At 61.3% G+C, this 57,671-nt stretch carries 48 protein-coding genes and 2 pseudogenes (1 of these 50 running past the window's edge); 36 read left to right on the forward strand and 14 right to left on the reverse strand.

Annotated elements, in window-relative coordinates; translation table 11 throughout:
* A partial coding sequence (locus GVN17_RS26065) for an ATP-binding cassette domain-containing protein (protein ID WP_166598167.1) occupies window positions 1–1,030 on the forward strand: 1,030 nt, incomplete at its 5' end.
* Between the two features lie 120 nt (window positions 1,031–1,150).
* On the opposite strand, the gene GVN17_RS26070 is transcribed toward GVN17_RS26065, so the two are convergent.
* Window positions 1,151–2,572, reverse strand: coding sequence for a PLP-dependent aminotransferase family protein (locus GVN17_RS26070; protein WP_166598168.1), 1,422 nt, complete (start codon window positions 2,570–2,572; stop codon window positions 1,151–1,153).
* Window positions 2,573–2,780: 208 nt separating this feature from the next.
* On the opposite strand from GVN17_RS26070, the gene ehuB reads away from it, so the two are divergent.
* From ehuB to GVN17_RS30105, 11 genes and pseudogenes are all read left to right on the forward strand, one after another.
* A complete protein-coding gene (gene ehuB, locus GVN17_RS26075) occupies window positions 2,781–3,635 on the forward strand; it encodes an ectoine/hydroxyectoine ABC transporter substrate-binding protein EhuB (RefSeq protein ID WP_166598169.1) in 855 nt (284 codons plus the stop codon).
* 60 nt (window positions 3,636–3,695) lie between these two features.
* Window positions 3,696–4,358 (forward strand): ectoine/hydroxyectoine ABC transporter permease subunit EhuC, encoded by a 663-nt coding sequence (gene ehuC / locus GVN17_RS26080; RefSeq protein WP_166598170.1) that lies wholly within the window; start codon window positions 3,696–3,698, stop codon window positions 4,356–4,358.
* Window positions 4,355–5,020: an ectoine/hydroxyectoine ABC transporter permease subunit EhuD gene (ehuD, locus tag GVN17_RS26085; protein WP_166598171.1), complete on the forward strand. Its 666-nt coding sequence runs from the start codon at window positions 4,355–4,357 to the stop codon at window positions 5,018–5,020. The genes ehuC and ehuD overlap by 4 nt, the downstream gene beginning before the upstream one ends.
* Before the next feature lie 5 nt (window positions 5,021–5,025).
* Entirely contained in the window at window positions 5,026–5,787 is a 762-nt protein-coding gene (gene ehuA, locus GVN17_RS26090; protein ID WP_218576415.1) for an ectoine/hydroxyectoine ABC transporter ATP-binding protein EhuA, read from the forward strand.
* Window positions 5,788–5,827: 40 nt separating this feature from the next.
* Window positions 5,828–7,117 carry an amidase family protein gene (locus tag GVN17_RS26095; RefSeq protein WP_166598173.1) on the forward strand — a complete coding sequence of 430 codons (1,290 nt, stop codon included), beginning with the start codon at window positions 5,828–5,830 and terminating at the stop codon, window positions 7,115–7,117.
* 15 nt (window positions 7,118–7,132) lie between these two features.
* Window positions 7,133–7,519 (forward strand): ectoine synthase, encoded by a 387-nt coding sequence (locus tag GVN17_RS26100; protein WP_166598174.1) that lies wholly within the window; start codon window positions 7,133–7,135, stop codon window positions 7,517–7,519.
* A gap of 29 nt (window positions 7,520–7,548) precedes the next feature.
* Window positions 7,549–8,652 (forward strand): DUF2817 domain-containing protein, encoded by a 1,104-nt coding sequence (locus tag GVN17_RS26105; RefSeq protein WP_166598175.1) that lies wholly within the window; start codon window positions 7,549–7,551, stop codon window positions 8,650–8,652.
* Window positions 8,653–8,674: 22 nt separating this feature from the next.
* Complete coding sequence (locus tag GVN17_RS26110) at window positions 8,675–9,538, forward strand: VOC family protein (protein ID WP_166598176.1); 864 nt, start codon at window positions 8,675–8,677, stop codon at window positions 9,536–9,538.
* A gap of 71 nt (window positions 9,539–9,609) precedes the next feature.
* A complete protein-coding gene (rarD, locus tag GVN17_RS26115; RefSeq protein ID WP_166598177.1) occupies window positions 9,610–10,497 on the forward strand; it encodes an EamA family transporter RarD in 888 nt (295 codons plus the stop codon).
* A 115-nt stretch (window positions 10,498–10,612) separates the two neighbouring features.
* A pseudogene (locus GVN17_RS30100) lies at window positions 10,613–11,701 on the forward strand (cache domain-containing protein); the annotation flags it as partial.
* 129 nt (window positions 11,702–11,830) lie between these two features.
* Window positions 11,831–12,559 carry a methyl-accepting chemotaxis protein gene (locus tag GVN17_RS30105; protein WP_371928624.1) on the forward strand — a complete coding sequence of 243 codons (729 nt, stop codon included), beginning with the start codon at window positions 11,831–11,833 and terminating at the stop codon, window positions 12,557–12,559.
* 11 nt (window positions 12,560–12,570) lie between these two features.
* Here the strand turns inward: GVN17_RS30105 and GVN17_RS26125 are convergent, their stop codons facing one another.
* Window positions 12,571–13,488, reverse strand: coding sequence for a LysR family transcriptional regulator (locus GVN17_RS26125; RefSeq protein WP_166598179.1), 918 nt, complete (start codon window positions 13,486–13,488; stop codon window positions 12,571–12,573).
* A gap of 205 nt (window positions 13,489–13,693) precedes the next feature.
* On the opposite strand from GVN17_RS26125, the gene GVN17_RS26130 reads away from it, so the two are divergent.
* The 6 genes from GVN17_RS26130 (at window position 13,694) to GVN17_RS26155 (ending at window position 22,043) form a co-directional block, all read left to right on the forward strand.
* On the forward strand, window positions 13,694–14,878 hold the full coding sequence (locus tag GVN17_RS26130; RefSeq protein WP_166598180.1) for an efflux RND transporter periplasmic adaptor subunit: 1,185 nt from the start codon (window positions 13,694–13,696) through the stop codon (window positions 14,876–14,878).
* The gene (locus tag GVN17_RS26135; protein WP_166598181.1) at window positions 14,875–18,081 is read left to right on the forward strand and encodes an efflux RND transporter permease subunit; all 3,207 of its coding nucleotides are present in this window, start codon (window positions 14,875–14,877) and stop codon (window positions 18,079–18,081) included. The genes GVN17_RS26130 and GVN17_RS26135 overlap by 4 nt, the downstream gene beginning before the upstream one ends.
* Complete coding sequence (locus tag GVN17_RS26140) at window positions 18,078–19,634, forward strand: efflux transporter outer membrane subunit (RefSeq protein ID WP_166598182.1); 1,557 nt, start codon at window positions 18,078–18,080, stop codon at window positions 19,632–19,634. Before GVN17_RS26135 ends, GVN17_RS26140 begins: the two co-directional genes overlap by 4 nt.
* 61 nt (window positions 19,635–19,695) lie before the next feature.
* Window positions 19,696–20,784 carry an NADH:flavin oxidoreductase gene (locus GVN17_RS26145; RefSeq protein ID WP_166598183.1) on the forward strand — a complete coding sequence of 363 codons (1,089 nt, stop codon included), beginning with the start codon at window positions 19,696–19,698 and terminating at the stop codon, window positions 20,782–20,784.
* An 18-nt stretch (window positions 20,785–20,802) separates the two neighbouring features.
* Entirely contained in the window at window positions 20,803–21,099 is a 297-nt protein-coding gene (locus tag GVN17_RS26150; protein ID WP_166598184.1) for a LysR family transcriptional regulator, read from the forward strand.
* The gene (locus tag GVN17_RS26155; RefSeq protein WP_371928622.1) at window positions 21,096–22,043 is read left to right on the forward strand and encodes a LysR family transcriptional regulator; all 948 of its coding nucleotides are present in this window, start codon (window positions 21,096–21,098) and stop codon (window positions 22,041–22,043) included. Before GVN17_RS26150 ends, GVN17_RS26155 begins: the two co-directional genes overlap by 4 nt.
* 27 nt (window positions 22,044–22,070) lie before the next feature.
* On the opposite strand, the gene gstA is transcribed toward GVN17_RS26155, so the two are convergent.
* The 3 genes from gstA to GVN17_RS26170 form a co-directional block, all read right to left on the reverse strand.
* Complete coding sequence (gene gstA / locus GVN17_RS26160; protein ID WP_166598185.1) at window positions 22,071–22,682, reverse strand: glutathione transferase GstA; 612 nt, start codon at window positions 22,680–22,682, stop codon at window positions 22,071–22,073.
* Window positions 22,683–22,714: 32 nt separating this feature from the next.
* Window positions 22,715–23,584: a glutathione-dependent disulfide-bond oxidoreductase gene (gene yghU / locus GVN17_RS26165; RefSeq protein ID WP_166598186.1), complete on the reverse strand. Its 870-nt coding sequence runs from the start codon at window positions 23,582–23,584 to the stop codon at window positions 22,715–22,717.
* Window positions 23,585–23,782: 198 nt separating this feature from the next.
* Entirely contained in the window at window positions 23,783–24,802 is a 1,020-nt protein-coding gene (locus GVN17_RS26170; protein WP_166598187.1) for an SMP-30/gluconolactonase/LRE family protein, read from the reverse strand.
* Window positions 24,803–24,973: 171 nt separating this feature from the next.
* Here GVN17_RS26170 and GVN17_RS26175 point away from each other — a divergent pair, with 171 nt between their 5' ends.
* Entirely contained in the window at window positions 24,974–25,897 is a 924-nt protein-coding gene (locus GVN17_RS26175) for a LysR family transcriptional regulator (RefSeq protein WP_166598188.1), read from the forward strand.
* Between the two features lie 69 nt (window positions 25,898–25,966).
* On the opposite strand, the gene GVN17_RS26180 is transcribed toward GVN17_RS26175, so the two are convergent.
* Window positions 25,967–26,953, reverse strand: a complete 987-nt coding sequence (locus tag GVN17_RS26180) for a VOC family protein (protein WP_166598189.1) — start codon at window positions 26,951–26,953, stop codon at window positions 25,967–25,969.
* A gap of 483 nt (window positions 26,954–27,436) precedes the next feature.
* Between GVN17_RS26180 and GVN17_RS26185 the strand changes: the two genes are divergently transcribed.
* From GVN17_RS26185 to GVN17_RS26225, 9 genes are all read left to right on the forward strand, one after another.
* On the forward strand, window positions 27,437–28,570 hold the full coding sequence (locus GVN17_RS26185; RefSeq protein WP_166598190.1) for an FAD-dependent monooxygenase: 1,134 nt from the start codon (window positions 27,437–27,439) through the stop codon (window positions 28,568–28,570).
* A gap of 117 nt (window positions 28,571–28,687) precedes the next feature.
* Window positions 28,688–29,881, forward strand: coding sequence for a S9 family peptidase (locus GVN17_RS26190; protein ID WP_166598191.1), 1,194 nt, complete (start codon window positions 28,688–28,690; stop codon window positions 29,879–29,881).
* 3 nt (window positions 29,882–29,884) lie between these two features.
* Window positions 29,885–30,820, forward strand: a complete 936-nt coding sequence (locus GVN17_RS26195) for a 3-keto-5-aminohexanoate cleavage protein (RefSeq protein WP_166598192.1) — start codon at window positions 29,885–29,887, stop codon at window positions 30,818–30,820.
* A gap of 91 nt (window positions 30,821–30,911) precedes the next feature.
* The gene (locus GVN17_RS26200) at window positions 30,912–32,540 is read left to right on the forward strand and encodes a DUF1302 domain-containing protein (protein ID WP_166598193.1); all 1,629 of its coding nucleotides are present in this window, start codon (window positions 30,912–30,914) and stop codon (window positions 32,538–32,540) included.
* A gap of 31 nt (window positions 32,541–32,571) precedes the next feature.
* Window positions 32,572–33,924 carry a DUF1329 domain-containing protein gene (locus tag GVN17_RS26205; protein ID WP_166598194.1) on the forward strand — a complete coding sequence of 451 codons (1,353 nt, stop codon included), beginning with the start codon at window positions 32,572–32,574 and terminating at the stop codon, window positions 33,922–33,924.
* Between the two features lie 47 nt (window positions 33,925–33,971).
* Window positions 33,972–35,060, forward strand: coding sequence for a YCF48-related protein (locus GVN17_RS26210; protein WP_166598195.1), 1,089 nt, complete (start codon window positions 33,972–33,974; stop codon window positions 35,058–35,060).
* Window positions 35,057–37,531 carry an RND family transporter gene (locus GVN17_RS26215; RefSeq protein WP_256665391.1) on the forward strand — a complete coding sequence of 825 codons (2,475 nt, stop codon included), beginning with the start codon at window positions 35,057–35,059 and terminating at the stop codon, window positions 37,529–37,531. The genes GVN17_RS26210 and GVN17_RS26215 overlap by 4 nt, the downstream gene beginning before the upstream one ends.
* A 48-nt stretch (window positions 37,532–37,579) precedes the next feature.
* The gene (locus GVN17_RS26220) at window positions 37,580–38,650 is read left to right on the forward strand and encodes an aromatic ring-hydroxylating dioxygenase subunit alpha (RefSeq protein ID WP_166598196.1); all 1,071 of its coding nucleotides are present in this window, start codon (window positions 37,580–37,582) and stop codon (window positions 38,648–38,650) included.
* Window positions 38,647–39,588 (forward strand): PDR/VanB family oxidoreductase, encoded by a 942-nt coding sequence (locus GVN17_RS26225; protein WP_166598197.1) that lies wholly within the window; start codon window positions 38,647–38,649, stop codon window positions 39,586–39,588. Before GVN17_RS26220 ends, GVN17_RS26225 begins: the two co-directional genes overlap by 4 nt.
* A 72-nt stretch (window positions 39,589–39,660) precedes the next feature.
* Here the strand turns inward: GVN17_RS26225 and GVN17_RS30110 are convergent, their stop codons facing one another.
* The 4 genes and pseudogenes from GVN17_RS30110 to GVN17_RS26240 form a co-directional block, all read right to left on the reverse strand.
* Window positions 39,661–40,524, reverse strand: a complete 864-nt coding sequence (locus GVN17_RS30110) for a methyl-accepting chemotaxis protein (RefSeq protein ID WP_371928625.1) — start codon at window positions 40,522–40,524, stop codon at window positions 39,661–39,663.
* Window positions 40,519–41,373: pseudogene (locus GVN17_RS30115) on the reverse strand (MCP four helix bundle domain-containing protein); the annotation flags it as partial. The gene GVN17_RS30110 and the pseudogene GVN17_RS30115, both read right to left, overlap by 6 nt.
* 315 nt (window positions 41,374–41,688) lie before the next feature.
* Window positions 41,689–43,743 (reverse strand): pyridoxamine 5'-phosphate oxidase family protein, encoded by a 2,055-nt coding sequence (locus GVN17_RS26235; RefSeq protein ID WP_166598199.1) that lies wholly within the window; start codon window positions 43,741–43,743, stop codon window positions 41,689–41,691.
* A 149-nt stretch (window positions 43,744–43,892) separates the two neighbouring features.
* The gene (locus tag GVN17_RS26240; protein ID WP_166598214.1) at window positions 43,893–44,798 is read right to left on the reverse strand and encodes a LysR family transcriptional regulator; all 906 of its coding nucleotides are present in this window, start codon (window positions 44,796–44,798) and stop codon (window positions 43,893–43,895) included.
* Window positions 44,799–44,955: 157 nt separating this feature from the next.
* Here GVN17_RS26240 and GVN17_RS26245 point away from each other — a divergent pair, with 157 nt between their 5' ends.
* Both GVN17_RS26245 and GVN17_RS26250 read left to right on the forward strand, forming a co-directional pair.
* Entirely contained in the window at window positions 44,956–45,705 is a 750-nt protein-coding gene (locus GVN17_RS26245) for an SDR family NAD(P)-dependent oxidoreductase (protein WP_166598200.1), read from the forward strand.
* Between the two features lie 70 nt (window positions 45,706–45,775).
* Window positions 45,776–46,738, forward strand: a complete 963-nt coding sequence (locus GVN17_RS26250; RefSeq protein ID WP_166598201.1) for a quinone oxidoreductase — start codon at window positions 45,776–45,778, stop codon at window positions 46,736–46,738.
* Window positions 46,739–46,831: 93 nt separating this feature from the next.
* Here GVN17_RS26250 and GVN17_RS26255 read toward each other — a convergent pair whose 3' ends face one another.
* From GVN17_RS26255 to GVN17_RS26270, 4 genes are read right to left on the reverse strand one after another with little or no spacing between them, the layout of a single operon-like run.
* The gene (locus tag GVN17_RS26255; protein WP_166598202.1) at window positions 46,832–47,443 is read right to left on the reverse strand and encodes a helix-turn-helix domain-containing protein; all 612 of its coding nucleotides are present in this window, start codon (window positions 47,441–47,443) and stop codon (window positions 46,832–46,834) included.
* An 18-nt stretch (window positions 47,444–47,461) separates the two neighbouring features.
* Window positions 47,462–48,130 (reverse strand): hypothetical protein, encoded by a 669-nt coding sequence (locus tag GVN17_RS26260; RefSeq protein ID WP_166598203.1) that lies wholly within the window; start codon window positions 48,128–48,130, stop codon window positions 47,462–47,464.
* 30 nt (window positions 48,131–48,160) lie between these two features.
* Complete coding sequence (locus tag GVN17_RS26265) at window positions 48,161–49,123, reverse strand: carbon-nitrogen hydrolase family protein (RefSeq protein WP_166598204.1); 963 nt, start codon at window positions 49,121–49,123, stop codon at window positions 48,161–48,163.
* 59 nt (window positions 49,124–49,182) lie between these two features.
* Window positions 49,183–50,634: a glutamine synthetase family protein gene (locus tag GVN17_RS26270; protein WP_166598205.1), complete on the reverse strand. Its 1,452-nt coding sequence runs from the start codon at window positions 50,632–50,634 to the stop codon at window positions 49,183–49,185.
* A gap of 194 nt (window positions 50,635–50,828) precedes the next feature.
* Between GVN17_RS26270 and GVN17_RS26275 the strand changes: the two genes are divergently transcribed.
* From GVN17_RS26275 to glyA, 6 genes are all read left to right on the forward strand, one after another.
* The gene (locus GVN17_RS26275) at window positions 50,829–51,344 is read left to right on the forward strand and encodes a DUF1097 domain-containing protein (protein ID WP_166598206.1); all 516 of its coding nucleotides are present in this window, start codon (window positions 50,829–50,831) and stop codon (window positions 51,342–51,344) included.
* Between the two features lie 79 nt (window positions 51,345–51,423).
* Entirely contained in the window at window positions 51,424–52,125 is a 702-nt protein-coding gene (locus tag GVN17_RS26280) for a cysteine hydrolase family protein (RefSeq protein WP_166598207.1), read from the forward strand.
* Between the two features lie 30 nt (window positions 52,126–52,155).
* Entirely contained in the window at window positions 52,156–53,691 is a 1,536-nt protein-coding gene (locus GVN17_RS26285; protein ID WP_166598208.1) for a sigma-54-dependent transcriptional regulator, read from the forward strand.
* 273 nt (window positions 53,692–53,964) lie between these two features.
* Window positions 53,965–54,342 carry a glycine cleavage system protein GcvH gene (gcvH, locus tag GVN17_RS26290; RefSeq protein WP_166598209.1) on the forward strand — a complete coding sequence of 126 codons (378 nt, stop codon included), beginning with the start codon at window positions 53,965–53,967 and terminating at the stop codon, window positions 54,340–54,342.
* A 13-nt stretch (window positions 54,343–54,355) separates the two neighbouring features.
* Entirely contained in the window at window positions 54,356–57,226 is a 2,871-nt protein-coding gene (gene gcvP / locus GVN17_RS26295) for an aminomethyl-transferring glycine dehydrogenase (RefSeq protein WP_166598210.1), read from the forward strand.
* 74 nt (window positions 57,227–57,300) lie between these two features.
* Window positions 57,301–57,671 carry part of the coding region annotated (gene glyA, locus GVN17_RS26300; RefSeq protein ID WP_166598211.1) for a serine hydroxymethyltransferase on the forward strand (this coding region is incomplete at its 3' end). 403 nt of the annotated region lie beyond the right edge of the window, so 371 of the 774 annotated nt are shown.

Consider the following 57,671-nt stretch of genomic DNA (forward strand, 5'->3'; position numbering starts at 1 on the left):
CGTCAATATCGTCAAGCTCACGTCGCTCGTTTCGGTGATTTCGTTGTATGAAATCCTCGCGGTCGGGCAGCGCTTGTACACCCAGAACTTCCGGGTGCTGGAGACCATGCTCGGCGTCGCGTTCTACTACGTGTTCATCGTCACCGTGGTGGGCTGGCTGCTGTCGTACCTGGAGCGTCGGCTGGACTTCACGGCGGCCAAAAACACCGCACCCACGGCGGGCCCTTCTCCTGCGCTGGGTGTATTGCCTGCGCGAGAAACGGCCACGGGCGAGACCGCGTTGGAGATCGTCGGGGCGAAGAAAAGCTACGGCAGTCTGGAAGTGTTGAAGGGCATCGGGCTGAGCATCAAGCGCGGGCAAGTGGTGTCGATCATCGGGCCGTCGGGTTCGGGCAAGACCTCGTTGATTCGCGCCATGAACGGCCTTGAGCCGCTGGACAGCGGCAAGGTGTTGCTGCATGGCAAACCGTTCCTGGACGCCGACGCGGGGAAGGTCGTGCCGTCGCTGGATCAGGCGGTGGACATCGGCATGGTGTTCCAGAACTTCAACCTGTTCCCGCACAAGACCGTGTTGGAAAACGTGACCCTGGCGCCGGCTTATCACAAGCGTGGTTCGAAGGCGGCGTGCGAAGGATCGGCCCGCGCCATCCTGCAGAAAGTCGGCTTGAGCGAGCATGTGCACAAGTACCCGCATCAACTGTCCGGTGGGCAGCAACAGCGGGTCGCGATTGCGCGGGCCATGGCGATGCAGCCTTCGATGATCCTGTTCGACGAGCCGACCTCGGCGCTGGACCCTGAGCTGGTCGGTGACGTGCTGCGCTGCATCGAGGACCTGGCAAGTGAAGGCATGACCATGGTCATCGTCACCCACGAAATGGAGTTCGCGTTCAAAGTGTCGGACCGGGTGATCTTCATGGAGCAAGGCGTGGTGGTCAAAGACGCCTCACCGGCGGACATGATGCGGTCTTCGGATCAGCGCATCACCCGGTTCATCGGCAACTCGGAGCATTTCAAACTTCGGGCGGTGTGATCACTGGACTGGGCTTGAGTGCAATGACGTTATGCGCCAAACGGGTGGGAGCCAAGAAGCCGGCTCCCACCCGTTGGTGTGCCGCTTGCTAGCCCTGTGGCTGACAGCGGCAGTGAGGGCTCAAACCATCGCCTGATAAAACGCCAACGGCTGATCGAGAATGTCGCGCAGTCGTTTCAGACCTTCTTCAAGCATCTGCCGGTTGTCGGCGGCACCCAGGGAGATGCGCACCGATTCACTGGGCCTGTGACCTGATGCCGGGGAAAAGCTCGACGCGGGCAGCAGCTTGATGTGTTGGCGTTCTGCCTGATGGGCGAAATCCAGCGCCTGCCACGGCTGTGGAAGGTGCAGCCAGATGTGCGACCCCTGGGGCGGCGCGCTGAAGTTCAGGTCGGCGAACACCTGACCTGCTATCAGCAGTCGTGCCGCGTTTTCGGCGCGGATGGCCTGGGTCAGGTTTTGCAGGATGCCGTTGTCGATCCACTGCGAGGCGAGCTCAGCGAACAACGGCGAGACCATCATGGTCATCGCCTGCATCAGGCCCGCGATCTCTTGTGCGCTGCGAATGTCAGGCGCGCACAGATAAGCGAGGCGCAGCGCCGGAGTGGCGCATTTGGAGAGGGTCGCGATGTGCCACGTGAGTTCAGGGGCCAGCTGTGCCAGGGACGTCAGCCCGTTGGCGGCGATGTTGGAGTAGGGGTCGTCCTCGATGAGGGTGACGCGGTGGCGGCGGGCAATCTCGGCAATTTTCAGGCGTCGCGCTTCCGGCAACGTCGCCGTCGTCGGGTTATCGATATTCGGGACCACATACAACGCCATGAGCGCGTGCCGTTGGCAGGCCTGCTCGAAGTCTTCAGGGATCAGCCCTTCGGCGTCCATGGAGACAGGCACCAGGTCCAGGCCCAGTTGCCGGGCGACGGTGTGAATGCCGGGGTAGCAGAACTGCCCCACAGCCAGCGACCGCGAAGTGCGGCTCAACAGATGGCAGATCGCGAACAGCGCGCTCTGGGCGCCGGAGGTGAGGATCACACGGTCGGCGCTGATCTGCTCGATCCGTTGCGTCAGCCAGGAGGCCCCAGCGATGCGGTGGCGCAGGTTTCCCCCGGTTTCCTGATAGTTGAAGCTGGCGACGTCGCCGATGGTTGCGAACGCCCGACCCATCTCCTTGACGATCAGTGCATTGATTTCCTGGCCTTCGGTGCGGGGCGGGCTGTTCTTGCTCAGGTCCAGCATCGGCGCTTCGGGGGCGGTCGGGGGGGAGATGCGAGTTTCCCCCGCCACGCAGGTGCCGCTGCCCGTGCGGGTTTCGATGAGGCCATCGTCCCGCGCCATGCCATACGCCTTGGTCACGGTGGTCAGGTCGACCCCCAGTAGCTTGGCCAGGGTACGTTGGGGCGGCAGGGAGTCTCCAGGTTGCAGTCGGCCGTTTTCAATGTCGGCAACGATGGCCTGGTAGATGCCGAGGTATTTGAAAGAAGCCGTGAGGTCGAGCCATGCATTCCATTGTCGGCGCGGCGAAGGACGGGGTTCGGAGATGGGCATCAGGCAGGTAGACCGTATTGTATGGTTTCGACCTGAATGTATGGGTAAAACGTCTGTTATTCAACCTGAAGTTGTCTTTTTCAGTTATTCAAGGGCGAATAGGGGCCTTCTACTGAAGAAAAAGGCATACATTCATAATTATTCGATATTAAGTGTATGGTTTTTTGTATGGTAGTTTTTCACCATCATTAGGGGAGGAGGAAATACAATGCTGCGCTCAATGTTGGTGGGTCTCACGTTAGGTTTGTCGTTGGTGTCAGTCGCTCATGCCGATGATTTGCTGGACGCAGTCAAGGCCGGGAAGCCGGTCAGGGTCGGCTTTGCCGAGCAGGAGCCGTTTATCGTCAGTGGCCCCAACGGCAAGCTGGTGGGGTATGAAGCGGATCTGCTGAAGGCGGTGCTGGCGAAGTTTGGCAACAGCCAGCTTGAAGCGGTGCCCACCCAGTTCGGCGCGCTGATCCCCGGTTTGCAGGCCCGTCGGTTCGACGTGATCGCGTCCGATCTGTACATCCGCCCGGACCGCTGCAAGCTGGTGGCGTTCGCCGAACCGACGCACATCGTCAATGACGGGATTGTCGTGAAGACGGGTAACCCCAAGGGCATTCGCAGCTACGCAGACATCGCCAAAGACCCGTCCATCAAGGTCGGTTACCTCACGGGCGGTGGCCCCATCGCCGACCACGCACTGGCCGCCGGTGTGAAGGCCGAGCAACTGGTCACGCTGCCTGACGTTGCATCGCTGTTCGCCGCCGTGAAGACCGGTCGTATCGATGCGTTTCTGAACACGGCGGTGACGGTTGCTGCCACGTTGAAGACCGCGAACGATCCGGGCCTTGAGCGCGTTCAACCGTTCGCCCAGGCCGTGATCAACGGCAAGCCTGCGTCAGGGATTGGCAGCTTCGCGTTCCGTCGCGAGAACCAGGCCTTTGTCGATGCGTTCAACACGTACTTGCAGGAAATCCTCACGTCCGGTGAGGCGGCGAAGATCGGCCAACCTTATGGCTTCTCCGCGGAAGACATCCCGACCGGTGATGTGAAACTGGCAAGCCTTTGCGCTGAATGACAGCTGAATGACACAGGCGGGGTGCCTTTGAGGGCGCTCCGTTTGGATGGGAAACGTTTCATGGAAATGGTCTGGGAATACCGCTACGAATTTTTGACCGGGCTCTGGTGGACGATCCGCCTGACGGTAGTATCAGCAATCCTCGCGCTGGTACTGGCACTCGTCGCGGGGTTGGCCCGCTCGTCGCGCAGGCGTTGGCTGAATGTCCCGGCGGCGTTGTACGTCGAGTTCTTTCGCGGCACGTCAGCCTTGGCTCAGTTGTTCTGGCTGTTCTACGTGTTGCCGTATCTGGGGGTCGACCTCACGCCATTTCAATGTGGCGTGGTGGGCCTCGGTTTGTGCTTCAGCGCCTATGGGGCGGAAGTGGTGCGGACCTGTATCGAAGCCGTTCCCAAGGGGCAGCTCGATGCGGCCGCTGCGCTGAACCTCGGGCGCTTCAACACCCTCCGGGTGGTGGTGTTGCCCGAGGCGCTGATCATGATGATGCCGTTGTTCAACAACCTGCTGATCGAACTGATCAAAGCGACGTCGCTGGTGTCGCTGATCACCATTCCAGACCTTGCGTTTCAAGCGAAATCCATTATCTCCAAGACCTATCAGTCGGGTGCGGTCTTGTTGGCGACGCTGGTGATGTACCTGCTCATTTCGCTGCTGGTGTCCTCGTCGATGCGCAAGCTGGAAGGCGTGCTGGCCCGTGGGCGAAACGCGAGGAGTGAGGCATGACGATGGATTTTTCCTGGTCGTTCGCCGCACAGATCGCACCCACGCTCGCCAATGGCGCAGGGGTCGCGTTCGTCGCGGCCATTGGCGGGTTTGCCGTGGCACTGGTGGCGGGCGGGATTCTCGCCACGCTGCAACGCTCGGGTCATCGCGGGTGTGTGTGGGCAGGGCGCGGGTTGATGGAATTACTGCGGTCCACGCCATTGCTGATTCAGGTCTACTTCCTGTTTTTCGTATTGCCGCAGATGGGCATCGTGCTCAACCCGGTGGCTACCGGTGTCGTCGCGCTGGGGCTGTATCACGGCGCCTATGTCGCCGAAGCGTATCGCGCGGTGCTGGAAAGTCTGCCTTCCGGGCAATGGGACGCCAGTGACAGCCTGCGCTTCAGCCGCTACCAGGCGTATCGCCACCTGATGCTGCCCCAGCTGATACAACCGCTGACGCCTGCCTTGGGCAATACCTTCATCACGATGCTTAAGGACACGCCGATTCTGGCGGCGGTGTCCGTCCCGGAATTGATGTTCGCGGCCAATGATGTGGGGGCGCAGAGCTTCCGTTATGTCGAGCCGATCACCCTCGCTGCACTGGCCTATCTGGCCATGAGCGCGGTCGCGGCCCTGTTTGTATTCGTGTTGCGTCACTGGACGCAGAGTCGTCATCAATGACTGAAATGATTTCGTTTGAAAACGTCAGCAAACGCTTCGGCAAGACCGTGGTGCTGGACCAGTTCAGCTTCAGCCTGAATCGCGGCGACAAGGTCGCGATCATTGGCCCCAGTGGTTCGGGCAAGTCCACGTTGCTGCGCATCCTCATGGCGCTGGAAGGCATCGACAGCGGCAAGGTGTCGCTCGATGGCGAAGCGCTCTGGCATGCCGCCGAAGGCAAGCAACGCATCCCACCCACCCGCAAGCACTTGCAACGCATGCGTTCGTTGGTGGGCATGGTGTTCCAGAGCTTCAACCTGTTTCCGCATTTGACTGCCCTCGACAATGTCGCCACAGCGCCGCGTCTGGTGCTGGGGCTGTCCCGTGAGGACGCAGAGCAACGAGCACGTGCGCTGTTGGAGCAGGTCGGTCTGTGCGACAAGCTCAGCCACTACCCCTCCACCTTGTCCGGCGGCCAGCAGCAACGCGTGGCGATTGCCAGGGCGATGGCGCTGGAACCGAAGATCATGCTCTTCGACGAAGCCACCTCCGCGCTGGACCCGGAGCGGGTAGGGGAAGTGCTGGAAGTCATGCGCGCGCTGGCTCATGAGAGGGACCTGACGATTATCGTCGTCACCCACCAGATTGGTGTGGCGAGGGCGATTGCCGACCGCATCTGCTTCATGGAGAACGGCAAGATCGTCGAGCAAGGGGCGCCTGGCCGTCTGCTGGATTCGCCACAGAATGATCGCACCCGGGCTTTTTTGCGGGCGGTGCACCTTGAGTAACGCCGCTCGTTCAGGCGCCACTGACACGCGAGGAATGTTCATGTCTTTCAGCAAGCACGTCGCCGCCCAGGCCGTGGCGGTCGCGCGGCACCGTGATCAGTCCGGGACCGGTATTTTGCGCGACCGTTTTTTGCAAGCTCAACAGCAAGCGGGCGCGTGGGACACCCTGAGCGGGTTTGGTATCGTGCCGCCGCTGAGCGGGCTGACGCTGGCGGTCAAAGCCTGTTTCGATGTGCGCGGCTGGCCGACCACCGCAGGCTCCCGGGTGCTGGCCAACGCATCGCCTGCCTCGGCTGATGCCCCGCTGGTCGCGGCGTTGAGCCAGTTGGGCGCGGTGATCACCACGCAAACCAACATGACCGAGTTTGCTTTCGGGGCGTTGGGATTGAATCCTCACTTCGGCACGCCGGTCACGCCACTGGACGCGACCGGTCAGCGCATCGCCGGAGGCTCGACCTCGGGCGGCGCGGTGGCCGTGGCGTCAGGCCTTGCAGACATCGCACTGGGCAGCGACACCAGCGGCTCCGTGCGTATCCCAGCAGCGTTCTGCGGCGTGACAGGCTTCAAGCCGAGCAAGGAGCGTTATCGCGACGACGGCATGCTCTTCCTGTCGCCGACGTTCGACGTTCCGGGTTTCATCGCCAAGGACGTCGAGACGCTGCTGCGGGTCGATCAGGCGCTGGTGCCCGATGAGCCGGCCCTGCATGCTGTGACCCTGCGCGGTCGCCGGTTTCTGATGCCCCCGACGTTTGCTTTGGCCCACGCCGACGCGGCGGTCACCGAACGCTTTCACGCCGCGATTGCACGGCTCAGAAGCGCGGGCGCCGAGGTGATCGAACAAGAGTGGCCCGAGCTCGCGGACTTCGGTGAAATCGCCATTGAGGGCGGCATCATCATTGCCGAGGCCTTCACCTGGCACCGCGAGTTCCTGCAAGACCGCGCGCACCTCTACGACCCGAGAGTCGGGCCACGCATCGCTTTGGGCGAGCGGGTCACGGCCAGCGCCTACCTCGCCGCGCAGCAAAAACTGACGCAGTGCAAGACCGATTACGCACAGCGCATGAGCGAGTACGACGCGCTCCTCACACCGACGGTGCCTTTCCTGCCGCCTACACTCAGCGAGCTTGAAGACGACCCGACCTACTACCGAACAAACCGTCTGGCGTTTCGCCTGACCGAAGTCGCCAACCGGATCGACGCCCCGAGCGTGAGCCTCCCGGCGGCAACCTCAGAACCCATCGGCCTCTGCCTGACCGGCCACCGTGACGGCGACCGTGCGTTGTTGCACCTGCCCGGTCGGTCCAGACGGCCCTGCATCTTGAACCCCTGACATGAGAGAACACCCATGATCGTGCGCACCCTGGAACAGCTCGCTCAAACCGGCAGTCACGTCGTCACCGAGAAGTGGCGCAGCACCCGCCTGATCGTCAAGTCCGATGGTCTCGGGTATTCGGTGCATCACACCGTGGTGCCCGAAGGCAACTCCGTTCATTGCCATTACAAAAACCACTACGAGACCAATTACTGCATCGCCGGGGAAGGCGAGGTATTGCACGTGGAGAGTGGCGAGACCTTCCCGATCCGGGTGGGCACCACCTACGCACTGGACCAGCACGACGAACACATCCTCAAGGCGACCAAGGGCGACCTGCACCTGGTGTGCGTGTTCAATCCGCCGATCCAGGGCAATGAAACCCACAACGCCGACGGCGGCTACGATGCCGCCAGTTGAGCCTCTGACGTTTCAGTGAGGGTTTTCGGGTGGTCAACTACACCGATTATTTCAGCGCCTCCTACGAGGTCGCCCGGCGCACGTTTCGCAACGCCGTAAAGGCGGTCGACGGCGAACTGAGCGCCTATTTGCACCCGGATGCCAGAGGCGCTCACGGGGAAAAGCTGACGATCGATGTCGGGCACATCGGGCGGATCGACGCGCCTCGGCAATTGATCATGATCAGCGGCACCCACGGCCTCGAAGGGTTCGCGGGCTCGGCGTTGCAGATCGGCTGGCTCAAACAGTTGAGTGCGCGGGCACTGAATGACGAGGTCGGTGTGCTGCTGATTCATGGGCTTAACCCCTATGGTTTTTCCCACGGCTCGCGGACCACGGTGAACGGCGTGGACCTCAATCGCAATTTCATCGACCACACCGCCGTGCCGGTGACCAATGCGCTGTACGCGCAGCTCCATCCGTATCTGTTGCCGCAGTGGTGGGACGATAACTACCGCTCGGCCTGCGACATCGGGATCATGGATTTTCGGCTCAAATACGGCGATGACGTGTACTTCAACACCTTTGCGGGCGGCCAGTACCTGTACCCGCAGGGCACTTGCTTCGGCGGGTTTTCACGTGAGTGGGAAAGCCTGACGCTGGAGCGCGTGGTGCGGACCGCTGTTGGCCATGCCGAGCGCGTGGCCGTCATCGATTGGCACACGGGCATTGGTGAATACGGCAAGCCGTTCTACCTGAATTTCGGCAGCGCCGATTCCGAGGCCCAGCAACACACCGCTGGCTGGTGGGGCTTGGACACCGGGACGGGATCACGCCCCCACGGGCGTGCCCAGCCGCGTTATCAAGGCCTGGTGTTTCAGGGGATCGAATCGTTCTTGCCCCAGGCCATCGTGGCCGGGGGTGTGATCGAGTTCGGGACACGGGGTTCGGTGGCGGGCGACCTCGCCATTCGCCAGGACCTGTGGCTGCGCAATTACGGCCACCGCCTCAGCGAAGACACGCGTACTCAGATGCACGCCGACCTGCTGGACTCACTCAACCCTGTCTCCTACCAATGGCGCGAACAGGTGTTGACTCTCGGGCTGCCGATCATTGACGCCACCCTCGATGGGCTGGCGCGTTGGCAGGCCTGAACCCATTCAAAGGAGCAAGCTCATGAGCGTCAACTTTCAACTGGATCACCTGGTCATCGCGGTCAACGACCTGCCTCGCGCGATTGAAGATTATCGGCAACTGGGGTTTCAGGTCCTCGTCGGCGGCCGCCACCAACACGCGCCGACGCAAAACGCGTTGGTGTACTTTCTCGACGGCACGTACCTGGAGCTGATCGAGTGGACCGCGCCCGTGCCGGGTGAAAAGTGGTACGAACGCCTGACCCGGCACGGCGAGGGCTTCGTGGATGTGGCGTTCGTGCCGTCGAACATCGGCCAGGCCGTCACCAACGCCGCCGCTACGGGCGTTCAGTACCGTGGGCCTATCGATGGCTCTCGGGTCAAACCGACGGGTGAGCATGTGCAGTGGCAGCTGGCCTGGCCCGCGCTGCATGGCTTGCCGTTTTTGTGCGGTGACGTGACGCCGCGTTCGTTGCGGGTGCCGGAGGGCGAGGTGCGTGTGCAGCCGAATCGCGCCACCGGGATTCAGTCGATTGCGATTGCGGTCGATGATCTGAAGGCGAGCACACAGGCTTATCGCGGGTTGTTGGGAGACGAGGCTGAGGTGGGTGCTGAAGACACGTCGCTGACCGACACGCAGGGCGTAGTGGTGAGGACGCTGCAGGTCGGGGAGGCCGCGCTGCATCTGGTATCGCCTGTCGGTTCGATCAACACCGGGCTGAGCGAGCGCTTATCGACGCTGCTGAAAACCCGTGGGGAGGGCGTCTACGCGATGTCCATCGCCGGGATCGAACCGGGAATTTCAGCGCAGACGGTTGCGCAATTCAGCCACGGTGTCACCCTCAGCGTCGCGGATCGGAACCTGACGCTGCTCGAACAGATCACTCCTTTGCCCCACGAGGGCTGACGGAGTCGAACAACGTCTGAGTGACCGGTCACCGCTCAGTCGTTTCATAACAAGGCCGGAAAGGATTACTGATGCAAACTGCCGTCAACCCGCGCAAGGGCTACCTGTTGGGCCTGAGCGCGTATTTCATGTGGGGCTTCATCCCGCTGTACTTCAAAGCTGTCGAAAGCGTGCCCGCTGTGGAAATCATCATCCACCGCGTGCTGTGGTCGGCCCTGTTCGGCTCGCTGATGCTGCTGATCTGGAAACACCCTGGCTGGGCGCGCGAGCTCCTGCAGAACCCGCGTCGGCTGGGTGTGCTGGCGGTGAGTGGGTGCCTGATCGCAACCAACTGGCTGGTCTACGTCTGGGCGGTGAACCATGGCCGGATGCTGGAGGCGAGCCTGGGGTATTACATCAATCCTCTGATCAACGTCTTGCTCGGCATGTTGCTGATGGGCGAACGCCTGCGCCGCTTGCAATGGGTGGCGGTGGGGTTGGCATCCATTGGCGTCGCGCAGCAGGTGTGGCAGGTCGGCAGCTTGCCATGGGTGTCGCTGGCACTGGCCCTCTCGTTCGGCTTCTACGGGCTGATTCGCAAGCGTGCTCCGGTGGCCGCGCTGCCGGGTCTGGTGGTCGAAACCTGGCTGCTGGTGCCGTTGGCGTTGGCCTGGGTGGCCTTTCATCCGGAATCCGACAGCTTTCAGCCCGCCTTTCTGCTCAGTCATGACGTGCTCTGGCTGACCCTCGCGGGGCTGATCACGCTCATTCCATTGCTGTGTTTCAACGCCGCCGCGCGGCACCTGCCGTATTCGACGCTGGGCTTTCTGCAATACCTCGCGCCGACGCTGGTGCTGATTCTGGCTGTGACGCTGTTCGGCGAAGTCCTGGCGCCCGCGACGCTGACGGCGTTCGTGTTCATCTGGCTGGGGCTGTTGGTGTACAGCGTGGATACGTGGAGGCAATTGCGCAAACAGTGACGTTCAGAGAAGGACGATCTACCGGTTTCAAAAACGGAGGTGTCGAACGCTGATCCAAAGGCAGCGCTTCGGACAGAAACCTCTGCGTGAATTCCAATAACAATCAGGTACGCAGATGAACATCAAACAGAAATTGACGAGGGCCTTCGCCCTCATCGCCAGCTTGCCCATCATTGCGGTGGCTGCCGTCGTGATCATTAACCTGCGCGAGGATGCGCAGACGGATTTCGTCGACAGCAGTAGCCGGGAGATTCGCCAGGTCGCCAATGGCATCCAGTTATTCTTCGACGGCATCTCGCAGAATGTGGACTATCTGGCGCAACATCCGTTGATCGTCGGCACGGGGGAAGGCGTCAGGAACTACATGGCCGCCAACCCGCGTGAGGTCCCGCAAACCGAGGTCGACAAACAGATTTTCAGTCTGTTCGAAGGCCTGGCCAAAGCCCATCCTGACTATGCATACGTCGCTTATGGGTTGAACAACGGCACCTATGAGTTGTGGCCGGAAGACCTGAAACTGGCCAACTACGACCCGCGCCAACGTCCGTGGTACAAGACCGCCCAGGCCAATCCCGGCAAAACCCTGCGCACCTCCGCCTACTACTGGGCGGGCGATGACGCAGTATTGGTCAGCACCGTTCGTGCCGTGAACAACGCCTTCGGGAATTCGGGTGGCGTGGTCAACATCGACGTGTCGCTCAAGCAGCTGACCACCCTCGTCAAGCAGATCAAGCTGGGAGACACCGGTTACCTGATGCTGATCGAAAACGACGGCACCGTGCTGGTCGACCCCAAGCAGCCCGAACACAACTTCAAGAAACTGGGTGAGTTGGGCGACGGTTTCACCGAGTTGGCCAAGGCGGGTCCGGGGCTGATCAAGGTGACTATCAACGGCGAGCCGTTCATGGCCAACGTCTTCCCTTCGGACAAGCTGGGATGGCGCTTCATTGGCCTGATCAAACAGGACGAAGTCATGGCCTCAGCCACGCACCTGACGTGGGTGATCGCGATCATCGCCGCTGTGTTGGCGTTGGTCTTTGCGCTGCTCGGGGCCAGTTTTGCGACCCTGATCGTGCGCCCGATTCGCAGTGTGGCCAGCGGTCTGGAAGGCATCGCCCAAGGCGAGGGTGACCTGACCCAAAACCTGGCCGTACGGGGCAAAGATGAAACCGCGCAACTGGCCAACTGGTTCAATCAGTTCCTGGCCGCGATTCGCGGATTGATCCAGCACATCGGTCACGCGGCGACACGCATTCTCGACAGCTCGGCCACCTCCACCCGTGTCTCCAATGACATGGCGCAAGCGGCTGGACGCCAACGTGAAGCAGTGGACATGGTCTCGACGGCGTTTCATGAAATGGTCGCCACCGCCAACGAAGTCGCACGCTCATGCAGTCAGGCAGCAGCATCGGCAGACAGCGGTCAGCAACAGGCTCGCGAAGGTCAACGCCAGATCGATGATGCGGTCACCAGCGTTGATCAATTGAGCACCGAGATCTCCCGCTCGGCCCACGACATGACTCAGCTGGAAAAGGACAGCAACGATATTCAGTCGATCCTCGACACCATCCGTTCGATCGCCGAACAGACCAACCTGCTGGCGCTCAACGCCGCCATCGAAGCCGCCCGCGCGGGCGAGCAGGGTCGAGGTTTTGCGGTGGTCGCCGACGAAGTGCGCGCGCTGGCCAAACGCACCGCAGACTCGACGGCCGAGATCGATTCGTTACTGGGCAATCTGGCCAAAAGGACAGCCTCAGTGGCGCAACAGATGCACGCCAGCCTCGATGTGTCGCAGCAGTCCGTGGCGAAGATCGGTCAGGCCCGCAGCAGCTTCGGTCAGATTCGAGAATCGGTGGACGTGATTCGCGACATGAACACTCAAATTGCCACCGCCGCCGAGGAGCAGCATCAGGTGGCAGAAGACATCAATCGCCACATCAGCCAGATTCATGGCGACGCGCAACTGGTGTCGAGCCTCGCCAACGCCGCCCAGAATGATTCTGAAAACCTGGCCGCGCTGTCCCGTGAACTCGATGGTCTGGTGCGTCGGTTCAAGACCTGAAGCCTGGTGAGTCAGGCGACCTTCCAACTGCCTTCCGCCTCGCGCACGACGCCGCCGACCCAGTCCACGAACGCGCGGACGGTTGGCGACAGGTGGCGGTTCTTCGGGTAGAGCACCGAGAGCGGAACGGCGGGGGCAGGGCAGTTGGCCAAGACGTGCACCAGTCGTCCGCTGGCCAGGTGATGACGCACCATGTAGCTCCCGGCCCGGATCAGCCCCAGCCCTCCCAAGGCGCATTCGACGTAAGCGTCGGTGTCATTGACGATGAGGCGTTCCTGCATGCGGATGCAGCGCTCTTCGCCGTCCATCACGAAGTGCCACTCCAGCGACCGGGCCGTTCGGCTGGAGAGGTAACCCACGGCGTGATGGTCCGCCAGGTCTTCGAGCGTGTTCGGCGTGCCGTGCTCGGCGAGGTATTCCGGGGACGCGCAGACAATCCAGTCGAACGCGCCGATGCGCTTGGCCACCAGCGTCGGCGAGTCTTCGGGCGTGCCCGCGCGGATCACGCAATCGATCCCTTCCTGAATCAGTTCGACCGTGCGGTCCGCCATGGTCAGGGTGAGTTCGACGTCGGGAAAGCGCGCCTGGAAATCCTTGATCCGTGGCAGCACCACCAGCCGTGCCAGCGACAGCGTCATGTCCACCCGCAAGCGGCCTCGGGGCTTTCCGGCGGAGCCGGGAAAGCTCGACTCGACCGCTTCGATGTCTGCCAGCAAGCGTCTGCATTGGTCGTAATACAGCGTGCCGTCCGGGGTCAGGCTGATGTGGCGCGTGGTCCTGCGCAACAGGCACACCCCGAGAAACGCCTCCAGTTCCTTCACTGACCGGGTGACCCGCGAAGGGGGCAGGGACAGGCTTTCGGCCGCGCGGGTGAAGCTGTGCATTTCCACCACACGGGCGTAGATCTGCATCGATTGAATACGGTCCACACGCTCTCTCCGGCTGTCAAAATTAATTGCAGTTGTAGCAATAAGCCCGGTTTTTTTCGAGGACTAAAAAAACCGATTCGCTTGATATCACTCGATTATCAGTGGGGGTTATTCCATTTCAGGCAATAAACATAGCCAAGTTTCGATCTAGATGGCCCCCGTGGGCGGCCTCAGACTGCGGGTATTCAACTTTGGAATCACTCGCATGAATCCCCTCAAAAAACAGCACCTGTTGGCGGTAGCCGTGCTTGCAGCCATCGGCGCTGGCAGTGCTTTCTGGAAGCCCGGCGCGGACGCTCAAGCCGAACCGGCCGCACCACTGCCCGCCGTGAAATACAAATCCGCCCAATTGCGCTGGGTCTCCGATTCCCAGGATTTTACCGGGCGTCTGGAAGCCGTCGATGTGGTGGACGTGCGCCCGAAAGTGGCGGGCACGCTGCTGACGGTGCACTTCAAGGACGGCCAGTCGGTGCGCCAGAACGATTTGCTGTTCACCATCGACCCTGCCCCCTTCGAGACCCAGGTGCGCCAGGCCCAGGCCAATGTGGCAGGCGCCGCAGAGCGCCAGCGGCACGCGAACGTCGAGCAGGCGCGGGGCAAGCGCCTGCTGGAATCGAACGCCATCGCCCGCAGGGATTTCGACACGTTCGACAATGCGGCCCGTGAAGCGGCGGCGGCGCTGAAAGGCGCGCAGGCCGCCTTGGCGCAGGCTCAGCTGATGCTCAGTTACACCCAGGTCAGGTCGCCCATCGCAGGCCGTATTTCCCGCGCAGAAATCACCGTGGGCAACGTGGTCGCTGCGGGCGGCGACGCACTGCCGCTCACCCGAATCGTCTCCGACGGCAAGCTTTATGCCTCGTTCAACGTCGACGAGCAGAGTTACCTGCGCCTTATCGCGCCATCGTTGCGCGCGGGCACGCAACCGGTGGTCAAAGTCGGCCTGGCCAACGATGACGCGTTCCCGTATTCCGCCAGCATCGAATCCCTCGACAACCAGATGGACACCCGTTCGGGCACGGTGCGGGTGCGCGCGCGTCTGGAAAAAGTCAGCCCTGACATGCTCTCCGGTCTGCAAGCCCGGGTTCGGTTGCAAGGCGGTGCGCCGTACAAGGCGGTGATGGTCGATGAGACTGTCGTCGGCACCGATCAGGACCGCAAGTACGTACTGGTGATCAATGCGCAGAACAAGGTCGAGCGACGCTTCGTGGAGCTGGGCACCTTACAGGGCACCGACCGCGTGGTGCGCAGCGGCGTCGAGGCCAATGAGAAAGTGATCGTGGACGGCGCCTTCCGTGCCATGCCCGGTGCCGAAGTCTCGGCGGTCGCGGCGGATGCGAAGCCCGCCGTTCAACCCGAATCGGCCAGCGCCGCCCTGGGAGGCCGGTCGTGAACGTCTCTAAGTTCTTCATCGACAGGCCGATCTTCGCCTGTGTGATCTCGGCACTGATCCTGCTCGCGGGCATCGTCTCGGCGTTCAACATGCCCGTCTCGGAATACCCGCAAGTCATTCCGCCTTCGGTGGTGGTCCACGCGCAATACCCCGGTGCCAACGCCAAGACCATCGCCGAAACCGTCGCCGCGCCGCTGGAGCAATCCATCAACGGCGTGCAGGACATGCTGTATATGGATTCCAAGGCCAGCGGCGACGGCCATCTGTACCTGACCGTGACGTTCAAGCTGGGCACTGACCCGGACCGGGCGCAGCAGCTTGTGCAGACCCGCGTTTCCCAAGCTCAGGCGCGGTTGCCTGAAGACGTTCAGCGTCTGGGTGTCACGGCGATCAAGAACTCGCCAATCATCACCATCGCCGTGCACATGGTTTCGCCGAAAGGCACGTACGACAACAACTACGTCAGCAACTACGCCATTCTGCATGTGAAGGACCGTCTGGCGCGGATCGCCGGCGTGGGCGAAGTGTCGATCTGGGGCCCGGGCGGCTACGCCATGCGCGTGTGGCTGAACCCTGCGGCGCTGGCCGAGCGGGGGCTGAGCGCCAACGATGTGGCCGACGCCATTCGCCGTCAGAATATTCAGGCGGCCGTCGGCACCATCGGCAGCGCGCCGACACCGTCGAGCACCGCGTATCAGCTCAACGTCAACGCGGACGGGCGACTCAAGACTCCCGACGAATTCAAGAGCATCGTCATCAAGTCCGACGCCCGAGGCGCGATCACTCGCCTGGGGGACGTCGCACGCGTCGAACTGGGCGCCGAGGACTACGGCATTCGGGCCACTCTGGACAACGCGCCCGCCGTGGCCGTGACCGTGCAGGAAGCGCCCGGCGCCAACTCGCTGCAGATTTCCCGCGACGTGCATCGGGTCATGGGCGAGCTGGAGAAGGACTTTCCGGAAGACCTGATCTATCGCGTCGTGTACGAACCTAGCCGTGCCGTTCAGAACGGTATCGATGCGGTCATCGAAACCCTGCTGGAGTCTGTCGCTCTGGTGGTGTTGGTGGTGTTTCTGTTCCTGCAAACCTGGCGCGCGTCGATCATTCCGCTGCTCGCGGTGCCCATCTCGATCATCGGCACGTTCACCTTCCTGCTGCTGGCGGGTTACTCCATCAACACCCTGTCGCTGTTCGGCCTGGTGGTGGCCATCGGCATTGTGGTGGACGATGCGATTGTGGTGGTGGAAAACGTCGAGCGAAATATTGCTAGAGGGTTGAATCCCCGGGAGGCGACCTATCAGGCCATGCGCGAAGTCAGCGGGCCGATCATCGCCATCGCGCTGACGTTGTCCGCCGTGTTCCTGCCCCTGGCGTTCCTCAGTGGCTTGACGGGTGAGTTCTATAAACAGTTTGCCGTCACCATCGCGATTTCGACGCTGATCTCCGCCGTGAACTCGTTGACGCTATCGCCAGCGTTGTCGGCCATGCTGCTCAAAGGGCATGACCAGGCACCCGACGCGGTGACCCGTGTGACGAACAAACTGTTCGGTCGATTCTTCAAGCGCTTCAACCGCACGTTCGATCGCGCCTCTGAAAGTTATGGCGGCAGCATCGGCGGCGTGGTGAAACGCAAAGGCGGCATGCTGGTGGTGTACGCCGCCTTGCTGGCAGCGACCTGGTGGCTGACAGGCCATGTCCCTGGCGGCTTCGTGCCCGCGCAGGACAAAGAGTACCTGGTGAGCCTGGCGCAGTTGCCCCAAGGCTCGACGCTGGATCGCACCGAAGCGATCATGAACCGCATGAACGAGATGGCCCTCAAGCACCCTGCGGTCATGGGGACCTCGGGTTACAGCGGCCTGTCGATCAACGCCGTGACCAAAAGCTCCAGCACCGCGCTGAGCTTCGTGCTGCTCAAGCCATTCAAGGACCGCCAAGGCATCAGTGCCAATCAAGTGGCGGCCGACCTGGCGAAAGAGTTCAGCACCATCGGCAACGCATTCACCGGTATTTTCCCACCGCCGCCGGTGTACGGCCTTGGGACGTTGGGTGGCTTCAAGCTGCAAATCGAAGACCGCGCAGACATGGGCTACGAAGAGCTTTACAAGGCCACGCAAGCGTTCATCAAAAAGGCTTCTGAAGCACCGGAGCTTGGCCCGTTGTTCACCACCTACACGGTGAACGTACCGCAACTGAAGCTCGACATCGACCGTGCGAAAGCGCAGCAGTTGGGCGTTGACACCCCGGCGGTGTTCAACACGCTGCAAGCCTTCCTGGGTTCGTACTACGTCAACGACTTCAACTTCCTGGGTCGTGTGTATCAGGTACGGATGCAGGCTGACAGTCAATTCCGCGCCAAACCCGACGACATTGGCCAACTGCATGTTCGCAGCAATTCTGGCGACATGGTGCCGATCGCCTCGGTCGCGAAGATCAGCCAGACCTACGGCCCGGATCAGGTCGTGCGTTACAACGGCTTCACCGCCGCTGACCTCGGCGGGAGCCCTGCGCCCGGCTACTCATCGGACCAGGCGATGGCAGCGATTCAACGGATCGCCTCTGAAACCTTGCCAGCAGGCATGACCTACGAGTGGACGGACCTGACCTACCAGCAAATCATCGCGGGCAACACGGCGGTGTGGATTCTGCCGCTCTGCGTGCTGCTGGTGTTCTTCGTGCTGGCCGCTCAATACGAGAGCCTGACCCTGCCGCTGGCGATCATCCTGATCATCCCGATGAGTATTTTCTCGGCGTTGCTCGGCGTGTGGCTGACCAAGGGGGACAACAACATCTTCACCCAGATCGGTCTGATCGTGCTCGTCGGGCTGGCGTCGAAAAACGCCATCCTCATCGTCGAGTTCGCCCGTGAACTGGAGATGGCCGGGAAGTCCACGGTCCAGGCTGTCATCGAGGCGTGCCGCCTGCGCTTGCGGCCGATCCTGATGACGTCCATGGCTTTCATCATGGGTGTGATTCCGTTGGTCATGTCGTCCGGCGCCGGTTCGGAAATGCGTCAGGCCATGGGGATCTCGGTGTTCTTCGGCATGATCGGCGTGACCTTTTTCGGGTTGTTCCTCACACCGCTGTTCTACGTGGTCGTCCGGGCGCTCAGTGGAGGAAAGCCACTGCACAGTGCCTCCCATCACGAAGCCCCTGCGCTCGTTACTCATCATCACGATCAACCGCAGCCGGAGCGTCTGGCATGAGCCACTTAACCCACGCAGGCGCGCGAGCCGCTCGCACGCCCCTGAATTTGCTCAGTGTCGCCGTCGGTCTTGCACTGCTGTCAGCCTGTTCGCTCGCGCCCGTCGAGCAACGTCCCGACCTGCACGTGCCTGCACAGTTCGTCGAGGCCGGTCAGCAGTCCGTCAAGCCGCTGACCCCGTCGGAAAACCCCGGTCGCTGGCAACCCGCAGCGCCTGCTGACACACAAAAACCGTCACCTTGGTGGACCGTACTGGGCGACCCGGTGCTTGAGCGACTGGAGGCTCAGGCGCTGGAGGCCAACCCGGACGTCAGCATCGCGATGGCCCGGCTCAAGCAGGCCCGCGCACTGACTGCACGCAGCGAGTCGGCGCGGTTTCCTGACATCAATGCAGGTTTCGGTCCGACCCGCCAGCGCACCTCGGGTGCCGCTGACGGATTTAACGATGGCGATCCGGGCACCACGCAAACCCTATGGCGTGCCCAGGCCACCGTCGCCTACGAGGTGGATCTGTTTGGCCGCGTGTCGTCCAGCATCGCAGCGGCCGAGGCGGACGCGGCCCAGCAACAAGCGTTGGCGGATCAAATGCTGTTGCTGATTCAAGCCGACGTCGCGCGGACCTATTTCAGCCTGCGCCAACTGGAGGGCGAACGCCGGTTGCTGGTGGAAACGGTGACGTTGCGCGAGGACACGGAGAAGTTGCTGGTGCGACGGCTCGACAATGGCGCGGTGGCCAATTACGTGGTCGATCAGGCACAGACCGAGCTGTATTCCGCTCGCGCCGAACAACTGGCGGTCGAGCAGCAATACGCGCTGACGGCACACGCACTGGCCACGTTACTGGGTCAGGCACCGGCGGCGTTTTCGGTGGAAGGCAAACCGCTGGACCCGATCACCGTCCAATTGCCACCCGGCCTGCCCTCGACACTGCTTGAACGTCGGCCTGACATCGCCGCCGCCGAGCGCGCCATGGCGGCCGAGAACGCGAGGATCGGTGTCGCCAAGGCGGCGTTCTTCCCTTCGCTGTCGTTGACCGGCGGCCTGGGCTACGAGTCCACGGACCTGGGCAATCTGACGAATTGGTCGCAGCGCACCTTCCTGTTGGGGCCTTTGGTGGGCACGGCGTTGAACCTGCCGATCTTCGACGGCGGGCGGCGCAAGGCTGACATTGCACGGGTCCGCGCCGTTTACGAGGAGCGCGTCGGCGAGTACCGCAAAACCGTGCTGCAGGCCTTCCGCGAGGTTGAGGATGCCTTGGTCTCGATGCGCACGCTGGATGAGCGAATCGTTCATCAGCGTGGCGCGCAAGAGGCGTCGTCCCGTGTGGCCCGGTCGGCCAAGTCGCGCTTCGACGAAGGCGATGTGGACTACCTGGTGGTGGTCGATGCAGAGCGCACGTTGCTGCGTAACCGGCAGTCGTTGATCCAGTCCGAAGGGGCGCGAGCCCGTGCCACGGTGGACCTGGTGCGCGCCCTCGGTGGCGGATGGCATGCCGATGAACGCCAGCAGGCGGGCGCTGCCGTCGATGTGCAGCAGCAGGGTCGTCGAGGTTGATCCAGCGTCAGCCCCAGCGGCTGACGTTCGTTGAAAGTGATGTGATGGGAGATTGGTTTTTATGTCCGTTTCAGATTTGTTCAAACCGCTGACGCTGCTCCACGGCCCGGCGATGAGAAACCGCTTCATGTTGGCGCCACTGACCAACCAGCAAAGCGAACACAACGGCATGGCCACTGAGTTCGATCAGCAGTGGATGGAACAGATCGGCCAAGGGGGTTACGGTCTGGTCCAGACCTGTGCCACATACGTAGAAGCCAGCGGTATCGGCTTCGAGCGCCAGTTGGGGATCAACTGCGACGCGCAACTGGACGGCCTGACCCAAATGGCCAGCGCGATCCGGGCGGGTGGCGGCCTCTCGGCGGTGCAGTTGCACCACGCCGGGCATCGCGCCAACCCGCTGATTGGCGGGATTCCGGCCCCGGCGTCCAATTACACCGTTCCCGGCGTAAGGGCGTTGAGCACCGAGCAGGTCGAGCGCATTCGCGACAGTTTCATTGCTGGCGCTGTGCGAGCGGAAAAAGCGGGCTTCGACGGCATCGCGGTACACGGCGCGTTCGGCTGGATTCTCTCGGAGTTCATGTCGCCGATGTACAACGACCGCACGGACAAATACGGCGGTAACGTCGAGAACCGTGCGCGCCTGACCATTGAAGTCATCGAAGGGATCCGCAAGGCGTGTGGCCCTGATTTCCAGATCGGCTGGCGGTTGTCGGTCGAGCGGTACGGTCTGTTGCTGGATGAATTGCGGGATATCACGGCAGACATTCTTCAGCGTTCGCTCATCGACTACCTGGACCTGGCATTGTGGGATTCCGCGCAGATCGTTCAAGAGGGCACGTTCAAAGGGCAGAGCATGCTCAGCGTGTTCACCGACTTGCCACGCGGCGGTGTGCGGGTTGGCGCGGCGGGCAAGATCATGACCGCCCGACGTGCCGGTGAACTGCTGGATGAAGGCTGCGATTTCGTGCTGATCGGGCGGGCCAGCATCGTGCAACGGGATTTCCCGCGGCAGGTCTGGGAGAACCCGGCCTACGAAAGCCCCCAACTGCCAGTGCCTGCGCAGTATCTGCGTGACGGCGGATTGAGCGAGCGTTTCATCAACCACATGCGCGGCTGGCAGAGCTTCGTCATCCGGGGAAGCCTGTGAGCATGCAGAGGGCGGCCCATGCCGATTGACGGCCAGCACTTCCAGAAATTCGACCTCAATTCGCTGGTCACCTTTCTGATGGTGTATCAGGAAGGGGGCGTGTCGAAGGCGGCCCATGTCTTGAACGTGACGCAGCCAGCGGTCAGCAATGTGCTCAGCAAGTTGCGAAAGCGCTTTGACGATCCGCTGTTCGTGCCGTGCGGGCGTCACGTGCGGCCCACCACCAAGGCTGAGCGGATTGCGCAGACGCTCGCCCCGGCGCTGGTGATCGTGCAGACGATCATCGCCGAGAGTGCTGAGGAGGAACGGCCGTGATCAACAAATTGCTGGCGATGGAAGTCTTCGTTCAGGTCGTGGACACCGGAGGATTTACCCGCGCCGCCGATACCCTGAAGTTGCCCAAGGCGACAGTGACAACCCTCATCCAGTCCCTGGAAACGTCGCTGTCGGTCAAGCTGCTCAACCGGACGACCCGGCACGTCAGCGTCACCGCCGAGGGCGCGTCGTTCTACGAGCGCTGCCTGCGCATTCTGTCAGAGGTGCGGGACGCGGAAGACGCCGTCTCCCGTAACCGGCTCAGTCCTTCGGGGCGGCTGCGGGTCGATGTGCCCACCGGGCTTGCCAGTGAAGTCATCATCCCGGCGCTGCCAGACTTCTTCGAACGCTACCCTGACATTTGCCTGGAGCTGGGGTGCAGCGACCGTCCGGTGGACCTGTTGGAGGAGGGGGTGGACTGCGCGATACGGGGCGGTCGTCAGCTCGCGGATTCTCGCTTGATTGCCCGCAGTGTCGGCACCATGCATTACGCCACTTGCGCTTCGCCCGCGTACCTCGAACGCCACGGACGTCCTCTGCACCCCAATGACCTCATCCATCACCGCTGCGTCAATTATTTCTCCGCACGCACCGGCAAGATGTTCGATTGGTACTTCACCCGAGCGGGGGAGCGCGTGCAGGTGGCCCTGTCCAGCCACATTGCGTTGAGCGACAGCTATGCCTACACCGCAGCGGGACTGTCGGGCCTTGGCATCGTACAAATGGCCAATTTCCTGATGGCACCGTTGGTCAGTGAAGGCCGGCTGGTGAGCGTGCTGGAGGACTGGTTCAATGAGCCGCTGCCGGTGTACGCGGTGTACCCGGAAAACCGCCATCTCTCGACCAAGGTGCGGGTGTTTGTCGACTGGATCATCGAGCTGTTCGCCAACACCCGCACCTTGCGCCGGGAACCCGCATCGGGGGCGGCGCAAGGTGTAGAGTGAGGGGTCACATCACCCGATGTTCAAGGGTCATGCGGCGCGGACGTCTTCTGCGATGAGGGCTGCGCGCACGGTTGGACGCTGCTCCATCCGGGCCAGGAATGTCTGGATATGGGTGTAGCCCGTGATGTCGATGTTCACACGCGAAGGCCACGACAGCACGTTGTACAGATAGCCGTCCGCGAGGCAGAACTGCTCGCCCAGCACATAGTCATGGGTCGAAAGATGTTCGTTGATGTACGCAAACACTTTGCCCAGATTGCCGTCGGCGAATCGGGTCTTGGACTCCGCGTCCACGAACGGGGAGAACATCACGGCCATGCCTTTGTGCAGGTCGGTCGCAATGTAGTTCAACCATTCCATGGCCTTGTAGCGCTGCCGGGTGCCGAGGGCAGGCAGCAGCTGGCGCTCTGGATGCTGGTCAGCGATCCACTGCAGGATGACGGCGCCTTCGGTGATGACATCGCCATTGTCCAGTTGCAGCGCCGGGACGAAGCCCTTGGACGTCACGGCGTGATAGTCGCCTTCTTGGGTTTGCTTGGTGCCGAAGTCGACCTTGACCAGTTCAAAATCCAGCCCGGCCTCACGCAACGCGATTTGCGGCGAAAGCCCACAAGAGCCAGGAGAAAAATACAGCTTCATAATCACCTCTGTTTACGCGAACGACAGGTTCGCTATTTGAAAAACGGTTCGAAATCAGCAGCATCGTGACGCTCACGCAGCGACGTTCCCGGTGCCCCGGAGGTGCGATTGACGATGCGGCCTCGGGCCACGGCGGGGCGTGCGGCGATGGCGTGATACCAGCGCATCAGGTGGGTGTATTCCTCGACCGCGAGAAAGGCGTGGGTGCCGTAGACCCCGAACAGACTGCCCGGATGCCAGGGCCACACGGCCATGTCGGCGATGGTGTATTGATCCCCCGCCAGGTATTCGTGGGAGGCAAGGTGGGTGTCCAGCACATGCAGCTGGCGTTTGGTTTCCATGGCGTAGCGGTCAATGGCGTACTCGATTTTGATCGGTGCATAGGCATAGAAATGGCCCAGTCCACCGCCCACGAATGGCGCCGTGCCCATCTGCCACATCAGCCAGTTGAAGGTCTCGGAACGTGCACGTGGCTCGCTCGGGAGAAAGGCGCCGAAGCGTTCTGCGAGGTACACCATGATGGAGCCGCTTTCGAAGACCGGCAGGGCAGGGTTCATCGAGTGATCCACCAATGCCGGAATTTTCGAATTGGGGTTGATGCCGACGAAACCACTGCCGAACTGGTCGCCCTTGAAAATATCGATCAGCCACGCGTCGTACTCGGCGCCTTCGTGTCCGAGGGCGAGCAATTCTTCCAGCAGAATCGTCACTTTCTGGCCGTTGGGCGTGCCCTGGGAATACAGCTGAAGCGGGTGCTTGCCCACCGGCAGCGCCTGTTCGAAGCGTGCGCCCGAGTCGGCGCGGTTGATGCTTGCGAATTGGCCGCCGTACACCGTTTTCGGCTGCCACACGGCGTCAGGCAGGTACCCGGCGGGTTGATTGTCTTGCGCGTTATCGGTCATGGCTCACTCCGTGACATCCCGAAGGATGGGCGGTCTGGAAAAGGGAAAGCGGGGGCCGTTCAACAGGGCTGAACGGCATGAGGAAACTCTATCGAGTCGGGAAAAACCCATATACGGGCAGAGGTCGAAATGAGTGTTCAGGGGACTGAACAATCCCGTCGTTGCGACGGGATTGGCCGGGCTTGAGAGGGCAGGCGACTACCAGTGAGCCATCGGCAAGCCCGCCACCGGGGATTTGAAATACGGAATGCGGTCGCCCCGCAGGGTGCCGATGTACACGGTGGACAGGTCGGCGCCGCCAAAGGTGATGCTGGTGAACCAGGGCGCGATGGTGCCGCCGCACGCCAACATCAAGTCTGCGGTGGCCTTGTCTTCTGCGAAAGCGGCGAGCAGGGCCTTGCCTTCGGCACTGCCGTTGTCGTCGTCGAGGATGATCTTCATGTCACCCTGGGGCGTGATCGCGAACACCCGGTCCAGCATGATGTGCGTTCCCCACAGGTTGCCGAAGGCGTCGAAGGTGATGCCGTCGATGAAGCCGTTGTGATTCGAGGGGCCGAACACTTCGCGATCCACCAGCGACCCGTCTTCGAGCACACGCAATCGGGTCACGCGCATGCCACAGGTTTCGGCGACGTACAGCCATTCCTCGTTGGCATCGAGCCTGATTTCGTTGGTGAAGTGAAACCCTTCGGCCACGACCCGCAGCACGCCGTGCTGGTACAGCGCAATGTAGCCGTCTGAAATGTTGGGGCTCATGGCCGTCATCCAGTTCACTGTTCGGGTGGAAATCGTCATCCAGATGCGGTCCTTGCTGTCCCGCAGCACGAAGTTGACCTTGCCGATAGGAAGGCCATCGATCGTGTCGGCCATGACGCTGAAGTCGCCCTGTCGGCTCATCAGCTCCAGACGGTCGGTGCCGAAGTTGGAAATGATGATGTCGCCGTTACGGGCGAACGCCAGGCCGTTGGGCAAACTGCCGGTGGTCAGTCGAGAGGCCTCTTCGGAAGGGTTCGACACCGTGGCGCCCGTCGTTTGTTTGGGAAGAATCAACTGCTGGCTGCCGTCGGGCTGAATGTGCACCACGCCACCCCGGGCGTCCGCTGTCCATAAAGAACCGTCGCGCTCGGCCAGAATGCATTCCGGGCGCTGTAAGTTATTACCGATGTAATGAAGATCGTCAGTGGTGACGATAAAAGCATCTATTGGATTGCCAGGCATCGAACAATACCCCTGTTTATTATCATTGTGAGTGATGAAAGTTGTCGGTAACCGACCGCCAGGATTGAAAAATCCCAATGGGAAGGGTAGGCTTCCGACCGTGTATTGAGGAATGGGTTAGATCAATACCACGCGTGGACCGTATAAATATAAGAACAGAGGAGAGGGGCGATGAGGTTTAACCGTTTGGACTTAAACCAGTTGGTCGCGCTCGACGCCTTGTTGCGGGAAAAAAGCGTATCGAAAGCGGCAGAGCGGATTTATCTGAGCCAGTCCGCCATGAGCAATTCGCTGACCCGACTCAGAGAGTATTTTCAAGACGAACTGTTGGTGCCTACGGGCAGAAAAATGGTCATTACATCACTCGGTGAACGCCTGGCACCGGAAGTAAAGTCCATTCTAATCAGCATTCAAAAAGTCACGCAGATCCGGGAAACGTTCGATATTTCAGAGGTCGATGCCGAGGTGTCGATCATTGTGTCCGACTACGTCAGCAGCGTGTTCATGCCGGCCGTGGTGCGGGCTGTGGCGTTGGAAGCCCCGAATGTCAGGATTCGCATGTCGATCCTGAACGGCTCCTATCTGGACCGCCTCGACCGGGGCGAAGTGGATTTCGTCATTGCCCCGGAGAACTTTACCCATCCCGCCCATCCCACCGAGTTTCTGTTCCAGGACCGTTTTTGTTGCGTGGCGTGGGACCAGAACGCTGCCATCAAAGCAGGCGTGAAGTTCGAGGATTATCAAAAGCTGGGTCACGTGGTGACGCAAATCGAAGAGGGGCGTACGGCGTTGTTCGAAGACTGGTTCCTCGCCAAGTATGGAAAGGTCAGACGAATAGAAGTGATTTGTCCGTACTTCAGCTTATTGCCCAGTCTGGTCGTGGGCACGAACCGTATTGCCACGGTGCATCATGAACTGGCGAAGTTGTATCAGTCGACATTTCCCATCGCGATACACGAACTTCCAGTCGAGATGCCCATCTTCAAAGAGTACATTCAATACCACAAATCCTTTGGCTCCGATCAGGTCTCCTTGTGGTTTCGCGATTTGTTGCATCGCGTCGCCGCGCAAATGAACAGTGGCGTCAAACAATAAAAAAACGATACCGATTCATCGGCGCCCGTCTTGCAATTTATGCAAGACGGGCGATTCAAACGCCGTCAGTTACTTGCTCTTGACGGTGGGCACGCTGCCTTCCAGGTATTTGACGACCCAGCCCGGTTCTTCTTTCAGGAACGGTGGGATGTTGTGTACATAATGCGCGAAGCCGAACGTCGGTTCCTCCCAGTCGCGGGGTATCCAGTTATCGTCGACGTAATCGGCGTCCGCGCCATATTCGGCTTCTCCACCGGCCGGGCAGGGCACGTAGTAAAACAGCCCGGAATCGATGCGGTGGCGACCCAACCCGAAATGGGATTTTTCCCAGCCCTTACGTTCCATGTAATTGGCGCCGACCATCAGTTCGTCAATATCCTCGACGCCGAAGTTGGCGTGATGAAAACGCACTTCCCCGACATTGCCACCGAAGGGCAGATTGGCGTTCAGGAAGAAGATGTTGTGGTGGTTGTTGGCCCCGTCCGCGCGGGCATAAATGCCGAAGGTGCGTTGGTGGTCCGACAGCCTGAACCCCAGCCGTTCCTTCATGAAGGCGAATGTCTTTTCGTAGTCTTGAACCGCGAACACCACGTGCTGGATCACCTTGGGGCGTGCCCGCAGACGCCACTTGCGGTGCTGATTGAGCCGATTGATCCGGCCAGGTGAGTTCAGCGCATCGGGGGCCGTCAGTACGGTTTTCCGGGAGTAGACCCGAAGCGCCATCGCCAACCCGCAATCGGTCTGGAAATGCACAGTGCCGTCTGCATCGAACCTGAGGTCCCGGTCGCGCCCCAACTGCTGCGCCAACGCCTCCAGCGACGCCCGCGAGTCCACGCCCCAAATGGTTTCGAGCACGCCGCTGCCAATCACACTGGACGCGGGCAGCGACGGGTCGCCCAGCAGTCGAAGGACCACATGGGAGCCTTCCTCCAGCCGGAAGAGGCTGGAGTCGGTGTCCTGATGAATGAGCGGCAGGCCGAAGTCTTCAAAGAAGCGGGTTGATTCGCTCAAATCCTCGACGCCATAGACCAGACTTTCTATTCCGATAATTGCCATTGAATCACCCTCTGAGTGTCGTTTTTATTGTGTTCGGGGCGGCCGAACGTTGAACCTGAACGTTCACGGAAACGGGTACTTGCCCGGCATTCGCGCTTGGCGGACGAACCTACGCTCAGGGCTAAACGATGAGGAGTGGATTGGATAAATACCTGCCATTCACCCGGCAAATAGCTGTTGAAGCGGCGGCCATTGATGACGCATCCACGAGACTGGCGAGAAGCGTGAAGAAACATTCACGGGGTCAATACGAAGCATTTATACAAGCCATTTATCAGGGGCCGGGCAGCCCGATAGATTGGGCTCACAAATACAAAAAACCGATGGGCCAATCATCACCGGCTTATCCTGACGTCGGAGCCAGACCTCATGTTTCTACACCCTGATTCGTTGCCCTCAGTTTCTGAAATGCCCCCTGAAATCGACCTTCACTGGCTGTCAGTGACTCTTCAGCCTGTTGTTGCCGATTAAAAGGATTCAGTCATGGGATGCGTTAATAAAGTTCTGATCGTGGGCGGTGGAATCGGTGGTCTCGCAGCGGCCATCGCGATGCGCCAAAAAGGCATCGAAGTGGACCTGGTCGAGATCAAGACCGAGTGGACCGTTTACGGCGTGGGGATCATCCAGCCGTCCAATGCCCTGCGTGCGTTGTCGAAAATCGGCCTGGCCCAGCGCTGCATCGACAACGGATGGCCGTTCGAAGGCTGGCAGCTCTTCACGCAAGAAGGTGAGTTGCTCCACTCCGTGCCGACACCCCGCGCTGAAGGCGCCGACTGTCCGCCGAACAACGGGATCACCCGGCCCATCCTCCACGACATGCTGTCGCAGACGGCCATCGAGCACGGTGTCCGCGTCGAGTTGGGAACTTCCGTGGAGGCGATCACGCAAACGACCGAATCCGCCCACGTGACCTTCACCGATGGGCGCCAAGCCCACTATGACTTGGTGGTCGGCGCCGATGGCGTGTACTCGAAAGTTCGCGATCTGATGTTCGGTCGCACCGAGCTCAAGTTCGTCGGGCAGGCGGTGTGGCGCTTCATCACCGAGCGTCCGAAGGACATGCGCTGGGGCGGGATTTATTACGGTCATCGCAACAAGGTCGGGCTGGTCCCTCTCAGCGAAGAGTTGATGTACCTGTTCCTGGTCACCGCCGAGCCGGGCAATCCGCGCAAGCCGCTGGATCAACTGCACACCCTGTTGGGCGAACACTTGCAGGATTATTCCGGCCTGATCGCTGAGCTGGCCCAGCGTGTGACCGATCCGGCCCAGGTCGTCTACAAGCCCATCGAAGAGCTGTTCGTCGAAGGCTCCTGGCACCGTGGTCGCGTCGTGTTGTTGGGTGACGCGGCCCACGCTTCCAGCCCGCACCTGGCGGCAGGCGCCGCGATGGCGCTGGAAGATGCGGTGTTATTGGGCGACCTGCTCGACGAACATCAGGGCCTTGAAAGCGCCCTGAGCGCTTACGACGTCCGGCGTCAGCCTCGCTGCCGCAACGTCACCGACGCGTGCGGAAAATTGATCGAAGCCGAACTTCAGCAATGGGCCGGTCAGGCGCCTACCCATGACGCAGGCCAAGTGTTCGGCGAAGCGCTGAGAGACCTCGCGCGCCCGTTTTAAGTTCGCATCAGGGGTACTGTGATCGTTGCACTTCCCGTGTCGCGTATTGATCGCGGCGCGCGGACCTGTGCGCGTCCATGACCGTGCCCATTATTCAGATTGGCTGGAGTTGTCGACATGCTTGAATACTTTCCAACGAACTATGTATGGAACCTGGCGACCAATATTTCATTGAACACCGGTGGCCATTTCGGTGAGGTGCACGCTATTTGTCAGTCGCTCATCGACGTGTCAAAACGGGGCGATGACGAGGGCAGCCTGGCGTTTTACGAAGCCTGGAGCGCTCGCGCCAACACGTTGATCGAGTTGGCACAGGAAGACGTGGCGGCGGGGCACTTGTTGAGCGCGGGCACTAAATACGGTCGCGCCTCCAACTATTACCTGACGGCAGAACGCATGTTGTCGCAGGAATTCCCGCAGCGTGAGACCGCGTACAAAAAGAGCATTGAGTGCTTTGAAAAGTTCGTGCACTTGAGCCAGGAAAACTGCGAAATCATCGAAGTGCCCTATAACGGCAGTTATTTGCCCGCGCTGTTCGTCAAAGCGGAAGGTGTGAACGGCAAGCCTGCGCCGGTGATGGCACTGTTCAACGGCCTCGACAGTTTCAAAGAGATGATTTACGGCTCGGGGCTCGCCCAGCAACTGGCTCGTCGCGGCATCTCCAGCATCATCGTGGACCAACCGGGAGCAGGGGGCGCCATTCGCCTGCACGGCCACACCGCTGTCATTGAAAGTGAGCTGTGGGCTGGCGCAGTCGTCGATTATCTCGAAACCCGCAGCGACATCGATCCAGCCCTGATCGGCATCTCGGCCTGGTCCCTCGGCGGCTACTACGCCCCTCGTGCGGCAGCTTTCGAAAAGCGCTTCAAGTTGTGCGTCGCCTGGGGCGCCAATCACAACTGGGGCGAAGTCCAGAAACAGCGTCAGGCCCGTGAAGGCGCGAACCCGGTGCCTCATTACTGGGAACACGTGCAATGGGTCTGGGGCGAAAACAGCATGGACGCGTTCATGGCCATGGCCCCTCGGGTGACCCTCAATGGCGTGGTGGACAAGATCACCGTGCCGTTCCTGGTGTTGCACGGCAGCAACGACCGCCAGATCAACGTGAAGTACGCCCACCAGTCCTACGAGCAAGCGGTCAACAGCCCACGGCGCGAACTGAAGATTTTCACCGAGCGCGAAGGCGGGGTAGAGCATTGCGGTGCGGACAACATGTCCAACGCCCGGGACTACCTCGTGGACTGGGTCAGGGACGTGTTCAACGACCTGACGGCTCAGCGCACGCCAGCGCTTCAAGCGAAGGTCGGGTAACCCATGAAAAACATCAAAGGCAAAGTGGTCATCACCTGCGCCGTGACCGGCGGCGTCCACACCCCGAGCATGTCGCCGCATTTGCCGGTGACGGCGCAGCAGATTTCCGACGCGGCGATCGGTGCCGTGCAGGCGGGCGCGTCCATCGTGCACTTGCATGCCCGCGATCCGTTGACCGGGCGCTCGAGTCAAGACCCGGCGCTGTTCCGCGAATTCGTCGGCACGATCAAGGCGCAGTGCGACGGCATCATCAACATCACTACCGGCGGCGCGCCGACCATGGGTGTCGACGAACGTCTGCAACCCGCGTTGCAGCTGGCGCCGGAGCTGGCGTCGCTGAACATGGGCTCCATGAACTTCGCGCTGTTTCCGATGCTGAACCGCTACAAGGATTTCCAGCACGACTGGGAAGCGAAGTACCTGGAAAGCACGCGGGACACGGTGTTCCGCAACACCTTCAAGGACATCGAAAACATCCTGCGTGCCTGTTCGGACCAAGGCACGCGCTTCGAATTCGAGTGCTACGACACGTCCCATCTCTACAACCTGGCGCACTTCCTGGACCGCAAGCTGGTGACCCCGCCGCTGTTCGTGCAGACGGTGTTCGGGATTCTCGGCGGCATCGGCCCGCATCCAGACGATGTGGCGCACATGAAGCGCACGGCGGATCGGCTGTTCGGTGACGACTTCGTGTGGTCGGTGCTGGGGGCCGGTCGTGCACAGATGCCCACCGCTGCCATTTCGGCGGCCAACGGCGGGAACGTCCGGGTCGGTCTCGAAGATTCGCTGTGGGACCAGCAGGGCCAATTGGCCCGGGAAAACGCGGACCAGGTGCGCCGGGTGCGCAAGATCATCGAAGGCCTGGCCCTCGATGTTGCCACGCCGGAAGAGGCCCGGCAGTTGCTCGCCCTCAAGGGCGCCAGCCACGTGAATTTCTGACGCTCACGAACCGGAGCGTTTGAAACGGCATTGAAAGCCTGTAGTGCACCACGACGTAGTTCAGACAACTAAAATAAAAACGGTATCTGCCATGCACCTCATTTATAAGCGTTTTGCCCGTCCGACCCAGATGACGTTGCTGTTCGGCACGTTCTCCATCATGGCCCCGTTCGCCTCCGGGTTTGAATTCAAGTTCGAAGACACGGGCGTCAAAGGCTATTGGGACAACACCCTCAAGTACAGCACGGCGTACCGGCTGCACGGCCAGGATCGCTCATTGACGTCCGATGCCAACGCCGATGATGGCGACCGCAACTTCGACAAGGGCATCACCTCCAACCGGGTCGACCTGTTCACCGAGTTGGGGATGAGCTATCAGGGCTTCGGATTTCGCACGACGGGCGCCGCCTGGTACGACAGCGTTTACAACGGGCGCAACGACAACTCATCCAATACCGTCAACCACCTGGGCAGAAACGACGGGTTTGACGACGAGACCGAAAAGCTCGCGGGGCGCAAGGCCGAGCTGCTCGACGCGTTTGTCTACGGCAGCACCGATATCGGCGGGCATAACACCTCGTTCCGGTTGGGCAAGCACACGTTGTTGTGGGGGCAGAGCCTGCTGTTCCCCACCAACGGCATCGCCTACGGCCAGGCGCCTATCGACGTGTCTAAAGCGCTGTCGGTGCCCAATACCCGGGCCGCCGAATTGTTCATGCCGGTCAATCAACTGTCGATGCAATTCCAGTTCAACGACAGCATGAGCATGGCGGCGTTTTACCAACTGGATTGGGAGCGCACCCGCCTGGCGCCCTCGGGCAGTTTCTTCAGCACCGCCGACATCGTCGGCGACGGCAACAAGCGGATCATCGTGGGGCAAAACCCGGTGATCGGCGACGCGGACGGCAACATCTCGCTCTATCGCGGCAAAAGTCGCGACGCCAGCAAGTCCGGCCAGTTTGGCGTGGCGCTGAACTTCAACCCCGGTCAAGGCGCAACGGAGTACAGCCTGTTCGCCTTGCGCTTCAATAACCGTCTTCCGCAAATCTACGCCTACCAAGGCAAGAATTTCGGGGCCAACCCTGGCCAGGTGGGTGAGTTCGCCGAGGTGTATTCCGAAGGCGTGAAAATGCTCGGTGCCAGTTTCAGCACCAGCGTCGGTGAAGCGAACTTTGCCGGTGAAATGTCGACGCGCTACGACATGCCGCTGCGCAAGTTGGGGCCGGTGTTCGTCGACGTTGACGATGACAGCCGCGACCGACATGCACTGGGTCGAACCGCCCATGCCCAGTTGTCGACCATCTACCTGGTGCCGCGCACGCCCCTGTGGGAGTCCGCCAGCCTGATCGGTGAAGTGGCGTGGCACCGGTTGCTGGCCGTGACCAAAAACCGTGAACAGTTCGATGCCAAGGACTTCACCGACAGTGCCACCGGCGTGCGCTTCGTCCTGGAGCCCAGCTATTACCAGGCGGCACCGGGGCTGGATCTGTTCGTGCCTGTCGGCATGGGCTACACCCACGGCAAATCCCCGACCGACGCGGCCTTCAACAACTACAACGCCGATGGTGGCGGCGACATGAGCATCGGCCTGCGCGGCGTCTACGACGGCGTCTGGAACGGCCTGCTCAACTTCACCCATTACTACGGCAGCTCCAACAGTGCCGACAATGCCTACGGGGACCGGGACTTCATTTCGTTCTCCATTCAGCGGGCGTTCTAAATCCAGAATGATAAGAACCGAGGATTTTTCCATGAAACTGTGTTCAGCCTTTGCCATTGGCGTGTTGTGTTCAAGTGTCGGCCTGGCCCACGCCGCCGTCAGCCCTCAGGAAGCCGCTCAGTTGAATACGACGCTGACGCCGCTGGGCGGAGAGCGCGCCGCGAGTGCGGACGGCAAGATCCCGGCGTGGACCGGCGGGTACACCACGGTCGATCCGAATTACAAATCCGGCGGCAAGCGAGGCGACCCGTTCGCGGGGGAAAAACCGCTGTTCAGCATCACCGGCAAAAACGCGGCGGACTACAAGGCGAACCTGACCGAAGGCCAGTTGGCGATGCTCGCCAAGTACCCGGACTATCGCATCGACGTGTACCCGACTCACCGTACGGCCGCTGCGCCGAAATGGGTCTATGAAAACACCCTGCGCAATGCCACCGAGGCCAAGTTGGTCAAAGACGGTTTTGCGGTGGAAGGGGCCTATGGCGGCACGCCGTTTCCGATCCCGAAAAACGGCAACGAAGCCATGTGGAACCACATGCTGCGCTGGCAGGGCGAAAGCCTCACGTTCGAATTCAGCGCCTACAACGGCACGACCTCGGGTCGTACCGTGCTGACTTCGACGAACAATGCCTACTACCAGTTTCCGTATTACCAGAAGGATGGCCGGGACAGCTTCAACGGTATTTATCGCCAACTGAAACTGGTGCCGACTGCGCCGCCGTTGCAGGCCGGTCAATCGATTCTCGCCATCGACCCGCTGGACCAGATCGCCCAAGGCCGTCCGACCTGGCAGTACCTCACCGGCCAGCGCCGCACCCGCAAGCTGCCCAATGCCGCCTACGACACGCCGTCGTTCGTCACCTCCGGGCAGATGAACTTCGACGAGGTGTACATGTTTGAAGGCCCGATGGACCGCTACAAGTGGAAGCTGGTCGGCAAGCAGGAAGTCTTCGTGCCGTACAACAATAACAAGGCCCTGCAACCGGCCAAGGACGCTGACGTGCTGGGCGAGCATTTCCTCAACCCGGATCACGTGCGCTGGGAACTGCACCGCGCCTGGATCGTGGAAGCGGAACTCGCGCCCGGCATGCGCCACGTGATGCCCAAACGTCGCTTCTACCTCGACGAAGACACCTGGCAGGCCATGCTCGCCGACAGCTGGGACGCCAACGGCAAACTGTGGAAAACCGGCTACATGCAGAACGTCGTCCTGCCGGATTTGCCGGGCACCATCAACAGCAGTTTCGGCGTCTACGACTTGCTGAGCGGCGGCTGGTTCGCCAACAACATCCAGAACGGTTATCAGGACCAGATGACGGTTCATGCTCCCTGGCCCAACTCGTTTTTCACGGCGGACTCGCTGTCCAGTGAAGGCGTTCGCTGAGGTCCATCCGCGCCGCGCAAGCGGCGCGAATGACTGGAGTATCTGACATGTACCATCGCATTTTCGGTTGCCTGTTTCTCGGGCTGGTGAGCGTGTTGCCCGTGGCGGGAAACCTCGTTCACGCCGCCGCTCAAGACAGTGCCGCCAAGCCCCATTACCTCACCGCCGTCGAGCGCGCGGGCGAACGCCTGATCGCGGTGGGGGAGCGGGGCGTCATCCTGCTGTCCGACGACGATGGCGCCAACTGGCGACAGGTCGACAGCGGCAATGACGTCACCCTGACCGGCCTGACGGCCCTCGACCCGCAACACATTTGGGTCGTTGGCCATGAAGGCACGTTGTTGCGCAGCGACGACGGCGGCGAGCATTGGGCACCGGTGCTGCGAGGCGTGGCGGCCGCGCAATTGGCGCTGGCCGAAGTCCGGCACCTCAAGGCGTCCCCCGTTTCGGCGCAGGCGCAGCCCTTGATCGACGGCCTGGAGCGCAACGCCGAGCGCATGATCGAGACGGGTTCCAGCGAGCCGTTGTTCTCCATTCAGTTCACCGATTCGCAGCACGGTCTGGCGGTGGGCGCCTACGGGGTGGTTCTCCGCACACAGGACGGTGGCCGTACGTGGGCCGCCGTGCTGGGGCATGTCGACAACCCTCGTAATCTGCACCTTTACGCCCTTGCCAACGTTCAAGGGAGCCTTTACCTGGCCGGGGAGCAAGGTTTCCTGGCGCGCTCCTCCGATCAGGGTGAGCACTTTGCAAGACTGGACTCCGGCGCCTCCGCCAGTTTTTTCACCCTGACCGAAGACGCCCAGGGTGGGATTTACGCAGGGGGACTCGAAGGGGTTGCCTTGCGCTCTTCGGATCAGGGCGCCACCTGGCAGGCACTGGCGGGCGGGCCTAAACAGAGCTGGGTCGCCAGTCGACCCGGTCCAGATGACAGCGTGATATTCGCCAACGCCAACGGTGCGCTGTTTCACACCGCGAAGGACGCTGCGTTGATACCGCTCGCCCGTTCGAGGGGCGGGCCGCTGTCCGATTTCATTGCCTCGCCCACAGGGGCCACGACCGTGGTCGGCCCGGGAGGCGTGACCCACGCTTTGAAGGCTGTCTCTGACAACGCCGTACTGGAAGCCCACCAATGAACCCTAAAGACATGACCGGTGCCGCCGACAGTCAGCAGCCCATGACGCTGGATCAGTTCGATCCCCGCTCGGGTTCGTTCACCGAGCGCCTGATTTTCAATCACCGTTTCATCGTGATCCTGCTGTGCGTGCTCGCGACTTTTTTTCTCGGGTGGCAATTGCGCCATCTGCAACTGAACGCCAGTTTCGAAAAGACCGTACCGACCCAGCACCCGTACCTGATTCACTACGCCGACAACAAGGACGAACTGGCGGGGCAGGGCAACGCATTGCGCATTGCGGTGGAAAACCTTGGCGGCGACATCTACGACCCGGCGTACCTGGAGACGCTGAAGCAGATCAGCGATGAGGTGTTCCTGATTCCAGGCGTTGATCGGCCGTTCATGAAATCGCTGTGGACCTCGTCCACGCGCTGGATGGCGATCACCGAAGAGGGGCTGGACGGCGGCCCGGTGATGCCGGACGACTACGACGGCTCCAAAGCCACCCTTGAAGCGCTGCACCACAACGTCGATAACTCAGGCGAGATCGGTCGGCTGGTGGGGCTCGATGGCAAGTCGAGCATCATTTACGTGCCGCTGCTGGCCCTCGACACGCAGACCGGCTTGCCGATCGATTACGCGCAATTGTCCGCGCGCCTTGAACAGATCCGGGACAAATATCGCTCCGACAAGGTCGGCATTCACATCATCGGCTTCGCCAAGGTCGTGGGTGATCTGATCGACGGGTTGGAGCAGATCCTGCTGTTTTTCCTGCTCGCGGTAATCATCACGGGTGGCGTGTTGTACGCCTACACCCGCTGCCTGAGAAGCACGGCGCTGGTGCTGTCCTGTTCGCTGGTGGCGATCATCTGGCAGCTGGGGATGTTGCCGCTGGTGGGTTTGCAGCTCGACCCGTATTCGGTGCTGGTGCCGTTCCTGGTGTTCGCCATCGGCATCAGCCACGGCGCGCAAAAGATGAACGGCATCATGCAGGACATTGGTAAGGGCACCCACCGCCTGGTCGCTGCGCGGTTCACGTTTCGAAGGCTGTTCCTGACCGGATTGACCGCGCTGCTGTGCGACGCCGTGGGGTTTGGCGTGCTGACGATCATCCAGATCCAGATCATCCAGGACCTGGCCATGGTCGCGAGCATTGGCGTCGCCACGCTGATCTTCACCAACCTGATTTTGTTGCCGGTCTTCCTTTCGTTCGTCGGCGTGAGTCCGGTTGCCGCGCGCAAAAGCTATGAACAAAGCGTGGCAGAAACGGACACGGCGGCCCGCAATCCGTTGTGGCAATTTCTCGACCGTTTCACCCAGCGCCGTTGGGCCACCGTGGCGCTCATCGTTGCCGCTGTGCTGGCGGGTGCCGGTTTCGTGATCGGGCGGGGCGTGCAGATCGGCGACCTCGACCGGGGCGCACCGGAACTGCGTGCCGACTCGCGGTACAACCAGGACAACGACTTCATCACCCGGCATTACGCGTCCACCAGTGACGTCCTTGTGGTGATGGTGAAAACCCCGACCAATCAATGCACGGCCTATTCGACGCTGAAAAAAGTCGACGCGCTGGAATGGCAACTGCGCAACCTGCCCGGCGTCGAGTCCACGGCCTCGCTGTCCAGCGTCAGTCGTCAGGCGCTGGTGGGCATGAACGAAGGCAACCCCAAATGGTACGACCTCAGCCATAACCAGGGCATGTTGAACGCCATCGCCACCAACACCCCGCGTTCGCTGTTCAATCAGGATTGCAATCTGCTGTCGCTCTTCGTGTACCTGAGCGATCACAAGGCCAACACGCTCAAGGCGGTCACGCAAACGGTCGAGGCCTATGCCCGGACCGCCGACGAGCCTGAGGTCAAGTTCCTGTTGGCCGCGGGCAGCGCCGGGTTCGAAGCCGCCACCAATCAGGTGGTGGAGAAGGCCAACCACGAAATGCTGTTGTGGGTGTACGCCGCCGTCACCCTGCTGTGCCTGGCGACGTTCCGCTCCTGGCGCGCGACGGTGTGCGCCATCGTGCCGCTGGTCCTGACGTCGATCCTGTGTGAAGCGTTGATGGTCATGCTCGGGATGGGCATCAAGGTCGCGACCCTGCCGGTCATCGCGCTGGGCGTGGGCATCGGGGTCGATTACGCGCTGTACGTCATGAGCGTGCTGGTGGCGCACAAACGCCAGGGCCATTCGCTGTCGGCGTCCTATTACCAGTCGCTGGTGTTCACCGGAAAGGTCGTGATGTTGACTGGCGCGACCCTGGCCTGCGCGGTCTTTCTGTGGATCTTTTCACCGATCAAATTTCAGGCGGACATGGGCGTGCTGCTGGCCTTCATGTTCCTGCTGAACATGCTGGGCGCGCTGATTCTGTTGCCCGCGCTCGCGCATTTCATGCTGCCTGATGCGCCAGACAAAGCTGCCTCCCCGGAGGCTGAAAACGGACGGCACGACCGAATAGCGCCGCCCCCCGCTGCCGCAAAACGACAGGCGTTGGTGTGAAGACGCCGGTCGTTCAATAACAAGATGATCTGAGATGAGGAATCGATAATGGCCTTTCTGCGTAACGCCTGGTACCCGGCGGGTTGGGACTACGAAGTCGAGCAAGACAAGCTTTTAAACCGCAAGCTGCTGAACGAAAACATCCTGTTTTTCCGCGACTCCCAAGGCGTCGCTCAAGCGGTGCACGACCGCTGCCCGCACCGGTTCGCGCCGCTGCACATGGGCACCCTTGACGGCGACTCCGTGCGTTGCGCGTACCACGGCCTCGAATTCAACGGCCGTGGTGAATGCGTGCACAACCCTCATGGCGACGGCAAGATTCCCAAGGCGGCGAAGGTCAAGGCCTACCCGCTGGTCGAGCGTTACGGCGTGCTGTGGATCTGGATGGGCGCCCCTGAACTGGCCACGCCGGACACCATTCCGTTCTTCGAAGCGCTGGACCCGGAGCTCTATTACATCGGTCGCGACTACCTGCATGCGCGGGCCAATTACGTGCTCGAAACCGACAACATCATGGACCTCAGCCACATCGAGTACCTGCACCCCAGCACCCTCGGCAGCAGCTCGGTGAGCCAGGCCACGACGGTGGTCGAACAGGACGGCGACACGGTCTGGTCCAAGCGCCTGATCCAGAATGAAATCATGCCGTCCTTCCTGTACGACATCTTCGATTTCCCGCCGGACACCCGGGTCGACCGCTGGCTCGACGTGCGCTGGGACGCCCCGGCGACGTTGCTGCTGAACACCGGCGCCACCCGCACCGGCAGCAGCCGCGAAGAAGGCAGCCCGGTCCCTACCGTGCATTTCTTCACCCCCGAAACGGAAACCACCACCCATTACTGGTTCGGGATCAGCTTCCCGAAACGTTTGGCCGAAGTCGGCGAGCAGAAAGCCAAGATGTACATTCAGGGCCTGCGTGTGCCGTTCGAAACCGAAGACCTGCCGATGCTCGAAGCGCAGCAGGCCTCCATGGGCGATGAGGACTTCTGGGACCTCAAGCCGATCCTGTTGATCGGTGACGCCGGGGCCATTCGTGCCCGCCGCATTCTCGACAGGTTGATCCTTGAAGAACAGAACAGCCTGAACCCTTCGTCACGGAACGTGGAGAGTCCAGCATGATCGACGTGTGTGTGGTGTCGCGCCGGTCCGAGGCGATCGACATCGACAGCTTCGAACTGGAGCGTGTCGATGGCGCGCCGTTGCCGCCGTTCACGGCCGGTGCGCACATCGACGTGCACCTGCGGAGCGGCCTGACGCGGCAGTACTCGCTGTGCAACGGGCCTCATGACACCCGTCGCTATCGCATCGGCGTGCTCAAAGACCCTGCATCACGGGGCGGTTCGCAGGCGATGCACGCGCTGCAGGTGGGCGACACGCTGTCCATCAGCGAGCCGCGCAACCTGTTCCCGCTGGTGGCCGACGCCAAGTATTCGATGCTGTTCGCAGGCGGGATCGGCATCACGCCGATCCTGTGCATGGCGCGAGAATTGTTCAACCGGGGTGCGCCGTTCGAGCTTCACTATTGCACGCGTTCAGTGGACCGCATGGCGTTCCTCAAGGAGCTGCGCGAGGCCGGTTTCGCCCACCGCGTGTTCTTCCATTTCGACGACACCCCCTCGAAACTGGACGCTGCAAAGGTACTGGAACAGCCCATGATCGGGAGCCAGCTTTACGTGTGTGGGCCGAACGGCTTCATGAACGCCGTCCTCGGTACGGCTGAACAACTGAACTGGCCAGCGGATCACCTGCACCGGGAGTATTTCGCCGCGCCGGTGGTGCAACGCAGTGCGGGCAGTTTCGACGTGGTCCTCAATAGCACCGGCGAGACTTATCACATCCCCGACGGCAAAAGCGTGGTCGAGGTGTTGGCCGAATCCGGCATCGAGATTCCGGTGTCCTGCGAACAAGGCATCTGCGGCACCTGCCTGACCAAGGTCCTCGACGGCACCCCGGACCACCGGGACATGTTCATGACCCAGGAAGAACACCAGCGCAACAACCAATTCACCCCGTGCTGCTCCCGCGCCAAAAGTCCACGGCTGGTCCTGGACCTCTGATCGCTCCCCCCTCACGTCCAATCACCCATCAGGCCAATGGCATCCCATTGGCCCGATGCGGTTCGCTTGCTTTTATAGCTTGAAGCGGCCTACCAGATCGTTGAAGGAAATCGCGAGGCGCGACAAGTCCTGCGACGACGCCGTTGTCTGGTGCGCACCCGCTGCCGTCTGGGTCGACAGGTCCTGAATGTTGACCAGGTTGCGGTCTACCTCACGCGCCACGTTCGCCTGTTGCTCACTGGCGCTGGCAATGACCAGATTCCGCTCGTTGATCTCTCCGATGCCCTGTGCGATGAGTTCCAGCGCGTCGCCGGTGGCCTGTGCGAACAGCTGCGTCTGGGTCACCAGTGATTTGCTGTTACCCATTGAAACCACCGCTTGGTCGGCGCTGGATTGAATCGACGAGATCATGCTTTCGATTTCGCCTGTGGAGGATTGGGTTCTCGCCGCCAGGGCCCTGACCTCGTCGGCGACCACCGCAAAACCGCGCCCCTGTTCACCGGCGCGCGCGGCTTCGATGGCGGCGTTCAACGCCAGCAGATTGGTCTGCTCGGCGATGCCGCGAATCACTTCCAGCACTTTGCCGATGTCCCGCACGCCGACGGCAAGGTCTTCCACGATGCCGGTGGACGAGGTGATGTTGGCGGTCGCCTGATTGACGGCGCCGACGGCCTCCTGCGCTTTCTCCAGACCGCTACTCGCCTGAGCGCTGACCTGTTTTGACGCTTCGGACGTCGAGATGGCGTTGCGTGCGACTTCTTCAACCGCCGAGGTCATTTGCGTCACGGCGGTGGCGGCCTGCTGGATTTCGTCGTTCTGACGCAACAAGCCACGGCTGCCGTCTTCGGTCACGGCATTCAACTCCTCGGCGGCGGATGCGAGGTTGTTGGAAGCATCCGCAATCTGGTGAATCGTGTTGCGCAGGCCTTCTTGCATCTTGCCCAAGGCCGTCAATAACTGGCCGGTTTCATCAAGGGACGTGCTGTGGATGCGCTGCGTGAGATCGCCCTTTGCGATGCGTTCAGCCGTTTCCACGGCAGTCTTGATGGGACGACTGATGAGGCGCGCCAACACGAGCCCCAGCCCCAGTGCCGCGAGGAAGGCGGCCGCAACGCCCGTGAAGAGGATCGTCGCGGCGGTACTGGCTTGTTCGTGTGCGTCCCGCGCAGCGTCTGCAACCTGGCGGTCATTGGACTCCGCAATAGCGTCGAATTCGCTCATGACCTGCTGGTAGCGGTCTTGCACTTCGTTGCCGACGATGGAGCGGGCAGAGGGCAAGTCGCCTGATGCCAATGCATCGAGCACGCGTTGCACCTGGGCCTGGTACAGCGGCCAGTCCTTCACCACTTTGTCACCGGCGATACGTTCGTCTTCCACCATTGGCGTTTTGCGATAAGTCGCGAACGCGTCTTCGCTGGCTTTACGGTTGGCCCTGATGCTGGTGAGGATTTCCTGTTTGTCGCTGTCGGGCTCGTTCGCCGCCGTCACGACAATCAGGCAGTAGACGTCACGAAGCTGTGCCACCGCCTTGGTTTGGGCATCATCAATGTTTGCCACGGAAACGAAGTTGTTGGAAAACACGTTTTCCAGACTCGCCGCCAGTTGGGTAGAACCTCGACTTCCCAACAAGCCGACGCCCAATGTAATGAATGCACATAGCCCGAACGCCATGATCAGTTTCGTGGCCAGTTTCAAGTCGTGAATGAATTTCATGACGCATTGCTCCGTGTGTGCTGTTCTTATTGTGGTGGGGAATATGTCCAGCCTCCAAAGTGAACCGGACATGCTGATGATGAGGTCGGTGTGTCTGACGCAGGCTGTACCCGGTAAGAGCGCGGGTACGTTTGCAACGGGCAAATATTCATCGGCATCGACGCCATAATACTGAGATACATACTTTGGAAGATGCAGTGAGTCGTATTGATCGTATCAATAGCTGCTATATGCTTTTCGCGAGTCTTTCTGCGGCGCAACATGCTTAATGATGTAAAAAGAGTATCTTTACGGCGCTCAGGGTTAACGCGTTTCATTGCACTGACGAACAAATTACTTGTCCGTTTCCTGTCAATGCGCCGCTGTTTTGAACGGATTGACGAACAGTCAGACATCCAGTTGCACCGCCTCCGTTCCCTTCGCTGGAACCGCGCAGCACATCAATGCTTCCCCCGCAGGAAGTGGAAATTCCGGATGCCGTTCGTAGGTCACGGCGCCTCCCAGAACTTTCGTTCGGCATGACCCGCAGGAACCGTTTCGGCAACCGAACGGGGGCGTAAGACCGTTCTCTTCGGCGAGTTCCAAGAGCGACCCGGCGTCCGGGTTCCAGAGCGCTTTCTTGTTGGAGGCGTTGAACGTAACGGTGACGGATTCCGTGGCCACCGGTTCGAGTGCCGCGAGCGGCGGGGTGTCATCGCGGCTGCGTTGCAGGCTCGAGGGGCCAAAGGCCTCCGCATGAATACGTCCGTCGTTGATGTCCAGCGCGCGCAGGCCGTCGTACATCTGCTGCATGAATCCTTGAGGGCCGCACAGGTAGAAGTCGTAATCGTCGAACGGCAGCTTTTCACGCAACAGGTCGATGCTGAGTCGGCCTTCGTGTTCGTAATCCACGCCGTGCTCCGCCTCGGTGACGTCACTCAAGGCACGCACGTAATTGAGCTTGCCGTTGGCGGCGGTGACCAGGCCGGCGAACTCTTCCTGAAAGGCCAGTTGTGTTTTGTTTGAGGCCGACTGAAACACCCACGTACGGCGCCAAAGCAGCGTGCGAATGCCTTCCTGGACCAAGTGGCGGGCCATGGCCAGCGACGGGGTCACGCCGACCCCCGCTGCCAGAAACACCACCGAGCGGCGCGCCAGATGATCCACCGTGAAGGCGCCGGACGGCGCAAGGGCTTCAAGCCTGTCGCCGACGCGAAGGGTGTCGTGCAAGTGGCTGGAGACTGCGCCGTCGCGCTTGACGCTGATGCGCAGTGCGTCGTCTCGCGGGGCGTTCGACAGGGTGTAAGTGCGCAGCAGCGGTGCGTCCTGCCCCGGGAGGGTCACGCGGATTGGCAAGTGTTGCCCCGCCAGGTGTGTCGGCGTGCCCACACCGTCATCGGGCAAGAGCCGGAACGAGCGAATGCTCGCGCTTTCGTCGTCGATCCCGATCACGCGGTACGGTCGCCACGTCCGTTTCAATTCGGCCGCTTTCAGGCGCATTTCCATGTCGTCCCAACTGCCGGTCATCAGCACATTGGGCGACATGCCGCCTTCGATTTCTTCCCAATGCAGGGGCAGCCCGCGAGGGCGACGGATCACCTGTTCGGGAAAGAAGTGCCACATGCGTTCGGCGCCGACGAAGGCCTGGGTTTCAGGCGAATCGATGATGACCTCTGAGCGCCCGGTCAGGTGCATCAGGTCGCCGCTGTGCATGTCGACGAATACCAGCCCGGCCCTCGGGTTCAGCAGCATGTTGCCCAAGGTGTTGAAGAACAGATTGCCGTTGAATTCGGGCACCGTGAGCCTGCCGTTTTCGTCGACCCGCACGAAGCCGGGTTTGCCGCCACGATGGGACACGTCGACGTGGCGTTTGCCGTCGCGCTCCACGTAAGACGCGACAAAGAAGGCGTCCGCTGAAGTGATCATGGCGATGTCATCGGCGCTCAAGGTGTCGGACTGGCTCACCTGGCCGGGGGGCGCGTCGCTGAACACGAAACGACGCAATTGAATGTAGCGGGGGCAATGGCCGTAGGTCTGGGTTGGGTCGATTTCGAAGCCGCTGTTGTCGATGCGCTTCACGAAACCGTTGAGGCGGTTGCGGCGCCGGGTGTGCATTTCGATGCCAAGCATGGCGATGCCGTCGCCGTCTTCCATGCCTGCGTCGGCCGGGTCGGCAGGTTCCCGGGGCAGGTCGAACACCAGGCGTCTGGGGTCCGGCGACTGAGCGAAACGGGGCTGGGCTGCGCGCAAGGTCGCCCACGGGTGACCCTGCGGATCGACACAGCCGAACACCACGAACGGCAACTGTGCGTAAAACTCGCGGTGTTGATCAGGCAGCCAGTTGCGGGACATCTGCATCTTGCCCGCCTTGACCATTTGCTCGACGGCGCCAACGCTGCGTTGCAGGCGCAATTCGCCTTCGTTCCAGGGGGAGGTTTCTGTGTCTTCCTGAGGTTTGTCCATGACACGGATTCCGACAACTGAGACGGATATCGTCCTACAAGATATTTCTGTACAGAACCTGCTCGAATCTCAATTCATTGTTTCGCAGGCTGAAATGATCCAAAGAGATGCAACAACGGACTGCCCATGTCGTCCTGCCTGCGGGCGCCTCACCTCAAGCCTTTCACCTCGAACAGCTCGACCAGCCATTCGACGAAAACCCGCACCCGCGCGCTGAGGTGGCGGTTGGGCGAGTACACGATGTAGATCGGATTGGGTTCCAGGGACCAGTCTTGCAGCACTTGAACCAGTGCGCCGGATTCAAGGTGCGGGTCGGCCATGAACCGGGGTGTCTGCAACACGCCCATGCCCGCGAGGGCGGCAGCGAGCAGGGCGTTGGCGTCGTTGACCGACACGAAGTAAGGGCCATCGACCGAGACTCGCTCATCGCCCCGGACAAACGTTTCCAGCCTGCGTTGTTGGGTGGCGGCAAAAAAATACCGGACCATCTGGTGGTCCTTTTCCAGATCGCGGGGGTGCAGAGGCGTCCCGTGGGCCGCGAGATAACCGGGGGTGGCGCACGTCAAGTATTCGAGACTGCCCAATCGTCGGGCAATCAGCGACGGGTCGTTCAACGCGCCACCGCGAATGACGCAGTCCACCCGGTCACCCAGCAGGTCCACGGGGCGGTCGCTCACGCCGATGTCCAGTTGCAATTGCGGGTAGCGTTTCTGAAAGTCGGGGAGTGCGGGCAGCACCAGCATGGACGCCACCGTCGCGCCCATGTCGATGCGCAATTTTCCATGGGGGCGTGCCTGTGCGCTGGAGAGGTCCGATTCGGCTTCCAGCCACCGATCGATCACCCGCACCATACGTTCGTAGTAAGCCGTGCCGTCATTGGTCAGTGAGACGCGTCGCGTGGTGCGGTTGAGCAGCGTCACCCGCAGGTGGCTTTCCAGCGACTGAATGTGCTTGGTGACAGTGTTGCGCGGCAGGTTTAAGGCCTGCGCCGCCTTGACGAAACTTCCCGCTTCCACGACCTGAATGAAGGCTTTTACAGCATTGAAATAGTCCACGCGGCCCGCTCCGGTGACGATGAGTGCTCGCATTATTAGCCCGTTTATAGGAACAGTGCTGTTGTTTTCGATGGGTTTATCCATCAATCGCGTTCTCATACATTGATTTCACCCCATTACGCGATCCAGTCGGATGGCACTCAGAGGAGATAAATCAATGACTCAACACCTTCAAGGCAAAGTGGCACTGGTCACCGGCGGCTCCCGTGGCATCGGTGCCGCCATCGCCAAACGTCTCGCTGCAGACGGCGCCCATGTGGCGTTCAGCTACGCGAAGTCCCTGGAACAAGCGCAACAGGTGGTCGCCGACATCGAGCGTCTAGGCGTGCAGGCGCTGGCGATCCAGGCTGATCAAGGCGATGCTGCCCAAGTCACCGCACTGGTCAAACAGGTCCATCAACACTTCGGCCGTCTCGACATTCTGGTCAACAGCGCAGGCGTGTTCGTCACCGGTCCTGTCGATGATCCGCAGGCGGATATTGCAGGGTTCAACCGCCAGCAGGCCGTGAACATCGGCGGCGTGGTGTCCGCTGTGCGCGCTGCGGCGGGCTTGATCAGTGACGGCGGCCGCATCATTTCCGTCGGCACCACTGGCGCTGATCGCATTCCGTTTCCGGGTGCTGCCGATTATGTGGCGACCAAGGCCGCTGTCGCGGCGTACACCCGTGGCTGGGCGCGGGACCTGGGCTCGCGGAACATCACCGTCAATACCGTTCAACCGGGCGCCATCAACACCGACATGAACCCTGAAACCGCCGATCACGCGTCGTTTCTCATTGGCCTGACGGCGCTGAGTCGTTACGGTCAACCGGAAGATATCGCCGCCGCCGTGGCCTTCCTTGCCAGCCCCGATGCGTCGTACATCACCGGCGCCACCCTCAACGTCGACGGCGGCCAATCCGCCTGATACGCCTGTGCTTGAGAGACGCCCTTCCTACGGGCGTCCATTTTCCACGTCAAGATTGAGCGAGCCTGCCATGACCCAACGTATCCGGATTTATCAACAAGGAGGGCCTTCGGTTCTCCACCCCGAAACGTTCACGCTGGAGACCCCCGGCAGTGATCAGGTGCTGTTGCGCCACGAAGCCATCGGCGTGAACTTCGTCGACACGATGTTCAGGGACGGCACCTTCAACGCGCCACTCCCGTTCACGCCGGGCGTGGAGGGTGCCGGTGTGATCGAAGCCGTGGGCGCGCAGGTCCGGCATTTGAAAGTGGGGGACCGGGTGGGCTATTTCTTCGCCTTGGGTGCCTACGCGGACCGCCGAGTGATCGACGCGAACACGCTGATCAAACTGCCCGACGATGTCTCCAGCGAGCAGGCCGCCGGGCTGTTGGCCAAAGGGCTGACGGCGTGGATGCTGGTCAGGCAGGTGCATGCCCTTCAGGCCGGTGAAACGATCCTGGTTCAAGGGGCCTCAGGGGGTGTCGGTACGCTGCTCGCCCGGTGGGCCAAATCCATCGGTGCCACCGTCATCGCGACGGCGGGGTCCGCCGAGAAAGCGCGAATCATCGAAGGCTGGGGGCTCGATCACGTCCTGCGTTCGGATGAACCTGAACTGGCTGAGCGGATCAAGGCCGCGAATGGCGGGGCAGGCGTCGATGTGGTGTATGACCTGGTAGGGCAGGCCACACTGTCGGCTTCGGTCAGCGCATTGCGCGACGGCGGGCACCTCGTTCACGTCGGCAATGCGTCGGGCGCTGGCGTGGCAGACACGGCCGTGTTGACCGCGCGCGGGATTCGCTACGTGAAACCCTCAACGCCGCAGTACGTCAACCCGCAGAATCAGGACAGCGCTGCCGCTGAACTGTTCGAGCGCTTCAGGGCAGGCGCATTGGGGCCGCTCCCACTGGCCCGGTATCGACTGGATGAAGCGGCCTTGGCCCATCAGGCCATCGCCGCGCGTAAACATTCGGGGTCGATTCTGCTGATTCCGTGAGCGGGGATAGCATTCAAGGGCCACGGGGTTACCTGATGCACAGGCGACCCGGTGGTCCATTGAGTCGACGGGGAAGGCTGTGCAGACCGCGATCTATTGCGCTTTGAACGGCCGGATCGACAGGCAAATCGACAGAATTTCTGCCTCGCCCTCATCGCCAGACACGAAGGCGTGGCGCATGGTGCTGTCGATGTACGAGCTGTCGCCCACGTTCAGCGTCAGCGGCGCGTAGTGTTCGGTGTGGAAAATCAGCACGCCCTTGAGCACGAAGATGAATTCTTCGCCGTCGTGCAGGCTCCAGTCTTCGATCGGCGGCACGTCGTGATTCCGGATGGTCATGCGCAGCGGCACCATGACCTTGGATTTCAATGCCGACGAGTGCACGCGGTAATCGTAGAAGGGCGTGCTGAACAGCTCGGCATCCTCTGCCTTGGTCGAGATGAGGCGGGCCATGACGGCCTGGGGCTGGAGCCCCGACGCCCCGTCCATGATGTCGACGAAGTTCATTTGCAGGCAGCGGGCAATGCTCAGCAGCGTGTCGAAACTGGGGCGTGACTGACCTTTTTCGATTTTCGAGATTGCCGCGATCGACACCCCGCTGCGCTGGCTGAGCTCCTCCAGCGTCCAGCCGCGCGCATTGCGCTGAGCCTTGATCTCAACGCCTAGCAGGGGGTCAGCCTTGGGTTTGACAGGGATCTTGCTCAAACTGTGGTCTCCGGGGGTTCAGCCAAGGCAACGGTCCAGAACGTCCGCAATCAATGCTTCAACTCTGGGCTGGGCCTCTTCGACCCTCGCGGCGGCAGTATAAAGGAGTTCCTCGATGTCGACCTTGCGGTTGATCAGCGACTCGCGATTGATCTCGACCCAGCCGTTGATGATGCCCACGTCGACCTCGGGGTGAAACTGCATGCCCACGGTGTTGCCTTTCTGGAAACCCTGGATCGACGTGCCTGCGCTCGCCAGCTTCTGTGCGCCTTTCGGCAGGTTGAAGTTGTCGCCGTGCCAGCGGAACCACGGGCCTGCCCACAGCTCATCGATGGCGTCGTCGTTGATCAACCAGCCGGTGTCGCGATAACCCATTGGCTTGACTTCGGAGCCATGGGCGGCGGCAAGCATTTGCGCGCCGAAACAGATGCCCATAATGGGTTTTTCGAGGGCGATCAGTTTTTTAGTGAATTCAAGCTCTTCTGCGGTCCAGGGAATGTGCGTTTCATACACGCCGGTGGGCGAGCCGAGCAGCACGAAAATGTCACCTGAATCGGGATCGATGTCGTCGAAAGACGCCGTTCGGGCATCGATCGTGTGCAGCTCGAACCCGTGTAGATCACGCAGGATAGGGCCGACCAGGCCAATCCCCGTGTCTGGAGAGTGCTGAATGACAATGGCTTTCATGTGGTGGCAGTCCAAAAAGGTGTTGAAGATTTATATTTTTTTATGCTGTTCGAACGCGTCGTGCTGGTGCAGCGTTTGCCGGCGCGAGGTGTCGACCGAGACGCGAAAGACGTCCTGGCGGTGGTAATGACCGGTCGGGTCGAAGTTCTGGCGTTCTTCCCGGACACGGCCCACGTCGGCGTCGAACGAGATGATCTGTTCGCGACCGTCTTCGGCCTGCGCAACCACGCGGCCAGAAGGGTCGACGATGCAGGAACCGCCGGTGAAGATGACGTCCACGCCGTCATCCTTGAGCTGGTCATAGAAGGCGAAATCCTCGGGCACGTCCGACAGCGACAGGATGCCGCTGGAACTGATGACCCAGACCCGGCCCTCGGTGGCGATCATCTGGCCCGCGTTCTTGATCGCGGACGCATTGCCCGGCCACACGCTGACGTGAACGTCTTCGCCTTGTGCATAGAGGGCGAAGCGCGCCAGGGGCATCCAGTTCTCCCAGCAGTTCAGGCCGCCGACCTTGAACTCGCCGAAATCGTGGGCCTGCAAGCCGTTGCCGTCGCCCGGCGCCCAGCACAGGCGCTCGTCGTAGGTCGGAACCAGCTTTCGATGGACGCTGACGATGCCCCGCTCGGGGTGAATCGCCACCAGTGAGCAGTAGATCGAGCCACGGCCTTCACGGATGCCGCGCTCGTTGATGCCCAGGTAAACGCCGACGCCATAATCACGACTGGCCTCGGCAATCAAATTCATTTCATGGCCGGGGACTTCGACGGCCGCTTCCAGAAACTGCGAGTACGCGCGTTTCTGCAGCGGGTCGTCGAAGGCCGATCCATTGGTGCGGCATAACCAGAACGGGTAGCCGCTCAGAAACGACTCTGAGAACACCAGGAGTTCAATACCCTGTTCGCTCGCTTCCTTGATCGCCTGAATCACGATCTGGGCGGTCCTGGCTCGGTCGAGCCAGGCTGGCCGCAACTGCGCTGCGCCGATTTTCATGTGTGACCTCCTGGTGTGCTGGAGTTTTTTGAGTAGGTTTCCGAGGGGCTATCGCTCAATCAGTACATTTCGAAGTATTCGTTCTGTTCCCAATCGGTGACCGCGGACAGGAAGCGGTTGGCTTCGAATTCTTTCAGCAGCGTCAGGTAGTTGTGGAACACCGGCCCCAGTTCCTGCTTGAGCACGTCGCTCTGTTTGAACGAAACGATGGCTTCCATCAGGCTCATCGGCAGTTGCGGACGGTCGGCCAGGTAGGCTGCTTTCACTGCTTCACCCGGGTTGATCTTGTTCGCGATGCCGTTGCGGCCTGCGATGATCTGCGACGCGATGTAAAGGTACGGGTTGGCGGTCGGCTCACCCACACGGTTTTCGATACGGGATGCCTTGTCGTGATGGCCGCCGATCGAGCGCAGCATGGAACCGCGGTTTTCGTGTGCCCAGGAGGCTTTGTTCGGCGCGAAGCCATCCGGACGGTGACGCTTGTAGCCGTTGACGGTTGGCGTGGTCAGCAGGGCCGTGCCTGCCGCGTTGGCCAGCAGACCGCCCATGTAGTTCATGCCCAGTGGCGACAACGGACCGGCTTCGCCTTCCTCAGCCATGAAGACGTTGCGACCGTTGTTGTCCACCACGGACTGGTGCATGTGCCAGCCGCTCGGGAACACGTTGGCCACTTTCGGGATAGCCATGAAGCTGGCGTGCAGACCGTTGCGACGGCACAGCTGCTTGACCGCCGAACGGAACAGCAGCGCCGCATCGGCTGCTTCCATTGCAGGCAGCGGGTTGAAGGTCACTTCGCACTGGCCAGGGCCCCACTCGTCTTCGAGGGTCGCCAGTGGCAGGCCGAGCTTCTGCACGTTCTCGTGAATGAACGAGAGCAGGCCTTCGACTTCGTCGCCGCGGGTTTCGGTGAGGTACTGGTAGCCGTGCTGAATCATCGAGACTTCAGGCGGCGTGGCCGGGTTGCCGCAGTTTTCCGGGGCCAGTTTCGGGTCCAGCAGCTTGAACACGTAGAACTCGAACTCCAGGCCCACGACCATGTTCAGGCCGTCGCCTTTGAGTTTGGCGATCTGGTCACGAAGGATCTGGCGCGTCGAGAACGGGCAAGGCTTGCCGTTGGAGAGGTACGCGTCGCTCAGGCACCAACCGGTGTCCTTGACCCATGGAAGCACGCGGAACGTGGTCGGGTCCGGGACCAGGATGCCGTCCGGCAAGCCGATCATTTCCGGCACACCCAGGGCGTTCTCGGCGCCGAATGGCGGGACGATTGGGTGGTTGGTGGGGTCGAAGATCGTCGTTACCAGCTGGAAGTCCTTGCCGCTGTGAAGAGCGGTTTTGAATTCTTCTACGGTGATCGTTTTCCCGCGAACGATACCGTGCTGATCACCCCATCCCAGCCGAATAAAACGGAGTCCTTCCTTATCGATACGTTGGATGACGTCGTCCGCAGCGCGGGTCATCTCTTCGGTCCAAAGGTTGTGACGTTTGATGAAGTGAGCTCTTTCAGTAGACATATCTGGCCTCATTCTTTTTCTGATGATTTTGCTGGCTAGGACATATGCGCTTGTAACGGTAGCTGTCCCCTGAATCGCAGGGGGCAATTTCAAAGTACACCTGTTTTTTCTTTTGCGCGAGAAATTTATTGCTGTTATGTTTCTTTGGCGTCTGTTTTTCTCCTAAACGAAAAAAAGAAAAGAGGGTAAAACGTATGTCTCCAATACTCGCAACCGCAATTGGCGTGGGCATCCTGGGAGGGGTGGCGTCCTGGTTTTTTCTCAGTGTCGGCACGATTCTCTTATGGGCTGCTTTTGTCGCATGGGCGTCGTACTTCGCCGTTGGCGGTGACACTCGCGCCATCTGGCTCAACCTGACGTCGAACGCATTTGGCGTGCTGGTCGCGTGGATCGTCGCGCTGCTGGCATTGACCAGTCCTGCCGCCACGCTCGGCGCACCCCTGTGGGTCGGTTTGCTCGTCGCCGGCAGCGTCTTCCTCTACATCATGGCGTCGCGTTTTTCGGCATTCTCGTCGGTCCCGGCGGCCACGCTCGGTTACGCCACGACCTTCGCCTATATCAGCCAGACGCCCGGTGCGTTCGCGTACCCGGCATTGTTGTCGGCTGGCTTTCAGAACGTGCTGTTGCTGGTCATCGTCTCGATGTCCATTGGCACCGCGTTCGCGTTTGGGTCTGCCAGGCTGTCGGCCGCTTTGACCCGTTCGGCATAACCGCAGGAAAACGCCGTGGCGGGTTCCCGGACGCGCCACGGCACCTCATAAAAAACCTCTTCACCTGCTGGAGACCGTCATGACGAACACCTGGAAAACCGCACGCCGATCCCTGTATTACGCGGGCGCCCCTGAGCCGGAAGATCCCGTGCTCGAAAAAGGCAAAGTCGCGCTGCTGATCATCGATGTGCAGAACACCTACCTGGAGCGTCCTGATCCTGCGACCCTCGACGACGCCGAGCGCGCCCGTTTCGATGCCTGGACGCCGTTTCATGAGCGGATGCATGCAACCGTCATTCCGAATCTGGAAAAACTGATCGGCGCGTTTCGCGGTGCGGACCTCGATGTCCTGTTCGCCCGCATTGCCTGCCTGACCCCCGAGGGCCGCGACCGCTCGCTAAGCCAGAAGAAACCGGGCTGGAACAACCTGCTGTTGCCCGCGAACGAGCATGCCTCCCAAGTCATCGACCGCCTTGCACCGGCCTCGGACGAAATCGTGGTGCTGAAGACCACCGACAGCGCCCTGACCGGCACCAACCTGCGGCTGATCCTGAACAACCTCGGCATCACCCACGTCGTGTGCGCGGGCCTGTTCACCGACCAGTGCGTGGCGTCCACTGTGCGCAGTCTTGCCGACGAAAGCTTCGACGTGATCGTGATCGACGACGCCAGTGCGGCAGGCAGCCTTGAGTTGCACAACCAGGAGCTGGCGATCATGAACATGATCTACTGCAACGTGATGAACACCGATGAGCTGTTGGGCTACCTTCCTCGGTCTTGAGCGGTAGTGACCCTTTGAGCGAGGCGCAGCATGCGAATCCACGTCACGTTCAACGACCGCGTCGGCATCACCCAGGAAGTCCTGGCCCTGCTCGGCGCGCGTCACCTCAATCTGGACGCGGTGGAGATGATTCCACCCAACGTTTATATCGATGCCCCCGACCTGTGCCAGACCGTGCTCGACGAACTCAACTACGCGCTGTTGCGCATCGAGGGCGTCAAGGCCGTGGAATTGGTGGACCTGCTGCCGGGGCAGCGTCGGCGCTTGCAGCTCGACGCGTTGCTGGCGGCGATGAGTGATCCGGTGCTGGCGGTCGATCCCGGCGGCTATGTGCTGCTGGCCAACCCCAAGCTGGTCAGTTTGTATGGCCGGGACCCGACGGGGGAGCCGCTGTCGAACCTGTTTCCCGCGCCGGACCTGGCGAAGTCGCTGGTCGACAAGGGCTTTCGCCTACCCATGTGCGAGGTCTGTTTCAACGGGCAGGATTTGCTGCTCGATGTCACGCCCATCACCGGCGCTGCGCAACGCGCACGCTTTCTCGCCGGCGGGCTGTTGACCCTCTATCCCCCCAGTCGCATCGGCGAACGCTTGGCCTCCCTGCATCACGATCACGCAGAAGGGCTCGACGCGCTGCTGGGGAATTCTCCGGCCCTCGGGCAGCTCAAGACCCGCTTGCAGAAAGTCGCGGGCCTCGATGCCGCGTTGCTGATTCAAGGCGAAACCGGCACCGGTAAAGAGCTGGTCGCGCGTGCCTGCCATGCCTTGAGCACGCGTCGGGACGCGCCGTTTCTGGCGCTGAACTGCGCCGCGCTGCCGGAGAGCCTGGCCGAGAGCGAATTGTTCGGTTACGCCGCCGGGGCCTTCACCGGCGCGCAGCGGGGCGGCAAGCCGGGGCTGTTGGAGTTGTCGGATCGCGGCACGGTGTTCCTTGATGAAGTGGGGGAAATGTCGCCTTATTTGCAGGCCAAGCTGTTGCGCTTCCTCAACGACGGCTGCTTTCGGCGGGTGGGGGGCGACCGTGAAGTGCACGTCAGCGTGCGGGTGGTGTGCGCCACTCACCGCAATCTGGAGCGGATGGTGGCCGAGGGCACCTTTCGCGAGGACCTTTATTACCGACTCAATGTGCTCAACCTCCTCGTTCCGGCGCTGCGCGAACGCGGCCTGGACATCCTGCTGCTGGCCGAGCATTTCCTGCGTCAGGCCTGCGAACAGATTCAGCGTTCACCTTGCCGACTGGCGTCCTCGACCCATTCGGTGCTGATGGGCAATCGATGGGCCGGCAACGTGCGGCAGTTGCAGAACGTCATCTTTCGCGCGGCGGCGATCTGTGAAGACGACGTGATTGACTGCGACGGGCTCGAACTGGCAGGCACCGAACTGGTGAGCCAGAAAGCCGATGCGGGCGGCGTGGTCAGCCTGGAAGCCGCCGTCCAGGATTTCGAAAAGTCGCTGCTGGAAACCCTCTACCTGGCCTACCCGTCGACTCGCCAACTGGCCGTGCGGCTGCAAACGTCCCACACCGCCATTGGCCAACGGCTGCGTAAATACGGGATCGGCGGTCGCTAGTTTTTACGCCTTTCAGCGGGGCGGTTCGATAGCGTTCCACTGGACCGATTTCGCTCCACGCGCCTGCTCGTCGCGTGTGCCGTGGTGCTGGCGTGTCAGCGCGCACGTTTGCTCGCCGGGCTGGAACGGTATTGATCCAGGGCGTCGAAAAGGATCTTCGCTAAATATCGCAAGTAATTGAAATTTAATGGAAAAAATCGGTTGGCATTGCCCTTGCTCTAGTCCTCTGTGCCAGCCCCACCACCGGGGCGCCCCATAACAAGAGGAATACCGATGAGCACGCTGCGTTTTACTGCCGAGCATGAATGGTTGCGTCTGGAAACTTCCGGCGAACTCACGGTGGGCATCACCGCCTTTGCCCAGGAAGCACTGGGTGACGTGGTGTTCGTGCAATTGCCGGAGCTGGGTCGATTCGCGGAAGGGGATGAGGTCGCCGTGCTGGAGTCAGTGAAAGCCGCGAGCAATATCAGCATGCCGCTGACCGGCGAGGTGGTGGCGGTCAACGAGGCGCTCTCCGACGAACCGGAGATCGTCAACGCATCGCCAATGGACGAGGGCTGGTTCTTCCGCATTCGCATCGACAACCTCGGCGCCTTCGAGGACTTGATGGACCAGGACGCCTACGCGCATTTCCTGGCCGAAAACGCCTGAAGCGGGGATCGACATGAGCACGCCAAAGACACCGCTGAATACCGACAACGAATTCATTGCCCGCCACATCGGGCCGCGCGATCAGGACGTTGCGACGATGCTGGCGCTGACCGGTCATGACGCCCTCGACGCACTGATCGACAGCGTCATTCCGCCGAGCATCAAGGGCACCAGCGTGCTTGAGCTGTCAGCGGGGCAGGGCGAAGCCGAGGCGTTGGCGGCGATCAAAGCCATCGCGGGCAAAAACAGGCTGCTGCGCAACCACATCGGCCAAGGCTACTACCCGTGTCTGACCCCGGCACCCATCCTGCGCAACCTGCTGGAAAACCCGGCCTGGTACACCGCGTACACCCCCTATCAGCCGGAGATTTCTCAGGGTCGGCTGGAAGCGCTGCTGAATTTTCAGACGCTGATCAGTGACCTGACCGGCATGGACATCGCCAACGCGTCGCTGCTCGATGAGGCGACCGCTGCCGCCGAAGCCATGACGTTCTGCAAGCGCCTGGCCAAAAACAAAGCCCCGGCGTTTTTCGTGTCGCACCACTGCCACCCACAGACCCTCGACGTGCTGCGCACCCGTGCCGAGCCGTTGAACATCGAAGTGGTCATCGGTGATGAAACCGAACTGGAGAAGCAGGGGCTCGACGGCTATTTCGGTCTGTTGCTGCAATACCCGGCCAGCACCGGCGCCATCGTCGATCATCGTTCGTTGGTGCAACGCGCCCATCAGGCCGGGGCATTGGTGGCTGTCGCCGCCGACCTGCTGGCGCTGACTTTACTGACCCCGCCGGGCGAATTCGATGCCGACGTGGCGCTGGGCAGCGCCCAACGGTTTGGCGTGCCGTTAGGGTTCGGTGGGCCCCATGCGGCGTACTTCGCCACCCGGGATGCCTTCAAGCGCGACATGCCGGGGCGGCTGGTGGGCATCTCCGTCGACCGGCACGGCAAACCGGCGATGCGTCTGGCGATGCAAACCCGCGAGCAACACATTCGTCGCGAAAAAGCCACGAGCAACATCTGCACCGCGCAAGTGCTGCTGGCCAATATCGCGAGCATGTACGCCGTCTACCACGGGCCGAAAGGCCTGACCGCCATTGCCCGACGGGTCCATCGGCTGACGTCGATTCTGGCCCATGGCCTGACGCGATTGGGGCATCGGATCGAACAGGTGCACTTCTTCGATACCCTCAGCGTGGTGCCGACCCTGCCGGTGGACTCGGTGCACAAAACGGCGACAGCCGCAGGTATCAACCTGCGAATAATCGACGCCATTCGGGTCGGCATTTCGCTGGACGAAACCTGTGAGCAGGCCAGTGTGGAAGCGCTGTGGGCCGTGTTCGCGACTCAAGGCCAATCGCTGCCGGATTTCGCCGCGCTGGCAGAGACCGCTGGTGATGGCCTGCCACTGCCGTTGCTGCGGGAGTCGCCGATCCTCAAGCACGAAGTGTTCAACCGCTATCACTCCGAAACCGAGCTGATGCGCTACCTGCGACGCCTGGCCGACAAAGACCTGGCGCTCGACCGCACGATGATCCCGCTGGGCTCGTGCACCATGAAGCTCAACGCCGCCAGCGAGATGATCCCGATCACCTGGCCGGAGTTCGGTGCCGTGCACCCGTTTGCGCCCGCCGACCAGACGCTGGGTTATCAACAGCTGATCGAGGAGCTGGAGGCCCTGCTGTGCGCCGCCACGGGGTACGACGCCATGTCGTTGCAGCCCAACGCCGGTTCACAGGGCGAATACGCCGGGCTGCTCGCGATTCGTGCTTATCACGCCAGCCGAGGTGAGTCGAACCGCGACATCTGCCTGATCCCGTCATCGGCCCACGGCACCAATCCGGCGACCGCCAACATGGTCGGCATGCGCGTGATCGTCACGGCCTGCGACGCACGGGGCAACGTCGATATCGAAGACCTGCGTGCCAAGGCCATCGAGCACCGCGAGCGCCTCGCTGCGCTGATGGTGACGTACCCCTCGACCCACGGCGTGTTCGAGGAAGGCATCCGCGAGATCTGCGGCATCATTCATGACAACGGCGGCCAGGTGTACATCGACGGCGCCAACATGAACGCGATGGTCGGCCTTTGCGCACCGGGCAAATTTGGCGGCGACGTGTCCCACCTGAACCTGCACAAAACCTTCTGCATCCCTCATGGCGGCGGCGGGCCGGGCGTCGGTCCGATTGGGGTGAAGGCGCACTTGGCGCCGTTCCTGCCAGGGCATGAAACCCTTGGGCGCAAACAGGGCGCCGTCAGCGCGGCCCCGTTCGGCAGCGCGAGCATCCTGCCGATTACCTGGATGTACCTGCGCATGATGGGCGGCGAAGGGCTCAAGCGTGCCTCGCAACTGGCGATTCTCAGCGCCAACTACATCGCCCGTCGACTGGAGGCGCACTACCCGGTGTTGTACAGCGGCGAAAACGGTCTGGTCGCCCACGAATGCATCCTCGACCTGCGCCCGCTCAAGGAGTCCAGCGGCATCACAGTAGAGGACGTGGCCAAGCGTCTGATCGACTTCGGTTTCCACGCACCGACCATGTCGTTTCCGGTGGCGGGGACCTTGATGGTCGAGCCCACCGAAAGCGAATCGCTGGAGGAACTGGACCGGTTCTGCGAAGCGATGATTTGCATTCGTGAGGAAATCCGCGCCGTGGAAAACGGCGGGCTCGATCCCCACGACAACCCGCTGAGAAACGCGCCGCACACGGCAGCTGAACTGATCCTCGAATGGCCCCATTGCTACAGCCGGGAACTGGCGGTGTACCCGCTCCAATCCCTGCGTGACAGCAAGTACTGGCCGCCGGTGGGTCGGGTCGATAACGTGTACGGCGACCGAAACCTGGCCTGTGCCTGTCCGCCGCTGTCTTCCTACCAGGATGCTTGAAAACGGTGCCCGGACCCGCTCCGGGCACCCATGAATTGCGCTGAGTCCACTCAAACAAAAAAAGGAAACCCACCATGTTCCACAGAAGCCTGACCCTGTCCGATTTCGACCCTGCGCTCAGCGATGCCATCGATCGCGAAATCAAGCGCCAGGAAGACCACATCGAACTGATCGCCTCGGAGAACTACACCAGCCCGCAAGTGATGCAGGCCCAAGGCACCGAGCTGACCAACAAGTACGCCGAGGGTTACCCCGGCAAGCGCTACTACGGTGGCTGTGAGCACGTCGATGTGGTGGAACAGCTGGCGATTGACCGCGCCAAGCAACTGTTCGGCGCCGGTTATGCCAACGTTCAGCCGCACTCCGGCTCGTCCGCCAACAGCGCCGTTTACCTCGCCCTGTTGCAAGCCGGCGACACCCTTCTGGGCATGAGCCTGGCCCACGG

The sequence above is a fragment of the Pseudomonas sp. SLFW genome, from assembly GCF_009905615.1.
Classification (GTDB): domain Bacteria; phylum Pseudomonadota; class Gammaproteobacteria; order Pseudomonadales; family Pseudomonadaceae; genus Aquipseudomonas; species Aquipseudomonas bambusae.

Bases quoted from the DNA above. Each gene is read 5' to 3' on its own strand.
- GVN17_RS26195 (WP_166598192.1), top strand. From the start codon at position 29,885: ATGAAAAACATCAAAGGCAAAGTGGTCATCACCTGCGCCGTGACCGGC.
- ehuA (WP_218576415.1), top strand. From the start codon at position 5,026: ATGATTTCGTTTGAAAACGTCAGCAAACGCTTCGGCAAGACCGTGGTG.
- GVN17_RS26150 (WP_166598184.1), top strand. From the start codon at position 20,803: ATGCCGATTGACGGCCAGCACTTCCAGAAATTCGACCTCAATTCGCTG.
- rarD (WP_166598177.1), top strand. From the start codon at position 9,610: ATGCAAACTGCCGTCAACCCGCGCAAGGGCTACCTGTTGGGCCTGAGC.
- GVN17_RS26265 (WP_166598204.1), bottom strand. From the start codon at position 49,123: ATGAAAATCGGCGCAGCGCAGTTGCGGCCAGCCTGGCTCGACCGAGCC.
- GVN17_RS26100 (WP_166598174.1), top strand. From the start codon at position 7,133: ATGATCGTGCGCACCCTGGAACAGCTCGCTCAAACCGGCAGTCACGTC.
- gstA (WP_166598185.1), bottom strand. From the start codon at position 22,682: ATGAAGCTGTATTTTTCTCCTGGCTCTTGTGGGCTTTCGCCGCAAATC.
- ehuB (WP_166598169.1), top strand. From the start codon at position 2,781: ATGCTGCGCTCAATGTTGGTGGGTCTCACGTTAGGTTTGTCGTTGGTG.
- GVN17_RS26070 (WP_166598168.1), bottom strand. From the start codon at position 2,572: ATGCCCATCTCCGAACCCCGTCCTTCGCCGCGCCGACAATGGAATGCA.
- GVN17_RS26215 (WP_256665391.1), top strand. From the start codon at position 35,057: ATGAACCCTAAAGACATGACCGGTGCCGCCGACAGTCAGCAGCCCATG.
- GVN17_RS26285 (WP_166598208.1), top strand. From the start codon at position 52,156: ATGCGAATCCACGTCACGTTCAACGACCGCGTCGGCATCACCCAGGAA.
- GVN17_RS26140 (WP_166598182.1), top strand. From the start codon at position 18,078: ATGAGCCACTTAACCCACGCAGGCGCGCGAGCCGCTCGCACGCCCCTG.
- ehuD (WP_166598171.1), top strand. From the start codon at position 4,355: ATGACGATGGATTTTTCCTGGTCGTTCGCCGCACAGATCGCACCCACG.
- GVN17_RS26095 (WP_166598173.1), top strand. From the start codon at position 5,828: ATGTCTTTCAGCAAGCACGTCGCCGCCCAGGCCGTGGCGGTCGCGCGG.
- ehuC (WP_166598170.1), top strand. From the start codon at position 3,696: ATGGAAATGGTCTGGGAATACCGCTACGAATTTTTGACCGGGCTCTGG.
- GVN17_RS26205 (WP_166598194.1), top strand. From the start codon at position 32,572: ATGAAACTGTGTTCAGCCTTTGCCATTGGCGTGTTGTGTTCAAGTGTC.
- gcvH (WP_166598209.1), top strand. From the start codon at position 53,965: ATGAGCACGCTGCGTTTTACTGCCGAGCATGAATGGTTGCGTCTGGAA.
- GVN17_RS30110 (WP_371928625.1), bottom strand. From the start codon at position 40,524: ATGCAAGAAGGCCTGCGCAACACGATTCACCAGATTGCGGATGCTTCC.
- GVN17_RS26260 (WP_166598203.1), bottom strand. From the start codon at position 48,130: ATGAAAGCCATTGTCATTCAGCACTCTCCAGACACGGGGATTGGCCTG.
- GVN17_RS26270 (WP_166598205.1), bottom strand. From the start codon at position 50,634: ATGTCTACTGAAAGAGCTCACTTCATCAAACGTCACAACCTTTGGACC.
- GVN17_RS26210 (WP_166598195.1), top strand. From the start codon at position 33,972: ATGTACCATCGCATTTTCGGTTGCCTGTTTCTCGGGCTGGTGAGCGTG.
- yghU (WP_166598186.1), bottom strand. From the start codon at position 23,584: ATGACCGATAACGCGCAAGACAATCAACCCGCCGGGTACCTGCCTGAC.
- GVN17_RS26190 (WP_166598191.1), top strand. From the start codon at position 28,688: ATGCTTGAATACTTTCCAACGAACTATGTATGGAACCTGGCGACCAAT.
- GVN17_RS26245 (WP_166598200.1), top strand. From the start codon at position 44,956: ATGACTCAACACCTTCAAGGCAAAGTGGCACTGGTCACCGGCGGCTCC.
- gcvP (WP_166598210.1), top strand. From the start codon at position 54,356: ATGAGCACGCCAAAGACACCGCTGAATACCGACAACGAATTCATTGCC.
- GVN17_RS30105 (WP_371928624.1), top strand. From the start codon at position 11,831: ATGGTCTCGACGGCGTTTCATGAAATGGTCGCCACCGCCAACGAAGTC.
- GVN17_RS26180 (WP_166598189.1), bottom strand. From the start codon at position 26,953: ATGGCAATTATCGGAATAGAAAGTCTGGTCTATGGCGTCGAGGATTTG.
- GVN17_RS26200 (WP_166598193.1), top strand. From the start codon at position 30,912: ATGCACCTCATTTATAAGCGTTTTGCCCGTCCGACCCAGATGACGTTG.
- GVN17_RS26145 (WP_166598183.1), top strand. From the start codon at position 19,696: ATGTCCGTTTCAGATTTGTTCAAACCGCTGACGCTGCTCCACGGCCCG.
- GVN17_RS26225 (WP_166598197.1), top strand. From the start codon at position 38,647: ATGATCGACGTGTGTGTGGTGTCGCGCCGGTCCGAGGCGATCGACATC.
- GVN17_RS26275 (WP_166598206.1), top strand. From the start codon at position 50,829: ATGTCTCCAATACTCGCAACCGCAATTGGCGTGGGCATCCTGGGAGGG.
- GVN17_RS26175 (WP_166598188.1), top strand. From the start codon at position 24,974: ATGAGGTTTAACCGTTTGGACTTAAACCAGTTGGTCGCGCTCGACGCC.
- GVN17_RS26250 (WP_166598201.1), top strand. From the start codon at position 45,776: ATGACCCAACGTATCCGGATTTATCAACAAGGAGGGCCTTCGGTTCTC.
- GVN17_RS26130 (WP_166598180.1), top strand. From the start codon at position 13,694: ATGAATCCCCTCAAAAAACAGCACCTGTTGGCGGTAGCCGTGCTTGCA.
- GVN17_RS26110 (WP_166598176.1), top strand. From the start codon at position 8,675: ATGAGCGTCAACTTTCAACTGGATCACCTGGTCATCGCGGTCAACGAC.
- GVN17_RS26170 (WP_166598187.1), bottom strand. From the start codon at position 24,802: ATGCCTGGCAATCCAATAGATGCTTTTATCGTCACCACTGACGATCTT.
- GVN17_RS26280 (WP_166598207.1), top strand. From the start codon at position 51,424: ATGACGAACACCTGGAAAACCGCACGCCGATCCCTGTATTACGCGGGC.
- GVN17_RS26235 (WP_166598199.1), bottom strand. From the start codon at position 43,743: ATGGACAAACCTCAGGAAGACACAGAAACCTCCCCCTGGAACGAAGGC.
- GVN17_RS26185 (WP_166598190.1), top strand. From the start codon at position 27,437: ATGGGATGCGTTAATAAAGTTCTGATCGTGGGCGGTGGAATCGGTGGT.
- GVN17_RS26220 (WP_166598196.1), top strand. From the start codon at position 37,580: ATGGCCTTTCTGCGTAACGCCTGGTACCCGGCGGGTTGGGACTACGAA.